Below are 50,540 nucleotides of genomic sequence, written 5' to 3'. Positions count from 1 at the left end.
CGCCGACCAGACGACGGCCGAACCGGTGGCCGTCGAACCACCCACACCCGCCCTGACCAGGTAATCAGCACCTCCCACCCAGCGGGGGAAGCTCAGCCGACCAGGTGATCACGGTCAAGGCGGACGGCACCCGCGCCACCGTGACCCTGTGGGTTCGCCAGGACGGCGTCTGGCGCTCCCTCGACTCCACCACTGACGCGCGCATCGGGTCCGGCGGCGTGCACGACGGCCCCACCCGCGTCCAGGGGACCGGGACCACACCGACCGGCACCTACACCATCACCCAGGCCTTCGGCATCTCCCCGGACCCGGGCACGAAGATGCCCTACCACCACGTCACCGCGCACGACTGGTGGGTCCAGGACCCCTCCTCTGCCCATTACAACCGCATGCGCACCGACTCCGAGGGCGGCTTCCACCTCACCGAACAGGGTCCCCTCGGCAGCGAACACCTCATCAACTACCCCGTCCAGTACGACAACGTCCTGGTCATCGACTTCAACACCTCCCCCGTGGTGAAGGGCCGCGGCGCCGGCATCTTCCTCCACGACCTCGGCCCCCAGGCCGGCGCCACCGCCGGCTGCGTCGCCGTCCCCGCCGCCTTCATGGCCCGGACGATGCAGTGGATCGACCCCGCCGACCACCCCGTCATCGCGATCGGCTAGATGCGATACCGGTGTGCCGTTCCAGTTCGGGACCGTGCGTGACGAGCCGCGCGACCTCCTCATAGCCCTGCCCGCAGAACAAGCACATCGCGAGAACGACGTGCACGACCCCCGCGCAGGCAGTAGCCGGTGACGCTTCTCAACCCGGCCGCACTCCGCGACCACCTCGTCGACCAACTCCGGCGAAAACGCCCGGGTCAGCACCCCCAGCGCGATCCGATCCGCGAACCGATCAACCCCGACGACTTCACCTGTCCAGGCCTTGGCGCAGCCGGACCGACGACCAAGAGCCACCAAGGTCACTGGTATCGCAGCTAGCCGGACGAGGCGACCGCGCTCAGAACGGCCTGGACCGAGACCACCGTGACCGTGTCCGTGGCCCGACCGCCGCAGATGTAGGCCTGGAGTCCGTCGGGACTGACCGCTATTCCGAACGCGGAGTCGCCGATGGGGACAGAGTGCGCCTTCTGGGTGGCTGTATCGATGACGAGCAACTCGGCCTGCTCACCGAGGCTTGAGCTCGTGGAGAGGGCGTGCCGCCCGTCCGGTGTGAAGACCACGCCGACCGCAGCGCAGCCGATGACGATCGGGGGCCCGGGAACCTGGGTGTTGGTCGCGGTGTCCAGGACGAGTGCCAGGCAGGTGCTGTCGGGCAGCACGTAGGCGCGGCGACCGTCAGGGCTGATCGCGATGCTGACGAGGCCGCCTATCTCCAGGGGGTCGGAGTTGCCCGTCACCGAGTCCGTCGCGGCGTCAATGATCGTCAGCTGGTCTGACCCGGCCCGCGCCACGTAGGCGCGACGCCCGTCGGGTGTGATCGCCACTGCGAACGGGAATTCGGACACGGCGATGGTTCCGGTGACGACGTTGCTGCCGGTATCGATCACGCTGACCAGACCGAGTACGGGGTGCGTCACGTAGACGCGGCGTCCGTCCGGGGTGATCGCCAGCCCCTGCGGTTCGTTTTCCACGGTGACAGTGGCGGTAGTGGAGCCGGAGGCCACGTCGACCACGCTCACGGTTCCTGAACCGTTGTTGGCCACATAGAGGCGACCACCGTCCGGGGTGATCGCCACCCCTGTGGGGCCCACGCCGACGGATATGGTGCTCAGCACAGGTATTGACGGAGTCACTGGCCCCTCACTCCGATTCGTTCTCCGGTCACGCCGATGGCGGGACGTGCGAAGCGGCCGGTCCCGCGCCGACCAGGATGACCACCCCGACCTGTTGCGGTCGGCGACGCCCGGATACACCTTTGGGCTGCAGGAGGTTCCGGCCCCGTCGTTGACGTCGACCACCACGAAGCCGGGGCCGGACAGCGGGCCGGCGGCCGGTGGTCATCGGCGGATCATCTCCGGGGAACGGCGGGACCGGGGCCGCTTGCCATCATTCCGCGCCCGACTCATCCCCGCCCGTCGGGCGCACTCGAACTGCTGCGGGACCACGTGCAGGGAGCAGTGACACCTCGCACGTCGCGGGCACCCGTTGTGGCCCGGCGCCGTCCCGGCCAGTGAGGGACCGGGCGCCCGTAGGCCTCGGCGCGCTCACGCAGGGTGATGGTCTCCGCCTCCCAGCCGAGGCCGTCCGGCCGGCGACGGGTCCTCCGGCATCTCCCCCGCCCCGGACGGCTCGACCCGTCCCGCCGCATTGAAGCGGTCGCGGATGGTGCTGTGGCCAAGGGCGAGGTCGACGAGGTCGCGGACGGCGACGCAGAGGACGGGTGACGGCGAGAAGCGGCTGGCTCGTGGGCTACGGGCGAACGGCGATAAAATGACCCAAATCGGAGTCCTGGCTTCCGGGCCCAGGCTGCCGATCGATCTGCGTGACCCCGGGGAGCGGCATTGTGGCGAGGTCTCCTGAGGAACGCGGCGAGAAACGCGGAGTCCCGCACTGCACTGGTGCGCGGGCCAGGTTGCTGCGCATGCTGCCTGCTCTGCTGCTGTTCATCGGCCTGGCCGTCGGCCTCTTCACGCCCCGCGATGTCAGGCCGGACGCCATCCTCGCCACAGCCATGGTTGCTGCCGCCGCGCTGCTGCCCCTGTGGGGAACCGTGCTCACCGGAGTGGGCGCGTGCGCCATCTTCGTCGGCCTCATGGTGGACTTCCATGCGCTGCGCGATGCGACCGCCTACTCCGAGCTGGCCTCCCTCACGGCGATTGCGGCATTCGCCGTCTTCCTCAACCGTCTGCTGGACCGACGCGCCCACCAGCTGATTCAGGTCCGCTCGGTGGCTGAGGCCGCCCAGCTGGCGGTGCTGCACCCGGTACCACGCCACCTCGGACACGTCACGCTGGAGAGCCTCTACCTGGCCGCCGCGGCGGAGGCGCGGATCGGCGGCGACCTGTACGAGGCGATACGCACCCCGCACGGCGTACGGCTGCTCATCGGCGACGTACGCGGCAAGGGCCTGCTCGCGGTGCAGACGGCCGCGGCGCTACTCAGCGCCTTTCGCGAGGCCGCCCACGACTCGCCCGACCTGCCCCACCTCGCGCGCCGCCTGGAGACGAGCATGAGCCGCCACGCCTCCCAGTACCCGGGAGTCCCGGGCTCGGAGATCGCCGAACGTTTCATCACCGCGCTCCTCGTCGAGATCCCGGACGACGAACCGGTCGTCCGGACCGTCACCTGCGGCCACCCGCCCCCACTGCTGCTGCACCGCGGCGGGGTCCGGAAGCTGCAGCCCGCCGCCCCCTCGCCGCCGCTCAACCTGGGCATGCTGGTGAGCGGCGGCTACCACGTCGATCTCGCCCCTTTCCATCCAGGAGACCAGCTCCTGCTGTACACCGACGGGGTCACCGAGACCCGCGACCGCTCCGGCGCCTTCTACCCCCTCACCGAACGCATCCGCTCGTGGAGCGGCGAGGCGCCCCACCAACTCCTCGACCACCTCCATCGCGACCTGATGGCCTACAGCGGAGGCGAACTCGACGACGACATCGCTGCCCTCGTCGCCCGGCGGCGCCCGAGCCGCCGAGCCTGAGATGAGGCTCTGAGCTGCGCAGGTTCCAGGCGCCGGAACTCGTTCGAGGTGCCGTCGGGTCCGCGCCGGATACGACAGCCGCGTTTCCGCTTCACCGAGGTGTGGGCGGGATGTCGGGCAGGAGGCTGGTCCCGGCGTCACCGGTGGCGAGGTCACCGCGCGTGGATCGACGCCGCGCAGGTTCAGGCGTCCGACCGGCTCGAACAGCTCTCGCAGGGCAGCCACGGCCAACCGCCCCCGGACCGGCCGTGTCGGTCGGCCCGGGGGCGGACCCGTGGGGCGGCGGTGTTCGACAGGCGTTCAGCCGACAGGCAGCTCGAACCCGAGGGCGGTCAGGGCCTCCTCGGCTGCCTGCTGGTCCTGCTCGTAGCTGCCGCCGGAGATGCCGAGTCCCCCGACACACCGGCCGTGGTCCGTGATCGGGTATCCCCCGCCGACCGCCATCAGGCGTGGGTGGCCGGCCAGCGGTGCGATCCGCGGGTTGGTCAGGTAGTCGTTCCACGCGTGGGTGGACGTGTGGAAGGAGGCCGCAGTCCAGGCCTTGTCGAGCGCGACCTCGGCGGTGAGGAAGGGTGCGCCGTCGGCGCGGTCGAAGGCCCGCAGGTGGCCGCCCTGGTCGGTGACGGCGACGGCAGCCGTGAAGCCGATCCGGGCCGCGGCCGCGTGCACCGCCGCGATCAGGGCACCGGCGGCGGCCTGAGTGATCGTGGGGGCGGGGGCCGTTTTCTGGAGCGTGTCAATGTTCATGAAGCTTCCTTCGTTGCTGTGCCGTACGGCGGCGCGCAGCGGTCGGGGGTCACCGCAGCGGCGAGGCCGGGGTGGGGGTGACGCGGGTGACGACGGACTTCTCGGGGATCAGCAGGCCGTGGACGACCGGGCCGATCTCGTTCTTCCAGCGGTCGTGCTGGTAGACCGCCGCGTACAGGGCCTCGCTCTGGGCCTCGTCCTCGAAGCGACGGATCCACACGTAGCCGTCCTCGTCCTGGGCATCGACGAAGGAGGCGGTCACGTCCATGCCCAGCGAGGCCTGGAACGGCATGACCACGTCCTCCATGTAGCGCACCCACTCCTCCCGGCGTCCGGGCTGCGCCTGGTAACGGCGAATCTCGTAGTACACGGTGTCACTCCAAAACACTTGCCGGAATGGTCAGTTGGCGACAGCGAGGACGAGCTTGCCCCGGGTGCGGCCGGCCTCACCGCGGGCGTGGGCCGCGCCGGCCCGCTCGAGCGGGAAGGTCTCCTCCACTTCGACGGCGACCTTCCCGGCGTCGATCAGCCCGGCGATCGTCGTCAGCGCCGCACCGTCCGGCTCGACCAGGAACGGGGTGACTCGCACGCCGGCCGCCTCGGCGGCCTGGGCCAGCTCCGTGGAGACCCCGGCCGGGATCGCGACCAGCAGGCCGCCGGGGCGCAGCACCTTCAGCGAGCGGGTGCTGGTCCGGTCATGGGCATCGCCCACCAGGTCGATGACGACGTCGACGTCGGCGGCGGCGTCCTCGAAGCGGGTGGTGGTGTAGTCGATGGCCTCGTCCGCGCCGAGCTCCTTGAGCCAGGAGTGGCGGGCGGCGCTGGCGGTGGCGATCACGTGGGCCCCCAGGTGTCGGGCGAACTGGACCGCGAAGTGGCCGACCCCGCCGGCGGCAGCGGTGATCAGGACGCGCCGGCCGGCCTGCACGTCGGCGGTGTCGACCACGGCCTGCCAGGCGGTCAGCGCCGCCAGCGGCACGGCGGCGGCGTGCACGTGGTCGAGGGCGGCCGGCTTGCGGGCGAACTGCCGGGCCGGGGCGGTCACGTACTCGGCGTAGGCGTTCGCGGCGCGGGGGAACCAAGGCATGCCGTAGACCTCGTCGCCGACCTTCAGCGTGGTGACACCGAAGCCGACCTCCTCCACCACACCGGACACGTCCCAGCCGAGGGTGAACGGCGGCTCACCCAGCAGGCCGGCCATACCTGTCCCGCCGCGGGTCTTCCAGTCCACCGGGTTGATGCCGGCGGCGTGCACCCGCACCAGCACCTCGGTGGGCAGCGGCTTGGGGCGGGGTACCTGCTGGACCCGCAGCACCTCCGGGCCGCCGAAACCGTCCTGAACCACCGCGCGCATCGTGTCTGCGGACATGCGTCATCTCCTGAAAGAGGATTCTGCGGAAGGCCGTTGGCGGTCCTCCCGTTGACGTCGACGACGCTATCCCCGGGGGTATAGTTACCTTCAAGGTCTATTACTTCCCATTGGGAAGTAACCTGGTGAGGAGCGCAGGAAATGACGACCAGCTGCCCCAGCGGCCAGCACTCCCATCACGACGTCTACGCCGCCCAGTGCCCCTGCCGCGCACTGCTCGACCTGCTGGCCAACAAGTGGTCCGCACTGGCCATCGGCGCCCTCGAGGACAGACCCCAGCGCTTCGGAGAGCTCCAGCGCAAGCTCCAGGGCGTCAGCCCCAAAGTCCTCACCCAGACCCTGCGCCGCCTCGAGGACGCCGGCCTCATCGACCGCACCGTCTACCCCGCGGTCCCCCTTCACGTCGAGTACTCCCTCACCCCCCTCGGCCGGAGCGCCGCCGTCCCCCTCAACCACCTGCGCAACTGGGTCGAGGAGAACATCGACCACGCCTTCCGGCCCGAGCCGGTCGATCAGTAGCAGGCCAGGGCGACGTACCGGCGGAGCACTGGAACGGCCCGCGGACCGCACATGTGAGCGCGTACGGGCCGTCGTGCCCAGTCGGTCGAGCACGGGCGGGGCGATGCGGAGGCCACGACGCCCACGCGCGCACGGGTGCACAGGGTCCGTGCCCGGCACCGCGCCGACGCGCCCCGGGGATGGTTGGCGTCCGTTCGGGTGAAACCGGGCGCCCGGCCGGCGCAGCCGGGGTTGCGCCGGGCGGGTGGGTGATGATGCCGGATGGTTCGCCCGAGAACTGTTCCATCGGGGGCATTTGACCCCCCGGTCCGGGCGGACTCCCCCCGTGAGAGAGGAGCGTGATGACGGTTCCAGCTGTGACACAGGAGGCCGAGGATTTCGCCGACCCCTGTGTGCCCCTGACCGCTTCCCCGCGTTCGACCTGTACGCCACCGGCATGGCCGAGCGCTATCTGGAGACCGCCCGACAGCAGGTCGGCCCGGCCGCGTTCGCGGAGTTCCGGGCCGCGTGGTCGGTGGCCGCCTCGGAGCGCGGCGGTCCGCAGGACCTGTCGCCCGTCCACCTGGAGGTGGCCCGGGCGCTGGCGTACGTGTGGCTGACCGGTGCCTGGCCGCGGCTGGCGCCGGCCGCGCACGCGGCGCTGCGCCGTCAGATGGCCAACGAGGAGTTCGTGGTCACGCCGGAGGCGTACGTGGAGGGCCTGGTGTGGCGGACGTTCCACGGTCATCCGGCCGGGGCGAAGCCGCCGGGCTTCGGCACCTGGGCGGTCAAGCCGCCGGCCCGGCCCACCGCCGACGGGCTGCGCCGGGACCTGGGCCTCGGCGAGGAGTTCGTCTGCCGCACGCGTCTGGAGTCCGAGGGCACCGGTGCCCCGACTCATGGCCGTCCGGCACCCGGCTGCTTCGCACGCCGTGGCCAGGGGACGAGGGCCGCTGGGGCCCAGGGCCGTCAGAGCGGGCTGAGGCGGGCCTCGGGCCGGCGGGAGCCGTCACCACTCCATGCCGCGCCTGGCGAGGACCGCCATCGCCAGGGCCGCGGGCAGTTCGACCAGCAGGGCCATGGCCAGCGACACGTACCAGGCGCTGCCGCCCTCCGCCGTCATCACGTCGAACCAGGCGTCGAGCAGCAGCAGCGTGGCGGTGGCGGCGCCGGTCAGGGCGACCAGGCGCGAGCGGCGGAGCAGGAGCAGCGCGGTGGCGATCAGGCCGGTGCACTGGAGCAGGTCCATCCCGATCCACACGGTGGACCAGTTCCTGACCTCGGCCTGCCCGCGGGTGGTCGATCCGAGCACCAGGATCCACCCGAACAGCAGCGCCGCCACCACCACCAGCCCGCCGGCCACCGCCTTGCGCGGGCGCTCCGAGGCCGGGGCGTCCGCGCCGAGGCGGTCGAGCAGGGCGTGCAGCGGTCGGGGGGCGCGTATCTGACGTTCCATGATCGGAAACCTACCCCCCTCAGCTCGGTGTGCGCCCGACCCGAGATCTGGTCAACCGAGTACGCCGACGGCATCGGCCCCGAGGAGTTCGCCCGGTCCAAGCGGAACCTGGTCCGGATCGCCGACCTCCAGCGCCGGGCCGCCGCCGAGCGCTGAGGAGTTCGCGCACGACGGCCCGGTGCCGTGGGTCCGCTCGGACCCCACCGCACCGGGCCGTCGGTCATTCGCCGCGGCGGCCTCGTCAGCCGACGGTCAGCCGGAACGGCCCGGCCAGCACCGAGTAGCCGTCGTTGGCCAGGTAGTACGCGTCGTAGCCGCCCGCGCCGTTCAGCTTGCCGGTGGAGAAGGTGACGGCACCGCTCTGGTTCGGCGTGTAGGACCAGGTCAGAGCGGCACGGGAGCCGGGGGTGACGCCCGCCGGGTAGATGCCGACCCAGTTCTTCGGGCCGGCCTGGGCGGTGGTCGGCAGGGCGTACTGCAGGGTGACGTTGCCGCCGTTGGCCACCGCGTTGAGGTCGCCGGTCAGCGTCGGGCCGGTGGCCGTGGAGGGGGCGAAGGCGGCGTTCAGCGGCGTGGCGTAGGTGTCGTTGCCGGTCAGCCCGGGCAGGCCGAGGGCGGACTCGATGGTGCGGCCGATGCCGTAGTGGTCGTAGTGCAGCGGGCTGCTGGTGCCGGCCGGGACGGTTCCCTGCGAGCCGACCAGGACGGTGGCGAGGTGGTTGTAGCCCTCGCTCTGGCTCTCGTCCCAGGTCAGGATGAGCAGCGAGCGCTGCTGGGTCCAGGCCGGGGAGGACAGCACCGGGGCGAGGGTCTGCTGCAGCCAGCCGTCCTGGGTCTTCAGGCTGGTGGCGCTGCCGTTGCCGGAGGCCTCGCCGTCGTAGTAGTCGTCGGCGGCGATCCAGGAGAAGTTCGGCGTGGTGGCCGCCGACTGCAGGTCGGCGGTCAGCTGCGAGGTGTCGAACAGGTGCGCCGCGCAGCGGGCCGGATTGCCGCTGACGTCGGTGTAGTTGATGAACGGAGCGTCGTCGGGCATGTAGTAGCTGTCGTAGTTCTTGTTGGTGTTGCAGGGCGTGCCCATGCCCTGCTCGTAGGCCTTCCAGGTCTTGCCGGCGTCCTCGATGGTGTCACCGAGGTGGCGCTGCGGGGAGTTGATGTTGGGCCAGTAGGTGGCGCCCTTGGTGTAGGTGTCGCCGCCGGCGACGGCGAGGTAGTTCTCGTCGCTCGGGTGGTAGACGCCGTGGGAGTCGGTGAGGGTGGCGCCCTGGGACATCAGGCTGTGGATGTACGGCGTGTCCGTCGGGTCGTTCATGATCTGGGAGTAGTCGGTGTTCTCCATCATGACCGTGAACACGTGGTCGTAGCCCGGCACGGCGGACACGGGCGGGGTCAGCGACGCGGGCGCGGTGACCGGGGTGTCGAGGGTGAGCGAGAGGTTGTCCAGGTAGCCGGTCTCGCTCGAGGTGGACAGGAACTGCACCTCGACCTGGATCGACCGGGTCCCGGCCGGGACGGATCCGGTGGCACCGCGGGAGAGGAACTTGGTGCTCAGGCCCCGGTCGGTGGCGGAGACGGTGGGCAGCTTGGCGGTCGTGCCGAGCGGGGCGCCGCCCGCGTCCTGGAAGTGCAGGCTGACCGCGACGTAGCCGCCGTAGGTGGTCCAGCCGCCCAGCCAGCCCGCGAGGTTGTAGTGCACCCCGCCGCCGTCGATCGCGGTGGCCGCCGAGGAGACGTCGACGGTCTGCGACATCGCGCCGTCGCCGAAGTTGCCCGGGCCGAAGAAGGCCTTGCCGGGGGTCTTGCCGTCGTTCGGCAGGCCGAACGAGCCCACCGAGTGGCACATCACGTTGATGCCGCCGGCCTGGACCGTCCAGCCGGGGACGGTGCTGGCGGCGCTCCAGTCGTTGGTGCAGTAACCGCCGGCCTCCGCGTCGCCGTTGACGATCAGGTTGCCGCTGCCGCCCGCCGCACTGGCGGCGGTGGGGGCGGCGACGACCAGCCCGCCGAGGAGGGGAAGGGTGGCGAGCAGCCCGCCGAGGGGGCTCCAGCGCAGTCGCATGGGGGGTACCTCGTCCTGTGGTGAGGGTGAGTGCCATGGCTGTTCACCATGAGCGGGACATAAGTACCGGTCGGCGCTGTCCGGCGGAAGAACGCCGGTCGAACTTGACCAGACAACTTTGCGCGCGCCCATGGCCGTTCGGGCCCGGAGGAGTTGTCCGCACCCCCTTCCCCGGCCGGAGCGGGGCGGTGAGGCGGCCGCTCAGGCTTTGAGCACCCGCACGCCGGTGTCGGTGATGGCCTGCTCCTGCTCGTCGGAGATCCCGGAGTCCGTCACCAGGTCGTGGACAGCGGTGAGCGGGCAGATCGAGGCGAAGGTGACCCGGCCGATCTTGGTCCGGTCGGCCGGCACGACCGTACGGGCGCTGCCGCGCGGGAAGGCGCGGTCGGTCTGGGCCGGGCCCGTCGGGGGCCGCGTCCTGCGGTGCTGTCCGCCCGGGGGCGGCGGTGGTCATGCGTGGGTCACCTCTCCGTGGACCAGGAGGGGTCGGGCGGCCCCGCACCCGTGGGGGTGGTGCGGGACCGCCCGGGGGGGCGGGATGTCGTCGGTCACCGATCACACGAGGCATCCCGAGGGCGCGGGGCCCGCGCAAACGGTTCCACGGCCCCGCGCCCGGTGCATCAGCCGATCGCCCAGTGCTGGAGCGCCGAGCCGGTGTCGGGCTGTTGGGTGACCAGCGCGCCGTCACCGGTCGAGGCCGTGGTCAGCAGCAGGCCGCTCTTCCGCGAGGCGAGCGTGTAGCCGCCCGGCACCTGGGTGGCGGTCCACCGCTGGTTGGCGCCGCCGGTGCAGGCCCACTGGATCACCTTCGCGCCGACCGTGGTCGAACCGCCGCTGACGTCCAGGCAGAGCTTCGACTCGCCGTTGGCGATCTGGTAACTGCCGTCCGCCTGCCGGGTGAAGACCCAGTTCTGGTTCGGTCCGCCGTTCGGCCGCCAGGTGATCAGCTGGGTGCCCTGGCTGGTGGAGTGGCCCGGGTCGTCCAGGGCCTGGCCCGCGGCCGTCACCGTGCGGGTGCCGTCGAGCGGAGCCGCTCCGGTGGCCGTGAGCGTCAGGGTCTGCTCGGCGGCGGTGCGCCCGCCGCCGACGGCGCTGCCGCTGGTGTCGGTCCAACTCCGGTTCGGGGTGGTCTCGGTGAGCCTGCCGGTGGTCGCGGAGAGGCCGAGCACGAGCCCGCTGTAGCGGTTGACGATCCGCAGCTCGCCGGTCGCGGTGCCGTCGGCCGCCTTGCCGGGGATGAGGAACCACTGCTGGCCGACGCTCGGGCCGCCCGCCGCGGCGGCGCCGACGGTGGGCCGGGCACCCCAGGAACGTCCGTTCCGCGCCGAGGAGTTGACGCCGAGCAGCTGTCCGGTAGCGGTGTTGGCGATCCGGTAGGAGCCGTCGCCGTTCGCCGCGAAGGTCCAGGACTCCAGCGCGGATCCGGTCGCCGCCGGGACGGAGGTGGTGTCCGAGCCGCCCTGGACCTGGGCGAGCACCCGGCCGTCGCCGTTGGCGATCCGGTAGGCCCGGCTCACGTCGACGGGGGGCGTCACGGGCGTGGCGGGGTCGATGGTGACGTTCACGTACTCGCCGGAGGAGCCGCCGGAGCAGCCGAACGCGCAGTAGCTGCGGAAGGTCCGGCCGACGATCGCGGAGCTGGTCCGGTTGGCGCCGTCGAGGAACCAGCGGTACCAGGAGGCGGTGTGGTAGCCGCCGGTGTCGCCGAGCGGGAACCACTTCTGGGTGGCGAGGTCCGCGGTGGCGTAGTACTGCTGGGGCGCGTTGCCGCTCTGGTCGACGGCCTGCGGCTCGCCGATGTACAGCCCGAGGTCGGCGTCGTAGGTCACGTCCATGACGAACAGCGGCGAGGTCGGCGGCATCGTCCCGGCCGCGATCTGCTGGGCCGACGTCCCCGGGTTGGCCGGGTCGTACTCGTCCGCGGCCGGGGTGTAGCCGGTGCTGTCGCTGGAGTCGACCGGCACCAGGTTGCTCTCCCGTCCGCCGGCGCCGGGCTCGGACCAGGAGCCGTCGTACCACTTCTGCCAGGAGCCGGGCGCCATCTTCGCCGAGATCGGTGCACGGGCCACGTGCGAGTAGAAGGCCTTCCAGCCGCTGCTCTTGTCGACGACCCGGGAGCCGTAGAACACGTAGAAGTACCCGGAGGCGGTGTCGGTCAGCAGCCGCTGGTCGCCGTCGCCGTAGTAGTACGTCTCGTTGGGGAACTGGCCGTTGTCGCCGCGCCGGGTGCTGTACGGCGAGGTGATGGCGTGGTCCTTGATCGTCCAGGTCCGGCCCTGGTCGGTGGAGACCGCGTAGTCGATGGCGTCGTAGTGGAGCCCGTCGCCGAAGGGCTGCGGGGTGAACTCGTTGTGCACCAGCCCGTACCAGTCGCCGGTGTCCGGGTCGACCCAGACGCCGGACAGGTCGCAGTAGTTCTTCTGCGCGTACCCGCTGCCGGCCCCGGCGGAGGTCGCCTCGCGCCCGGTGGGGCTGTTGTCGCAGCGGGCGGTGGTGTCGTTGTTCCGGTCGGTGGGATCGGCCGGGCTGACGGCGTCGCTCACGGCGGCGGACCGGGTGGCGGTGTCGAAGTCGGTGCCGGTGAAGAAGTCCCAGTAGCGCGGGTCGGTCTTGCCGTAGAGCGCGGCGGACTGCTGGAACCAGAAGCCGCCGTCCTTGTCGAGGTACGGGACGGCCGGGGTGTCGGTCGGGTGGGTGTACGGGACGGGCGTCCCGACGGTGACGGTGTAGGCCGCGCCGGCGGGGTCGGCCGACGGCGCGGCCGCGGCGGGCAGGGCGGCGGGGGCCAGCAGGGCGAGCGCCGCCGTCAGCGCGACGGCGAGTCTTCGGGGGGTGCGCCGGGGTGGGCGAGGGAACACGTGCTCCTCCAGGGGTGGTCGGGCGAACGGGGACGGGGGCGCAGGCCCCGTCCCCGTGTGAGGGGGCGGTCTCAGCCGGCGATGGGGCCGGCGCCGGCCAACTGCAGCGAGAAGGCGCTGCCGGTGGACTGCTGCGGCGTCTTCACGTGCACCACGCCGGCAGCCGCGTCGTACCACCAGCCCGAGCCGGCCGTGTCCAGCTCCGCCTGGGAGCCGAAGCCGTCCAGCGGCCGGTGGTCGAGCAGCACCGCGCCGGGCCCGGCGCCGGTGTGCACGGTGAACTCGTAGGCGCGGGCGGCCGGTTTGCCGGTGTAGTCGCCGACGCTCGGCCCGACCTCGACGGTGGTCGTGCCGTGGCCCCGGCCCACCGAACGGACCGTGACGTCCTGGGTGGCGGACGCGCCCTGCTCATGGCCGCGGGTGGTGCCGTCGTCCTCGTACAGGGTGTAGGAGGACGAGCCCTGGGCGTAGATGTCGTAGTCGAGCCGGGTGGTGTCGCGGGTCTGCCAGGAGAGCGTGCCCTGGGGCCACATCGGCACGACGGCACCGGCCCGGACGAACAGCGGCAGGGTGTCCAGCGGCGCCTGGTAGCCGTTGAGCGTGGTCGGACCCTGGTAGGTCCTGCCCGTCCAGTAGTCCACCCAGGTGCCCTCGGGCAGGTAGATGCCGTTGCGGGTGGCGGAGTCGTCGTAGACCGGGGCGACCAGGAAGTCCTTGCCGCTCAGGAACTCGTACTTGGCCGCGTCACCCCAGGTGCTGGGGTCGTCCGGGTACTCCAGGACCAACGGCCGCACCGCGCCGACGCCGCTCTGGTGGGCCTGGGCGGCGAGCGTGTACAGGTAGGGCAGCAGCCGCTCCTTCAGCTGCAGGTAGCGCCGGTTGATCGAGGTGTACGGTTCGCCGGCGCGCCAGGGCTGCTTGTCGGTGGCGGCCCAGCCGTCCATGGTCATGATGGTCGGGATGAAGGTCTTCCACTCCAGGTCCCGGGTCTCCACCTTGGGGTCGCTGCCGAAGATGCCGCCGACGTCCCCGGTGTCGTACGCGATGCCGGACATGGTGGCCCCGGCATAGGTGGGGATCTGCCAGCGGACGTAGTCGTACGTGCCCTTCTGGTCGCCGCTCCACAGCACGCCGCAGCGCTGGGCGCCGGCCCAGGAGACCGGCAGCCAGACGAAGCCGCGGGCGTCGCTGTTCTGCCGGATGCCGTCGTACGCCTTCTGGCAGCCGTCGAGGGCGAACTTGTAGCCGGGACCGACCCAGGCGACGTCCAGTTTGCGCACCCGGACCCCGGCCTTGACCTCCTCGTTCTGGTTGGGCAGGCCGGTCGAGGTCCACAGGCCCAGCTGGGCGTGCTGGTCGCGCAGCCCCTGGCCGGCCTGCTGGAGGTTCTCGTAGCCGCAGCCGTAGCCGTCGTTGACCAGCATCCAGCCCAGCGGGTCCTGGTTGGCGGTGTAGCCGTCGGCGACCTTGAGGGCGTCCAGGGTGTGCCGCTCGCCGCGGTTGGCGTTGTGCAGGTAGCAGTCGGAGTCGCCCGGTTCCAGGCCGTAGACCGGCGGCATGAAGGGCTTGCCGACCAGGTCGGTGTAGGCGCTGATGACCTTCTTCAGGTCCGGGCCGTAGAAGTAGTAGCCGTCGAAGCGGCGTTCGCGCTCGGCGGTGGTGACCGGGTCGCCGAAGGTGTAGGTGCCGGGGGCGTAGGTGTGCCGGAAGACGCCGTAGCCGGCCGAGGAGAGGTAGAAGGGCTGGGAGTTGTTGAAGCCGCCCTCGTTCCAGTTGTAGTCGTTGGCGGCGTGGACGGTCCGGCCGCGGTGCGAGAACGAGCCGTTCTGCTCGCCGGCGCCGTAGAACTGCTCCTGCGGTCCGCGGGCCAGGGTCTGAGCCGTCGCGTCCTGGGTCCAGGTCAGGCCGCGGGTCTCCTGCCAGACGGGCTTGCTGTCACCCTCGGCGTAGAGCGCGAAGCGCAGCGGGTGCTTGTAGGCGCGCAGCGTCAGGTGCTCGGAGCTGATCGCCCAGTAGTCGCCCTCGTCGCTCTGCCGGACGGTCTTCAGCACGGGCGGGGCGGTCGCGATCATCTCTCCGACGGGCGGGGCGGTGAAGGTGCCGTCCGGGGCGAACTGCAGGCGGAAGGCGTCCTCGGTGGTGAAGTCGACCCGGGCCTTGGCGGTGCCGGCCTGGATCAGGTAGCCGTCGCCGTCGCGGGCGATGCCGGTGGCGTCGCCGACCGTGGTGGGCTGGGTCAGCAGGGCGGTGGCCGCGTAGGAGGAGTTGGTGACGTTGTAGGGCACGACCAGGACCTGGTAGGTCCCGGAGGCGTCGGGGATCACGGCGGTGGCGGGGTCGGCGCCCGAGGAGTCCTCGGCGACCTTCCGACCGGTGTTGTCGTAGACGTAGAGGTCGAACTCCATGGCCGGGTCGGGCCAGCTGATGGAGACCGGGACGCCGCCGTCGGGGTTGTCCTTCCAGTACCCGGCGGGGACGTCGACGGTGAGGTTGAAGCGGTCGCAGACCTTGCCCTGTGGGTCGGCGGCGGCGCTCGGGCAGTGCTGGGGATCGGGGACCGAGCCACTCGGATAGGTCGGGGACTGCCAGGTGACGGTCCGGTGGGCGGTCGAGAGCGCGCCGCTCAGGGGTGTCGCGGCGTGGACGACGGGGGCGGTGCCGAGCAGGCCGCACAGCATGGCGACCACGGCGACCAGGATGGCTCGGGGGCGGGGTGGGCGTAAGCGCCTGACAATGAGCATGGGCATGCCACCATTCGGGGAAGGGCGGGGTGGTGTGCGGCGCAGGACCCTACCAGTTCACTTCTGCTCACTCAATGGTTAAGCATGCACACTACGGGACAGGCAGTTGTCCGAACATGCTTGTTACTGAACTGAATTACACAGCTTCACACAGCATTCAGGTTCCCTGACACCGGGGCCGGCCGGCGCCGACCCCCTTCCGCAGAGGCCTTCTCGGTCAAGTAGGGGCCCGCCCATAGCGATCACCATGTCGCCCACCGGCCGGACCGACCCGGCCGAGCCGACTCGTCAGGGCGTCCGGGACTCCGTGGTGAGCGCCGTCAACAGCGGTTCCAGGAAGCGCTGTTCGAGCCTGCCGGGAGGCAACTGGTCCGGCTCGACGTAGCTCTGGGCCAAGCCGCCCTCGCGGATCGCGATCAGCAGGCGGGCGAGTTCGTCGGCGTCCACGGTGAGGGTGCGGCCCACCCGGGCCAGGTGGTCGGTGAGGGCGCGGGCGAGTTGGTCGCGCAGCCGGGCGTCGTGCCGGGCGAGCACCCAGGCGGCCTGCCGGTCGCGGATGGCGTGCAGGGTGAACTCGGTGGTGACCAGGTACCAGTCGCGTTCGGCCGGTTCGATCTCGCAGAGCACGTCGACCAGCGCCTGCACGGTGAGGTCCTCGGTGGCGATCGAGTCGACCAGTTCGGTCATCCGCCGGACGACCCGCTCGCTGTGGGCGTCGAACAGCGCGAGGAAGAGCTCCTCCTTGCTGCTGAAGTTGGAGTAGAACGCGCCACGGGTGTAGCCGGCCCGCTCACAGATCTGCTCGATGGAGGCGGCGCGGAACCCGTACTCGGCGAAGGTCTCCAGTGCTGCCTGGAGCAGGGCCGCGCGGGTGCGCGGGCGTCGCTTGGTCTCACCCTTGGGCATCGGAGGCGTCCCGGTTCACTCGAAAGAAGGCCAATCGGATGCATTGGCGTATCGGATACACCACTGTATCTTCTGGGGCCATGAGCATCCCCACACCCTCGGGGGCCGGCACTCCGCTGCCCGCCTCGCTCGCCGCCGCCGTCGGACCGCTGCCGGCCGGCGTCACCCTGCCGCTGCCGCCCGGCTTCGATTCGGTCGAGCAGGAACGCCGCTACCGCAAGGAACAACTCGCCGCCGGGTTCCGGCTGTTCGGCCGGTTCGGCTTCTCCGAGGGGGTGGCCGGGCACATCACCGTGCGCGACCCCGAGCACCCCGACCGCTTCTGGGTGAACCCCTTCGGCATGCCGTTCAGCATGATCAAGGCCTCGGACCTGATCCTGGTCGACCACGAGGGAACCCTGCTGCACGGCAACCGGCCGGTGAACCGGGCCGCGTTCGTGATCCACTCCCAGGTGCACGCGGCCCGCCCGGACGCGATCGCGGCCGCCCACGCCCACTCGCTGCACGGGAAGGCCTTCTCCAGTCTCGGCATCCCGCTGGACCCGCTGACCCAGGACGCCTGCGCCTTCTTCGAGGACCACGGGCTGTACAGCGACTACCGCGGCGTGGTGAACGAGGTCGACGAGGGCAAGCGGATCGCGACCGCGCTCGGTGCCCACAAGGCGGTGATCCTGCAGAACCACGGGCTGCTGACGGTCGGCCAGACGGTCGCCGAGGCAGTCTGGTGGTTCGTCACCATGGAGCGCTCCTGCCAGGCCCAGCTGCTCGCGATGGCGGCCGGCACCCCGAAACTCATCGACCGGGAGACCGCGCTGATCACCCGCGGCCAGGTCGGCAGCCACCTGGCCGGCTGGTTCCAGGCGCAGCCGCTGTTCGAGCAGATCAGCGCGAGCGACCCCGACCTGGTCGGCTGACCGGGTCGGCGCTGGGACACCACGGATGAACCAGGAACCGCGGATCGCGGTCTTCGGCGCCGGCAGCATCGGCTGCCACCTCGGGGGCATGCTGGCCGCCGTCGCCGAGGTCACCCTGATCGGCCGGCCGGCCGCGATGGCGGCCGTCGAACGGGACGGACTGACGCTGACCGGCCCCGGCGAAGCCCGCCGCCGCGTACGGGAACCGACCACGGCCACCGACGCGGCCGGCGCCGAGGGGGCCGACTACGTGCTGGTGACCGTCAAGTCCGCCGACACCCGGGCCGCCGCCCGCGAGCTGGCCGAACACCTGGCGCCCGGGGCGGTGGTGATCAGCTTCCAGAACGGCCTGCACAACCCCGAGGTGCTGCGGGCGGAGCTGCCGGGCCACCGGGTGCTCGCCGGGATGGTCCCGTACAACGTGCTGCGCAGCGGACCGGCCGCCGTCCACCAGGGCAGCGGCGGTGCGCTGATGGTCGAGGACGCCCCGGCGGCCCGCCCGTTCGCGGCGGCGGCCCGGGCCGGCGGGCTCAACCTGACGCTGCGCCCGGACATGCCCGCGGTGCAGGCCGCGAAGCTGCTGATGAACCTCAACAACGCGGTGAACGCGCTGTCCGGACTGCCGCTGCGCGAGCAGCTCGGCGCCCGGGCGTACCGCTCCTGCCTGGCCCGGTGCCAGCGGGAGGCGCTGGCCGCCTTCCGGGCGGCGGGCATCGCGCCCGCCCGGCTCGGCCCGGTACCGCCGCACTGGACGCCCCGGGTGCTCGGGCTGCCCGACGCGCTGTTCCGCCGGCTGGCCGCCGCCAGCCTGCGGATCGACGCCCGGGCCCGCTCGTCCATGTGGGAGGACCTGCAGCGCGGCCGCCCGACCGAGATCGACTCGCTCCAGGGCGAGGTGATCGCGCTGGCCGGGCGGCACGGCCTGTCGGCCCCGGCCAACGCCCGGCTGGTCGCGCTGGTCCGCGAGGCCGAGCGGGCCGGTCCGGGCGGCGCGCGGCCGTGGTCGGGCCGGGAGTTGCTGGCCGAGCTCGGGGGCTGAGGCCCTACCGTCCGGGCAGCCGGGGCGCGACGTACTCGACGGTCTGCATCATGCCGAGGTCCTCGTGCTGCAGCTGGTGGCAGTGGGCCACCGTACGGCCGGTGAAGTCCTCGTACTTGACCAGGAAGGTGACCTCGTCGCCGGGCTTGCCGCCGGCCAGTCCGATGGTGTCCTGCCAGACCGGAGGGTCGAGCCGTTCGCCGTTGCGGTGGGTGACCAGGACGTGATTGGTGTGCAGGTGGAAGGGGTGGTTGGAGGTCGACCTGGTCTCGTTGGTGCGGACGGTCCAGCGTTCGACGGTGCCGAGCGGCAGGGTGTGGTTGATGTGGCCGGGGTCGAACCGGCCGTACGCCGGGTCCCGGGTCGAGTCGCCGTCGGGGTCGGCCGCGGGAGTCGGGTTGCTGCCCAGGACGCGGTAGGCGTTGGGGAACGGCGCGTCGAAGACGCCCTGGTCGACGTGGAAGACCACCTCGCGGTCGGCGTCCGGGTCGGTGAGGTCGTCCTCGGCGAGGAAGGGCTTGCCGGGCGGCAGCGCGGTCGGCAGCTCCATCGGCGGTTCGACGGGCTCCCCCGCCACCTCGACCGTCAGCAGCGGCTTCGACACCCCGTCGGCCCGCAGCTCGTAGGTGCCGGGTTCGCCGCCCCGGACCAGGACGTCGGCGCGGTTGCCCATGGCCAGGCCCACCGTGTCGGCGGCGACCACGGCGGGGAAGGTCACGCCGTCCCGCGCGATCTGGTGGAAGGTGAGGGACTTCCCGTCGCCGGTGAGCCGCAGCCCCAGCGCGGTGAACGCGGTCGCGGCCACCAGCCGCCAGCGCTGCACCTCGCCGGGGCGCAGGGCGATGGTGGGGTTGACCTCGCCGTTGACGATGAGGGTGGCCGCAACGGCGGCCAGCGCGTTGCCCGAGGTGAAGTCGGGGACCTTGCCGTCCTTGAGTCTGAGCTCGTTGACGCAGACGACGAGGTCGGCGGCCGCCTTGATCTCGGGCACCTCGTCGACGTCGCCCTCGACGATCAGGACCCCGGCCATCCCTCCGACGACCTGCACGGCGGTGGCCCCGTGCAGGTGCGGGTGGTACCAGTAGGTGCCGGCCGGGTGGTCGGCCGGGATGTCGATGGTGGTCACGTACTGCGGCTCCGGGGCGCCGGCGTCGACCTCGTCGGCCGTGCGCGGCGCGAAGGCGCGCAGGACGTTGTCGGCGTCCCCGGACGGGCAGACGTGCAGGCCGTGAGTGTGCAGGTTGAAGCTGTTGGGGTGGTGCGGCCGGTTGTGGTCGCCGTCGTAGGGCTGGTTCGGCGGTAGGCCGTTGACCTGGGTCAGCCGCAGGGTGTCCCCGCCGCGCAGCCGCAGGGTCGGCCCCGGGATCGCCCCGTTGTAGGTGCGGGTGGTGACCGGCCCGTAGCCGGGGACGGAGAGGTCCGTGAAGCGCACGTCGAGCGTCTGCTCGAGCACCTCGGACGCCCGGCCGGGTGCCGCTCGCGGGGTCCGTACGTCGACGGGCTGCGGGAACGGCGCTCTCGTCCTCGCCGTCGCCGCGACCGCGCGTCGGTGCTCGAGGATTCCACACGAGGCCTCCATGAGGACCGCTGCGGGGATCGCCTTGAGCACCGATCGACGGCTGATTCCGACATTTTCGCTCATGTCCGGGCAATCTAAATCACATTGGCAAGCCCCTCCGGAAGGCACACCGCACCGGCAGGAGACGGCCCGTCACTTGAGTTCACGCTTGAGGATCTTGCCGGTGGCCGTCATCGGCAGCTGCTCGACGATCTCCACCATGCGCGGGTACTTGTGACCGGCCATCTGCTCCCGGCCCCAGGCGATCAGCTCCTCGGGGGTGGCCTCGGCGCCGGGCTTCAGGATGACGAACGCCTTGACCTCCTCGCCGTAACGCTCCTGGGGCACGCCGACGACGGCGGTCAGGCTGATCGCGGGGTGGGTCATCAGCACCTCCTCGATCTCGCGCGGGTACACGTTGAAGCCGCCCCGGATGATCATGTCCTTGACCCGGTCGACGATGTAGTAGAAGCCGTCCTCGTCCCTCCGGGCCAGGTCACCGGTGCGGAACCAGCCGTCCCTGATCGCCTCGGCGGTGGCCTCGGGCCGGTTGTAGTAGCCCTTCATCACGCCGTGGCCCTTGACCGCGAGTTCACCGACCGCGCCGGGGCCGGTGACCTCCGACCAGTCGGTGTTGATCAGCTTGACCGCCACGCCCCAGACCGGGGCGCCGACCGAGCCGGGGCGCGGCTCGCGGTCCGGATCGGAGAAGGTCACCACCGGCGAGGTCTCGGAGAGGCCGTAGCCCTCCAGGATCCGGACGTGGAGCCGCTCCTCGACCCGGCTGATGATCTCCACCGGCAGCGGGGCGCCGCCGGAGATCCCGATCCTCAGGTTGCGGGCGATCCGGTCCACGTCGACGGCGTCGGTGAGGGCGCCCAGCAGGCCCCACCACATGGTCGGGACACCGGCGAAGAAGGTGATCTCCTCGGTGCTCATCAGACGCACGACCTGCTCCGCGTCGAAGCGCGGCATCAGATGGAGGGTGGCCGCTGTCGAGAAGCCGGTGTGCATCTGGATGGTGGCGCCGAAGGTGTGGAACAGCGGCAGGCACAGGACGTGGCTGTCGGTGGCCGGTGCGCTGCGAAACATCCGGTTGCACGCCATCACGTTCATCATCGTGTTGGCGTGGGAGAGTTCGGCGCCCTTGGGCTGGCCGGTGGTGCCCGAGGTGTAGAGGATCACGGCGGTGTCGGTCGCCTCGGTGGCCACCGGGTCGAAGACCGGGAGCTTCCCGGCGAGTGCCGTGCCCAGGGTCTCGGCGCCCCTGATCGGCGAGGGCGCGGCCGGATCGGCGGTGATCAGGAAGAAGTCCTCGCAGGTGTCGACCTCGTTCCACGCCTTCCAGCCCTCCTCGCCGACGGCCAGGCCCGCCGTCCCCTCGTAGCAGAAGTAGGCCCTTACCTCGGCGTCGCGCAGGTGGTAGGCCACCTCCCGGGACTTGAGCAGGATGTTGAGCGGGACGACCACCGCGCCGGTCTTGAGGATGCCGTAGTAGACGATCGGGAACTGCGGCACGTTCGGACAGCTCAGCGCCACCCGGTCGCCGGGCCGGATCCCCCGTTCCACCAGCAGGTTGGCGACCTGGTTCGCGGCCGCGTCGACCTCGGCGTAGGTGAGCCGCGTCGAACCGAGGACCAGGGCCTCGCGGTTCGGGTACGTGCGGGCGGAATCCTCGAGCAGGACCGACAGGTTCAGCATGGTGCCTTCCGAAGGTGTGGATCCGGTCCCGGCCGCGGGGGTGGCTCTCCTACGGCCCGGCCCGGGGCGGGCGGGGGTCACACGTCGATGGACTCGCGTCATCATCGCCGCCGAGGTGGATCCCGACCAGTACCGGGCCGGAGATCGCGCCCGCCCGTTGTCCGCCGCGGCCGCCGCGCCCTGGGTCCGCTAGCGCGTCGGCGTCAGGTCCGGGAGGCGCTCCAGGCTCTCGGCGACGGCGGCGAAGCCGTAGTCGAGCATCCGCCGCTCGTACTCCTCGACGGCGGACGGGAGTTCGGCCTCGCCCCGCTGGACGGCGGTGAGCGAACGGGTGAGCAGCGCGGCGTCACGCAGGGCCGTGTTGGCTCCCTGGCCGCCGCTCGGCGGCATCGGGTGGATCGCGTCCCCGAGCAGGGTGACCCGACGGGTGCCGCCCCAGTGCGGTACGGGTTTGGCGTAGCGGACCGTCAGGGGCGAGCTGTTGACGACATCGGCGCCGCGTACCAGGTCGACGAGGTCGGGGTGCCAGCCGTCCAGCAGGGCGAGCAGTTCACCGCGAATGGCCTCCCAGCCCTGCGGCTCGGCCGGGACGGGACCAGGGAGCATCACCACCCAGCGCAAGTAGCTCCCGATGTCGGGGAGCCGGACGTCGGGCGCGAGCTCGGCGGCCGCGTGCCGCGGCAGCCGGCGGAACTCCATCCGGCCGAGCAGCATGCTCACGCCGGGGCCGTGCACGACGGTGCCGAAGCCCGGCACCAGCGCGGCGAACCGCTCGGTGAGCGGGGTGCGCCCGAGGACGGCGTTGCCGGGGACGGTGACCACCTCGGCCGCGGGCAGCAGCCGGCGGCGCACCGCCGAGCCCACCCCGTCCGCGCCCACCAGCAGGTCGCCGACGGCGCTGCCGCCGTCACCGAGGTGCGCCTCGACCGTCCCGTCCGCCCGCTCCTCGTAGCCGACCACCGGCTTGCCGAACTCGACGCGGTCACCGAGCCCGGCCAGCAGCAGCTGGCGCAGCACGTGCCGGTCGGTGGCGAGCCCCTCGTCCACCGCCCCGAGCCTGCGGAGCTCCCGGAGCCGCTGGTCGAGCACCAGCCGCTCCCCCGCCATCCGCCCGGTGACGGCCTCCAGCAGCGTGTGCAGCCGCTCCGGCAGGCAGGCGCGCAGAGCGGCCAGGCCATGCTGGTTCAGGGCGATCCGGAAGCCCTGGTAGCGGCTGCGCGGGTCGCCCTCCCGTTCGAGGACGCGTACGTCGACGCCGGCCCCCAGCAGCCCGTGCGCGAGGCAGAGCCCGCCGATCCCGGCCCCGGCCACCAATACCTTCATCCTTGCCTCTCCCCCTGCTCGGTAGGCGTCCAGTCTTTCGCATCCGCCTGACCGCGGGTCAGTGATCTTTGTGGCCGGAACCACATGACAACTGTCACCACCGTCACCGCGAGCGGCCACCGGTCCGACCCGGCGACAAGGCCCCCGGCTGTGCGAAAGTCGGATCATGTACTACGCGATACGCCGAATGACCGGCGCGGAGCACCGGGAACTGCGCTCGATCAGGCTGGAGGCGCTGCTCGACTCGCCGATGGCCTTCAGCTCCACCTACGACGACTCCCTCGCCCTCCCCGACGATGCCTGGCAGCAGCAGGCCGCCGCCGAGGCCACCGCCGCGGAGCGCGCCACCTTCGTCGCCGTCGACGAGACCGGGGCCTGGGTCGGGACCGCCGGAGTCGAGCCGCTCCTGGACGTCCCCGACCACGTCCACGTCCACTCGGTCTACGTCTCCCCCGAGTACCGCGGCCCTGCCGGCCCCGCCGCCGAGCTGATGCGCGAGTGCATCCGCCACGCCCGGGAGCACACCGACGTCCGCTGGTTGACGCTGGGCGTGCACGAGAGCAACCGACGGGCGCTGGCGTTCTACCGCAGGCTCGGCTTCACGGACACCGGCAAGACCGTCCCCTACCGCCTCAACCCCTCGGAGCGGCTGTTCATCCTGGGCTACCCGGACTTCCGGACGCCGGACCGGGCCTGACGCCGAACGCGCCCGTCAGGCGGTCAGGAGGCGTCGCCAGCGCGGCAGTTCGGTGCCGCAGCAGGTGAGCGCGAGCAGGCCGACGAGCACCGTCGCCCAGGCCGGGAACAGCAGCCAGGCGGCGGTCACGGCGCCGGCGAGTTCGGCGAGCACCATCACGATGGTGACCCAGCCGGGCACCGCGACGACCGTGCCCGGCTTGTCGCCCGGGGTCTGCAGGACGGCCGGGACGCCGATCAGCAGGACGTCCACACCGATCGCCAGCAGGATCGAGTGCGGCCAGAGCGCGATCGGCAGCCCGATCCAGCCGACCAGTTCCAGCCCGGCTCTGAGCGCGGTGGCGTACTTGGGCTCGGTGTACCGCTCGTCCATCGCCATCCCCCGTCAACGAGTGCCGGGGAAGCGTAGCGCGCACACGCGCCCGTGCCCATGGAGCGGAGCAGTTCGTTTCACCGCTGCTCCGCTCCGCGGGCCCCGGCCTACAGGTGACGCGCCAGCGCCTCGTGCACCCGCCGCCAGGCGTCGGCCGTCGCGTCGGCGTCGTGGTCCTCCGGGCGGTCGGCCGCGAAGCCGTGCCGGGCGCCCGGGTACGTGATCAGCTCGTGCTCGACCTTCGCCTCGGTCAACCGCCGCTCGGCCTCCTGCCACTCCTCCTGCGGGAGGATGTGGTCCAGCTCGCCGCAGAAGCCCAGCAGGTGCACGCCGTTGGCGGCGATCCGCTCGGCCGTCTCCAGCGGCGGCACCGGACCGACCAGCGGGAAGCCGGAGTTGAGCAGCCAGCCCGGGTAGAACACCGCGGCCAGCTCGAAGCGCAGCTCGGTGGCCGCGCGCACGGCGATGTGCCCGCCCATGCTCGTCCCGAGGAACGCCACCCCGTGCCCGTCGGCCATGCCCCGGGCCGCGGCCAGCGCCTCGGCGGCGTCGGCGACCAGTTCGTCGCGGTCCAGGGCGCGCATCAGCACCAGACCCGCTTCGCGCTCCTCGGCGCTGTACCCGAGCTCGGTGCGGCGGGCGTTGCGCCAGTAGAAGTCCGGCGCCACCGCCACGTAACCGAGGCCCGCCAACTCGGCGCAGACGCCCCGGAGGTACGCGTTGACCCCGTACAGCTCGGAGCAGACCACCACCGTGCCGCACGCCTCGCCCGCCGGGCGGTGCACATACGCCTCGATCCCGCCGGGCGTGCCCAGCTCCTGCCACTGACCTGTCATCAAAACCCCCGTGGATAGGTCGGAACGTGCCGCTGCGCATCGTAGTGCCATCCGTCGGGCCGGCCCGACTCCCGCGGCTCCCCGAGTCCCTGAGTCCCCAAGTCCCCTGACAAGGACTTGGTATGACCACGGCAAAGCCTTCCCCCCGCCGTGTCCGACGTCTGGACCGGCCGGCGGCCGAGCTGGTGAGGTGTCGGCGCTCAAACAATGCACGGACAAACCTCCCACACCCTCACACTCGGGAGCAGACGCATGCGCAAGCCGTTCAAGGCCGCCGCCCACACCCTCACCGCGCTGGCCCTGGCCGCTTTCGGCACCACCACGCTGGCCACCGGAGCCTCGGCGCAACCCGCCCCGGCCCCAGCCCACTACGGGCTCAAGCCGCTCCACCCCGGCACCGCCCAGCGGTCGGCCGCGACCACCAACAACACCCTGTCGGTGCGCTCCAGCGCCACCCAGGGCGTGGTGTCCCCCACCCCGAAGGTGTACCTGGTCTTCTGGGGCTCGCAGTGGTCATCCGACCCGGCCGGGGTCGCCCCCGACATGCAGAACATGTTCAAGGGCCTCTACGGCAGCCAGGACACCTGGGGCACCATCCTCAACCAGTACTGCGAGGGCGTCGCCAGGGGCACCACCACCTGCGGCACCAAGGGCGTCCACGTCCAGCACCCGGCCTCCTCCCCGCTGGCCGGAGTCTGGTTCGACAACTCCGCCGCCGCGCCCGCCAGCGCGACCGCCACCCAGATCGCCGCCGAGGCCGGCAAGGCCGCCGCCCACTTCGGCAACACCACCCAGGCGCCCAACCTCAACGCCCAGTACGTGGTCGTCTCCGCCACCGGCACCCACCCGGACGGCTTCCCCAACTCGGGCTTCTGCGCCTGGCACGACAAGACCAGCAGCTCCTACGGCACCCTGGCCTACACCAACCTGCCGTACATCCCCGACAACGGCGCCGGCGCCTGCACCACCTTCACCGACGGCCGCCTGCTCTCCGGCATCGAGTCCACCGAGACCCACGAGTACGCCGAGACCGTCACCGACTTCTGGCCCAGCATCGGCTGGAACGGCGGCGGCGGCGAGATCGGCGACGAGTGCGAGAACCTCGACGCCTACGTCACCCTGAGCACCGGCACCTTCGACCTCCAGGGCCTGTGGTCCAACAGCGCCAACAAGTGCGTCACGCACGGCTGATCGGGTCGATCTGAAGCGCGGGTCCGAGCGGATCGGGCCCGCGCTTCCGTCGTCCCCGGGGCTGAGCGGCGGCGTGGACGGCGGCGGGTGGGAGACGTGGTCGCACCCGGCCCGGCTCATTCGGCCGTGAGGTGCGCCAGCGCGGTGATGATGCGGTCGGCGATGTCCGGCGGCCACGGGAAGGCGACCGTCACGGCCCGCTGGTGCGCCAGCCCGTGCAGGCCCAGCCACAGTGCGACGGCGTCCGCGGACACGTCGGAGCTGACGGCCCGGCCGGTGGTGACGCAGTCGTCCAGCGCCTCGGAGATCAGGCCCAGACACGCGTCGCCGAGGGTCTCCATGTCGTCGGCCGTCACGGAGGTGCCCTGCAGTGCGGGCATCCAGAGGCCGCCGAACATGGTGCGGTAGCGCTCGGGATGGTCCTGGGCGAACCCCAGGTAGGCGTGGCAGAGGGCGAACAGGCGCCGCCGGGGGTCCTCGCCGGCGGCGTCCACGGCGGCGCGCAGCTGTGCCTCCAGTTGGTCGAGCGCCTGCTTCACCACGGCCAGCATGATGGCCGGTTGATCCGGGAAGTGGCGGTAGATCGAGGGCGCGGCGATCCCGACGCGGCGGGCAACGGACCGCAGCGTGATGGCACCGTCGTTGCCGGTCTCGTCCAGCAGTTCCACCGCTGCGGTCACGATCTCCTCGCGCAGCCTGGCGCCTTCTCCACGGCGGTTGCGGGGGCGGGTCGGTGTTGTGGTCGGCTCGTCGTCCATGCCGTGAACTTACATCCGAGAACTTACGGGTACAAGGCTCTTGCGCGCCATAGAGTTACAGCTGTAACTTTACAGCCGTAACAGCAGCCGTCCGAAACGGAGTACGTCATGAACGGAACCGCCGTCACCCACGCCACCGAGGTCGTCCTGCCGGGCGCCGTCGACGTCAGCGGCCTGCAGCTCCGCACCCGCGAGCTCCCGCTCCCCGCCGCGGGCCAGGTCGCGCTGCGGATGGACGCGACCGGGGTGTCCTTCGCCGAGCAGCAGATGCGCCGCGGCAAGTACTACGACCAGCCGCCCTTCCCCTTCGTGCCCGGGTACGACGTGGTCGGCACGGTGGTCACCGTCGGCCCGGGGGTGGACGCCGCGCTGATCGGGCGCCGCTTCGCCGCCGTCACCAAGACCGGAGCGTGGGCCAGCCTCCTGCTGCTCGACGCCGCGGACCTGGTGGCCGTGCCCGACGGCGTGACGGCCGCCGCCGCCGAGACCCTGGTGGTCAACGGGGTCACGGCCTGGCAGATGCTGCACCGGATCGCCGCGGTGCCCGAAGGCGGGACGATCGTGGTGCTCGGCGCCAACGGCGGCGTCGGGTCCACGCTCGTGCAGCTGGCCCGGCACGCCGGGATCACGGTGATCGGCACGGCGTCGGCACGGCACCACGACACGGTGCGCGAGCTCGGCGCGACCCCGGTCGACTACCGCGACCCGGACGTGTACCGGCGGATCCGGGAGCTCGCGCCGCACGGCGTGGACGCGGTGTTCGACCACGTCGGCGGTGCCGGACTGAAGGAGTCGTGGCGACTTCTGCGCCGCCGCGGGGTGCTGGTGTCCTACGGCACTGCCGCCACGAAGGACGAGGACGGCAACTCACGGCTCCCGGTGCTGAAGCTGTTCGCCTGGCTGACGCTGTGGAACATCCTGCCCAACGGCAGGGCCGCGCACTTCTACAACTTCTGGGCGGGCAAGCGCCGCCGCCCGGACGCCTTCCGCGCCCGACTGCGCGAGGACCTCACCCAGGTGCTGACGCTGCTGGCCGACGGCGTGCTCACCGCACAGGTCGCCGCCGAGTTCCCGCTCGACGACGCCGCCGCGGCGCTCGCACTGGCCGAATCCCGCACCGTCGCGGGCAAGGTCGTCATCGTCCCGTAGCCGCGCGGCGGCCCTCTGCCGCCCACGACGCGCGGCACGGCTGAGGATGCGGCGGCCGGCGCACCGTGCGTACCTGGTCTTCGAACGGGTTGGAGCGATCGGCGGAGGAACCGATGGGCTTGCCGCTTTCCGCCGGCCACGTGCTGGTGCGCCTCGACGACGGCGCGCGCGAGGCCGCGGAGGCCGTCCTCGACCTGCTCGAAGGCGTCTTCCCGACCCACACCGGACGCGGGCTCACCCGGATCGGCAACGTGTGGGACTCGCCCCCCACCCTCACCCCGGAGGGCATCTGGACGGTGGCCGAGTCGCGGCCCGACGGCGTTTCGGCGATCCCCGTACCGGGCCCTGCGGTGAGCGCCTCGCAAGCCTTCGACGTGCACAGCCTCACGCCGCTGGAGGGCCGGACCGTACTGCCGGGCGAGATCACCGCGGAGCTGCTCGGCACCCCCGCGGACGTCGAGGCGATGCTGCGCACGATCGCCGACCTCTGCTCGGCGCGCGAGCAAAGCCGGGAGCGGCAGGGGCCGCAGCTGGCCGTGCGGCTGCGGCTCGGTCACGCCGTCGCCGAACCGAACTAGGCGCGCATCCTTGCGGAGCCGGTCGACGGTGGCCAGGGTCCAGCGCCGCGGGGTCCGGCGGCGTCAGGCCGGTTCCGCTTCCGCTGAAGGGTCCCGCCAGCCGGGTGCCTCCCGGTCCTCCAGCTGCCGGCGCAGCCGGGACAGGGTGGTGGCGAGCATGCGGGAGACCTGCATCTGGGAGACGCCGACCCGCCGGGCGATCTGGGACTGCGTCCAGCCGTCCCAGAAACGCAGTTTGAGGACGGTCTGCTCGCGTGGCGGCAGTTCGGCGAGCAGCGGACGGACGGCGGTGCGGAACTCGGCGAGTTCGATGCCGGGGTCGCAGTGGCCGAGACGGTCCAGCATCGCGCTGCCGGTCTCGTCGGTGTCGCCCTCCCGCAGTGCGTCCAGGGAATCGGATCGGTAGACCTGGCCGGCGACCAGTCCCTCCGTGACCTGTTCGAGGGTGATGTGGAGGTCCTCGGCGATCTCCTCCGGGTGCGGGAGGCGGCCGAGCCGCTGCTCCAGGCGGTCCGAACCGCGGGCGACGGTCAGGTGCAGTTCCTGCATGCTGCGGGGCACCCGGACGGGCCAGGAGGTGTCGCGGAAGAAGCGCTTGACCTCCCCGGCGATGGTGGGGACGGCGTAGGTGACGAACTCGACGCCGCGGCCCGGGTCATAACCGTCGACGGCCTTGATCAGGCCGATCGTACCGACCTGGAGGATGTCCTCCATGTCCTCGGCGCGGTGCCGGAAGCGGGCCGCGATGAACCGGACCAGGGGCATGTTGAGTTCGATGATCGTGCCGCGCACGTAGCTGTAGGCGTGGGTCTCGCGGACCAGACCGCCCAGGCGCTGGAAGAGCGCGTCGCTGAGTTCGCGTGCCTCCGCCTTGCCCATCACCCGCAGCTCCGCGGCGCTGGGGCGGGACGGGAGGTCGGACGGCGGGCGGGGCGGTGCGGCCGCCTCCCGGTCGGCGAGGTGGACTCTGCTGGGAGGGGTGGTCACGTGCTTCTCCTGCCCGTGCGGGCGGCACCCGGGGAGGGTGCGGGAGCGGTCGGCCGGTCACCGGCCGCCCTGTGGTGTATCTACCCGCCAGGGGCCTGCGGACACCGGGGGCTCAGCCCTCCGGTAGTCGCAGCTCGCACCAGACGGTCTTGCCGGGCCCCAGCGGTCGCCAGCCCCAGCACAGGGCCAGCCGGTCGAGCAGGTACAGGCCGAGGCCACCGCCTTCGTCGGGGCCGTGCGGGGGCGCGGGCAACGGGGGCCTCGGGCTGGCGTCACTGACCTCGATCCGCACCCGTCCGGGGCCTCTGACCAGCACCAGGGCGCCGGGTTCCCCGGCGTGGCGGAGGGCGTTGCCGACGAGTTCGGAGACCAGCAGGACGGCGTCGGCGACCACGAACGGGTCCGGTACCCCGGCCAGGAAGTCGGCGGTGAAGGCGCGCGCCTCGGCGGCGACTCCGGCCCGTGCCGGTAGCGGCAGCCACCGTGCCCAGGGCACGGTCGGGGGCGGTTCCGTGGTGGGGAACCGTACCCCGGCCGTGGTCGTGTGCATCCCTCGCTCCCTGGTGTTCGTGCTCGCCGTACGGACCGTGAGCGGTGCGGTCCGTGAGCGGTGCGGTCCGTGAGCGCGGTGCCGTCCGTACCCGATGCCCGGACAACTGCCGGATCCGGCTGTCGGCCCTCGCCACGTCGCGCCTACCCGAGCCACCCGGTCCGACACGCCGGGCGGTCACCCGGTCTGGACGGCGATCAGACAGGTGTCGTCGTCGGTGTCGGCGGGGCTGAGTTCCAGGAGCCGGTCGAGGTAGCCCTCCAGGTCCGGTCCGGGGGCGCCGGCGTCGCGGATCAGCTGGTCGACGGACTCCTCGACCGGGCGGTCCCGGCGCTCGACCAGGCCGTCGGTGTACAGCAGCAGGACGTCCTCGGGGGCCAGCCGGGCGGTGTGTTCCTCGTACTGGGCGTCGTCCAGGGCGCCGAGCAGGATGCCGTGCGGCAGCGCCAGCACCTCGGCGCCGTCCGGGCCGAGCCGGATCGGCGGCAGGTGCCCGGCCCGGGCCCAGCGCAGCGCGCCGTCAACCGGGTCCAGCAGGACGCAGACGGCGGTGGCGGTGACCTGGCCGGGCTCGCGCAGGGCCACCGTGTTCGCCCACTCCAGCAGCCGGGCCGGTCCCGCCCCGGTGACGGCGAGGCCGCGCAGGGCGTGCCGCAGCGCCACCATCCCGGTGGCCGCCTCGACGCCGTGACCGGCCACGTCGCCGACGGCCAGCAGCACCCGTTTGTCGGGCAGCGGCAGCACGTCGTACCAGTCGCCGCCGACCCGGTCGCGCTGGGCGGCCGGGCGGTAGCGAACGGCCGCGTGCAGGCCGGTGACGCCCAGCGGCGGCGGCGCGGCGGGCAGGATGGCCTGCTGGAGCCGCAGCGCCAGCTGGGCGCGCTCGGCCGACTCCTGCTCGCTGTCGGCCAGGCGGGCCCGGGTGGCGCCGAGCGCGACCTCGGTCCGGTGCTGGGCGGAGACGTCGTGGTAGGCGCCGCGGATCGCGGTGAGCCGGCCCGCGCTGTCGAGGACCGGTTCCGCGATCACCCGGGTGTGCCGGAGGGTGCCGTCCGGGCGGGCCAGCCGGAAGACCGCGGAGGAGGCCCGGTGCCCGTGCCGGACGGTGCTCACCAGGCGCCGTACGGCGGGGACGTCGTCCTGGTGGGCGTGCCCGACGATCCTGGCCAGCGGCACGGGCGGGGTGCCGGGCGGCAGGCCGAACAGCTCGTACAGGCCGGCGCTCCACAGGATCCGGCCGCTCTGCGGGAACTCCTCGAAACCGGCGACCCGGGCCAGCCGCTGGGCGTGGCCGAGGAGAGCGGTCTGTTCGGCCTCGTCGGCCCGCTCGGACTCCAGCCGCCACCCGAGCAGCAGCCGGTCGCCGAGCGGGGCGGCGGCGAGCAGGACGGTGGCGGGCAGGGCCCGTTCGCCCTCGCGGAAGACCAGCCGCATGCGTTCGGCGGGCAGCGGCGCGCCGGTCCGGTGCACCCGCACCAACTGTTCGAGCAGACCGCCGCCGACCGCGGTCGGGTAGCTCTCCAGCAGCGAGCCGCCCTCCAACGCCTCCGGGGGGCGGCCGAGCGGGTCCTCGAAGCCCGCGGCCGCCCGGACCACCGTGAAGTCGACCACCTGCCCGTCCCGCAGCACCGGTTCCAGCAGGAGCGCGGGGGTGAGCAGCCCGTCCAGGAGGTCGGCGGCGGCCTCGGGTGCGGCCGGGGCCGGCGGGGTGCCCAGCAGGGTCGCGCAGAGGTCGGCGAGGGCGTACAGCTGGCGGCGCTGGGAGGGACCGAGCGGGGCGGCGGGGAAGGCCTGTAGGACCTCCAGCGCGCCGCGTCGACGGCCGCCGTCGAGCAGCGGGAGGACGGCCCGGGCCGATCCGGCGCCGATCGACGGCGCCTCCGCGCCGGGGTCGCCCGGCCACAGGTCCGCACCGCCCGCGACGACCCGCTGGGCCGGGGTCGGGACACCCGGCGGCACCCTGCTCCACGCGGCCGCGTCGTCCGCGGACAGGCCGGCGTGCGCGGCCAGCGCCAGGGCGCCCCCGGGCAGCCGTTGCCACACGGCCACGGACCGGACGCCGAGCACCTCCCCCGTCTGCTCCAGGACGGCGTCGACGGCCTGCTGCAGGTCGGGAATGGCGGCCAGGGCGGGTGTCACGGCCGGCCCGCAGTACGGCGCCCCGGCGAGCGGTTGGACGGTGTCGTCGGGGAGGGCGACGAGGTCGGCGGCCAGGGCCACCACCGGGACGCCCGCGTCCCGGGCGAGTCGGCCGAGGCGGGCGGCGGCCTCGGCGGGAACCACCCCCAGGCGTTCGGCGAGGATGCCGGTGGCGAGGTCGACGGTGGAGCGCGCCCGGGCTTCCGCCCGCATCCGCTCGGCGTCCCGCTGGAGTCGGCGGACGGTCGCCGCGAGGGCCCGGGCGGTGCCGTCCGACGGCTCGTCCGCGCCGGTCATGAGGGGTCCAGCCGGTCGGTCATGAGGGGTCCAGCCAGTACCGGATCCGGTCGAGCAGGTGGGTGGTGTCGACCGGCTTGGTGATGTGGTCGTCGGCTCCGGCGGCGAGGCTCTTGTCCTGGTCCCCGGGCATGGCCTTGGCGGTGACGGCGATGACCGGCAGGCGGGCGAAGCGCTCGTCGGCCCGGATGGCGGCGATCGCGGCGTAGCCGTCCAGGCCGGGCATCATCACGTCCATCAGGACGAGGTCGGTCTCCGGGTGGGCCCGCAGCAGGCCGAGTCCGGCGGCGCCGTCGGCGGCGTGCAGGACGGTCAGGCCGTGCTGTTCCAGGGCCGCGGCGAGCGCGAAGACGTTGCGGACGTCGTCGTCGACGATCAGCGCGGTCCGTCCGGTGAGCGCCGCGCCCGCCTGCCCGGTGGCCGGGTCGGGGTGGGGGCGGCGACCGCCCAGCAGGTGGACGACGCGCTCGCTCAGGTCGTCCAGGCCGCGGGTGGTCTCCACCCCGGCGATCGAATCGGGCGTGTGGCCGGACCGGTACCCGAGGACCGGGGGGCCGTCCGCCAGGGCGTCCAGCAGTACGGGTGCGAGCTCGGCGGAGCCCGCCAGGTCGAGCACGGCGCAGCGGTACGGGCCCTCGTCCAGCGCGGCGCGCAGTTCCGCGGCGTCCCCGGCACTGGTCACCCGCGCGGCCGGGAGGGGGCTGCCCGAGGCGGCCACGGCGGCCCGGGTGAGCAGGGTGAGCAGGGCCGGTGCGTCGGGCTCGACGACCAGCACGGCGGGCTCGGTCTCGGCCGCGCCGTCCGGGCGTTCGGGTCCGGCGAGCGGCAGGTGGAGGGTGAATCGGCTGCCCCGCCCGGCGGTGGAGCGGACGGTGAGGGTGCCGCCGAGCAGCCGGGCGAGCTCCCGGCTGATCGACAGGCCGAGGCCGGTACCGCCGAAGCGCCGCGCGGTGGAGCCGTCGGCCTGTTGGAAGGCACCGAAGACGGCGTCCAGTTGGTCGGGGTCGATGCCGATGCCGGTGTCCTCGACGTGGAAGGCCACCGCCGCTTCCGCCCGGCCGAGTTCAGGCGGCAGGTTCGGGGCCTCGACGCGCTCGATCCGCAGCTCGACCCGCCCGGTGTCGGTGAACTTGACCGCGTTGGACAGCAGGTTGCGCAGCACCTGGCGCAGCCGCGCCTGGTCCGTGACGATCCGCTCCGGGACGCTCCGGTCGACGACCGCCTCGAAGGCCAGGCCCTTCTGGTCGGCCAGCGGCCGGAAGGCGGATTCGACGTACTCCAGCAGCTTCCGTACGGGGAAGGGCTCGGGGGCCGTCTCCATCTTCCCGGCCTCGACCTTGGAGAGGTCGAGGATGTCGTTGATGAGCTGGAGCAGGTCGGTGCCGGCCGAGTGGATGACGCCCGCGTACTCGACCTGTTTGGGGGTGAGGTTGCCGCCGGAGTTCTGGGCGAGCAGTTGGGCGAGGACGAGCAGGCTGTTGAGCGGGGTGCGCAGTTCGTGGCTCATGTTGGCCAGGAACTCGGACTTGTACATCGAGGCGAGGCTCAACTGCCGGGCGCGTTCCTCCAGTTCCTGGCGGGCCTGCTCGATCTCCAGGTTCTTGGCCTCGATGTCCCGGTTGCGCTGGGCGAGCAGGGCGGCCTTGTCCTCCAACTCCGCGTTGGAACGCCGCAGTTCTTCCTGTCCGGCCTGCAACTCCTCGGACTGTGCCTGGAATTCGGCGGTGAGCCGGCGGGATTCGGCGAGCAGTTCGTCGGTGCGGGCGTTGGCGAGCAGGGTGCCGATGTTGACGCCGCAGGTCTCGGCGAAGCGTTCCAGGAAGTCGCGGTGGACCTGGGTGAACGCGTGGACGGAGGCGAACTCCATGACGCCGAGCAGCCATTCCTCCAGCATGACGGGCAGGACGACGAGCGAGCGGGTCTCGACGGCTCCGGCGCCGGAGCCGATGACGGCGTAGCCGGGCGGCAGGTCGTCGACGGTGATGATCCGCCGGCTGCGGGCGGCCTGGCCGACCAGGGACTCCCCCAGCCGCACCCGGAGCTCCTGCCCGGCGGGGCGGCCGTAGGCGCTGATCAGGGCCAGCTCGGGGCCGTCCTCGCTCTCCTCGGCGAGGAAGAACGCGCCGTATTGGGCCCCGATCAGCGGCGTGAGCTCGTCGGTGATCATCTCGGCGACGGCCTGGATGTCCCGCCGGGCCTGGATCGCGGCGGAGAACCGGGCCAGGTTGGTCTTCAGCCAGTCCTGTTCCTGGTTGGCCAGGGTGGTCTCGCGCAGCGACTCGACCATGGCGTTGATGTTGTCCTTGAGGTCGGCGACCTCGCCGGAGGCGTCCACGCTGATCGACCGGGTCAGGTCGCCGGCCGCGACCGCGCTGGTGACCTCGGCGATCGCCCGGACCTGCCGGGTGAGGTTGCCGGCCAGCTCGTTGACGTTCTCGGTGAGGCGCTTCCAGGTGCCGGACACGCCCTCGACCCGGGCCTGGCCGCCGAGACGCCCCTCGCTGCCGACCTCCAACGCGACCCGGGTGACCTCGGCCGCGAAGGAACCCAGCTGGTCCACCATGGTGTTGATCGTCGTCTTCAGCTCCAGGATCTCCCCGCGCGCGTCCACGTCGATCTTGCGGGTGAGGTCGCCCTCGGCGACCGCCGTGGTCACCTGGGCGATGTTGCGCACCTGGCTGGTCAGGTTGCCCGCCATGGAGTTGACGTGGTCGGTGAGGTCCTTCCACGTCCCGGCGACGTTCGGTACCCGGGCCTGGCCGCCCAGAATGCCCTCGGTGCCGACCTCCCGGGCCACCCGGGTCACCTCGTCGGCGAAGGCCGAGAGGGTGTCCACCATGGTGTTGATCGCGTCGGCGAGGGCGGCCACCTCGCCCTTCGCCTCCACGGTGATCTTCCGGGAGAGGTCGCCCCGGGCGACGGCCGTCGCCACCTCGGACATCGAGCGGACCTGGCCGGTGAGGTTGGAGGCCATCACGTTGACGTTGTCGGTGAGGTCCTTCCAGGTGCCGGAGACGCCCCGGACGGTGGCCTGCCCGCCCAGGTTCCCGGCCGTGCCGACCTCCCGGGCCACCCGGGTCACCTCGTCGGCGAAGGCGGACAGCTGGTCGACCATCGTGTTGATGGTCTCCTTCAGCTCCAGGATCTCCCCACGCGCGTCCACCCGGATCTTCTGGGTGAGGTCGCCCTCGGCGACCGCGGTGGCGACCTGGGAGATGTTGCGCACCTGGCTGGTCAGGTTGCCCGCCATGGAGTTCACCGAGTCGGTCAGGTCGCGCCACGTCCCGGCGGCGCCCGCGAGGGTCGCCTGGCCGCCGAGTCGCCCCTCGGTGCCGACCTCGCGGGCCACCCTGGTCACCTCGTCGGTCACCCGGGCCAGCTGGTCGGCCATGCCGTTGAAGACCTCGGCGATCTCCCCGAGCACCCCCGGCCGGTCGGGGGTGAGCCGGGTGCGGAAGTCCCCGTCGCGCACGGCTGTGAGCCCGGCGAGCAGCTGCCGCAGGGCCTGCTCGGCCGGAGCGGCCACTGGCGCGCCGGGTACGGGATCGCCCTCGGCCGGCGCGCCGGGTACCGGATTCTCGTCCATCCTGTCCCACCGCCCGGATCCGTCACGGACGGCGTGCGCGCGGGGCGCTCGCCGACGCCAGGGGCGGTGGTAGGCCGCCCTGCTCCCACTCTGCCACCGCACGCCGGGGCGTGCGAAGGCGCTGCGCGCTGCCGCGGCGCGGGCGCTCGATCGGGCCGCGCCCGGTCGCGCCGCGCTCAACCGGGCGGGGTGTCCCGGATCGGGAAGGCATCGGTGGCGCCGGTGAGTTCGAGCATGCGCAGCACCAGCGCCCGCGGGCGGGCCAGTTCGATCCGGCTGCCGTCGACCGCCGCCCGGGCCTGCGCGCGCAGCAGGGTGTTGAGCCCAGTGGAGTCACAGAACTCCAGGCCCGCGCAGTCGACCACCACGACGGTGGCCGGCACGGCCAGCGCGGTGCCGAGGACCGCGCGCAGCCCGGCGACCGAGTCGAGGTCGAGTTCGCCGTACAGGGCGAGGACGGTCCCCTCGGCCCAGGGCGAGACCTCCACCGTGAACCTGCCGGGCGGCGCGTCGGGCGCGAGGTCCAGGTCCCCGGTCCACCCTGTGGGCGGTTTCCTCGGGGCCACGATGCCCTCCTTCCTCCTGCGGACAGCCCCCGAAGCGCGACTGTCCGCTGTGCGGCGTCCGAAACACCCGGAGCGCGGGAAAGTCCGGGGGATCCGGCCCGACCGGGTGGAATCACCGGGGGCACCCCAGAGATACTTGACAAGCTCAACCTTTCAGGCCTAGCGTGCGCCCTCGGAAATTGCTTCACGCCATGAAACATCGAGCGCGCAGACCGTCCCGAAGCGCCGCGAGACCCGCACCCCCGGAGACCACGTTCATGACCCCGCTCGACCACAGCGCCGCCGTCGCCGCCGAGACCACCCGCTTCGTCGCCTCCGTGCGGCAGGCCGACCCCGCCCTCCCGGTGCCGACCTGCCCGGACTGGACCCTCGCCGACCTCATCCGCCACGCCGGCAGCGTGCAGCGCTGGTTCACCGTCCTGCTGCAGCAGCGGATCCAGGAACCGCCGCGCAGCCGCGAGGTCGACCTGCGACTGCCCGAACAGCCCGAGGAGTACCCGGCCTGGCTGGCCGAGGCCGCCGAGCAGGCCGCCTCGACCTTCACCCGGACCGACCTCGACGCGCCGATGTGGGCCTGGGGCGCCGACCAGCACGCCCGGTTCTGGGTGCGCCGGATGCTGTTCGAGACCCTCGTCCACCGCGTCGACGCCGAACTCGCGCTCGACCTCCACCCCGACATCGAGCCGGCCGTCGCGGCCGACGGTGTGGCCGAGTTCCTCACCAACCTGCCCTTCGCCGCCTTCTTCGCCCCCGGCACCGCCGAACTGCGCGGCGACGACCGGACCATCCGCTTCACCCGCACCGACGGCGACGGCGACTGGCTGGTGCGCCTGCGTCCCGACGGCTTCGGCCTCGACCCGCACGGCGCGGACGCGACCGCCGACGCCACCGTCCGGGCCACCGCCGCCGACCTGCTGCTCCTGCTGTACCGGCGCCTCGACCACACCGCCGAGCGCGTCGAGCTGTCCGGGGACGACGAGCTGCTGGCCCTCTGGTTCGCCAACTCCGCCTTCTGACCAGCGGCGGTCCTGGGGCCCTTCGGTCAGCGCAGCGGATCGAAGGGCCCCAGCTCGGCCGGGCGACGCCCGGTCACGATCGCCTCGGCGAGCAGTTGCCCGGTGGCCGGGCCGAGGGTCATGCCCCACATGCCGTGTCCGCCGGCGGCGAAGACCCGTGGTGAGCGGGTGGCGCCGATCAACGGCAGACCGTCCGGGGTGCAGGGTCGCGAGCCGACCCACTCGTCCTGGCGCGCCTCCAGATCGGCGCCGCGCAGCATCGGCCGCGCGGCCTCGACGATGGCCCTGATCCGGCGGCGGTCCAACGGCGCCCCGGGCTTGCGGAACTCCATCGTCCCGGCGACCCGCAGCCGCTCGCCCAGCGGCGTGCAGGCGACCCGCTGGGCCGGGAAGTACAGCGGGTCGGCGGGCAGGTGCTCGACCGGCACGCTGAAGCTGTAACCTCGGCCGGCCTGTACGACGGCGCGGACGCCGAAACTGCGGCCGAGGTCACCCAGCCACGCGCCGCCGGCCAGCACCACCACGTCGTACGGCTCGTGGGCGCTTCCAGCAGCGAGCACGTCGACGCCGCGGGCACGGTCGCGGACGTCGGTGACGGCCGTACCCGTGCGGATGTCCCCGCCTCGCCCGCGCACCGAGTCAGCCAGGGCGAACACGAACCGCCCGGGGTCGAGGAAGCGCTGGCCGTGCAGCCGGACGGCCGCGCCGACCTCGCCGGACAGCGCGGGCACCAGGGCGCGCGCCTCGTCGCCGCTCAGCAGGTCGTACTCCAGCTTCTGGCCGGCCCCGTGGATGTGCTCGATCTCCTCGATCAGCACCCGGCGCTCCCCCACACCACGGTAGGCAGCCAGGAAGGCCCCGGCCTCGACCGGCCTCGCCTGGACGCCGCCGGCGGCCAGGGCGTCGAATCCGGCCAGGGCCCGGCGGTTGATCGGCACCAGCGCGTCCATCGCACGCTGCCAGCGGCCGGCCGTGCTGTGCCGGACGAATCCCGCCAGGAACCTGAGCAGCCTCGGGTCCGCGCTCGGCGGCACGTAGACCGGCGAGGACGGGCTGAACGCCGCGCGCAGGCCGTACTTGAGCACGGCGGGTTCGGGCAGCGGCGTCGCCAGGCCCGGGGTCAGCCACCCGGCGTTGCCCCAGGACGCGCCCGCGGCCACCTGCCCGCGCTCGTACACGGTGACCTCGACCCCGAACTCCTGCAGGAACCAGGCGGTGGACAGGCCGATCATGCCGGCCCCGACGACGGCGACGCGCCGTGGCGGCGAGTCGGGCGCTGCGGAACGGGCCATCGGTTCGCTCCTTCTGTGGCTGCACGGGTCTGTGCCCGCACCGGTTCGTGGCTGCACCGGTCTGCTGCTCCCGCGACGGGAAGCGTTCTCCATACTGGGCCTGGCCGCCCCCACCCTGGTGCCGGGCGGCCGATTCCGGCCCGCCGGGTAGTGCGCCGGGCACAACGGGTGCCGCAGACTGTCCGGACGAACCAGCCGCCCGCGTTCCCCGCCGGACCGGAGGTCACCGGGTGGCGGGACGCCTGCCGGGGCGTCGCGCTCTCGGGACCTCAGGGACGGATCATCGACATCAGCTGTTCGTGGGTCTCGCCGTCGGCCGCCACGACGAGCCCGCGGCCCGCTTCGCCGAGCGGGCCGCCGTCGATCCCGGTGACCACGCAGCCGGCCGCCCGGCACAGGGCGATCCCGGCGGCGAAGTGCACGCTCCCGGACAGGTCTCCGCCGTCGGTGACGTACGCCGCGCGCTTCCCCGCCGCGACCCAGGCCAGCGCGAGCGACGTGGAGACGACCCGCGGCCGGAACCCCGCGACGAAGCCGGGTTGGGCCAGCAGGTCCACCGCCCGGAACGTCTCCGCGTGGGGGAAGGGAGGGTCCAGGTTGACGTCCACGAGCCGGGTCGCGGCCGTGGGCTCCAGTCGGGCGTCGGCGCCCTCGCTCCGCACCCAGGCGGTCTCGCCGTCGGTGAAGAACACCTCGCCGCTGAACGGGTCGGCGACCGCGGCCGCACCGCCGCGCAGCGCCACATTGACGGCCACCAGCATGCCGCCGACGGCGTAGTTGAGGGTGCCGCACAGGGGATCCACCAGCCACTGGCGCGCGGACTGCGCCGCCCCCTGCTGCCCGCCCTCCTCGCCCAGCACGGAGTCATCGGGCCGAGCGGCTCGGATGACCCCGAGGATCGCCTGCTCCGCCTCGACGTCCGCAGCCGTGGCGAAGTCCCCCGCGCCCTTGTCGATCCGAGTGAGCCGCCGGCCGTACATGCCGCGCACCACACTCGCGCCGGCCCGGGCCGCCGCAATCGCGACGCCGGAATCGTCAAGGCCCTCATACGAGTTGATCATATGTCGCAGGATAGCGGCGCCGGTCGCACCGCTCACCGCCGGGCTCGGCCGGGCAGGCCCGATCGAGCAAGCTCAATCGGGCAGTCCCAGGATCGCCTCGGCGAAGGCCTCCGGCGCCTCCTGCGGGACGTTGTGGCCCACCCCGGGCAGGGTCCGCACCTCGCACGGGCCGCTGAACCGCTCGGTGCTGGTCTGATCCGCAGCGGGGATGACGCCGTTCTCCTCGCCCACCAGCACCACCGTCGGCACCGCGATCGACGGCCGAGCGGCCAGCGCCTCCTCCAGGTCCTGGTAGCGCGGATCGCCTTCGACCAAGCCGAAGCGGTGGCGGTAGGAGTGAATCGCGACGTCCACGAAGTCCGGGTTGTGCAGACTGACCGCCGAGGCGGCGAAGGCCTCCTCAGCCTGCGGCCAGGTCGGAGACCAGAGCCGCCAGAGCAGCCCGCACAGCTCCTCACGGTTCCGCTCCAGCCCCTGGCGGCCGCGCTCCGAGTGGAAGTAGTACTGATACCAAAGGTTGCGCTCCGCCTCCGGTACGGCGGGCTCCATCGCGCGGGCGATGTCCTGGACGGTGTAGCCGCCCGCCGCGACCAGGCCGTGGATCCGCTCCGGCCACAGCGCCGCCGCCGCACAGGCCGCGCGGCCGCCCCAGTCATAGCCGGCGACCAGGGCACGCTGGATCCCCAGCGCGTCCATGAACTCCACCAGGTCCTGCGCGAGCGCGGCCTGCTGACCGCTGCGCACGGCCCCCTCGTCCAGGAACCGGGTCGGCCCGTACCCGCGCAGGTACGGCACCAACACCTCCCGGCCGGCCTCCGCGAGCAGCCGCGCCACCTCGTCGTAGGCCCGCACGTCGTACGGAAAGCCGTGCAGAAGAATCACCGGAGCATCGGTCCTCCGCTGGCGCTCGCCAGCCCGGTGGTAAGCGATCTCCAGCACCGGCGTCGTCACGCGGTGCAGCGCGTACAGTTCGTGGGAACTCGCAGTCATCCGGCCATGCTCGCACGCCTTCGGAGCAACTGACCAAAGGTCAGCAGCGGTCCCCACCAGCCCCGGCTACGGCCCCGGCCGGCAGGGCAGCAGCGACGCCGCGCCCTCATGAAGGTCGTGAGCATCCATCGCCCCCGAAAATGGACGGGCCCTTCCGCCCCGCGTCTGTCAGGGACACGGACCGTCAGGACCCGGATCACGACCTACTGGGTCAACCTTGGCTCTTCCTGGCAGACACTCGCACCCGCGTCACCCAATCAGGTGGCTCCCGTTCTCACCGCGGATCATGGAACTGCACCGTCGAATCGCCGTGTTCGGTGCGGGCTACGCGCAGGCCGGTCTGCGGAGAGCCTCCTGCGGCGCCGACTGTGACCGGTCGAGGTAGTTGCCACTGGATCCCTTCGACGACCCGGGGCCAGTCGTCCCGTTGGGCACGGTAGTTGTCACCGTCTGGACGTGGAAGTTGTCACCTGTGTTGAGCTTGCCGGCCATCTGTCATCTGAGTGCAGGAGGGCCGAGTCGGACGCCCGGCCTTCAGTGCTGAGCGCTTCGGTTGGCGAGCTTCGCCAACCGAAGCGCTCAGCGCGGGGCGTGTCCGTTACCGTCTCGGGCCTGCTGCGGCGTACAGCACGGTGCCGGTCGCCAGCAGGGCCCACGCGGTTGCGGCGGACGCCGTCGTGGCGGGGGAAATGATCATCCAGCTGCCCACCTCTCCCGCGATGCCGGCCGGAACCGGGACGAGGAGGGTGAACGCGAGCCAGCCGATCGGCAGGGTCCATGCGAACTGTGCCCCGCACAGCACCGCCCCGAGCGCGGCCAGGCCGACCAGGCCCGCGCTGTCCCGGACGACGAGCGCGGCCGGGGCGAGCTCCGGACCGGCCGCCTGGACCGCCAGCAGCGCCGCACCGGCGACCGCGCCGGCCAGCAGCACGTGCGCCGCCCGCCGGGGCATCCACCGGATCGCGGCCGTGCGATCCAGCGCGGCATCCTGCCCGCCGAGCCCGACGGAAGCGGCGGCCACGTTCGCGGTGAGGACCAGGACCGCGATCCCCAGGTCCACCGATCCCGGACCGTCGAGGGCCCACACCGCCAGCGCGACGAGCGCGACCGCGGCGGCAGAGGTGGGCACCTGCCGTGAACGCGCGTACAGCATCAGCCATCTCATGCGGATGTCTCCCCTGTCAGCGCCGCGATTTCGTTCTTGCAGGAGAGCGCGGCGGCATGCGCCTGGGCGATCCGCGAGCGCTGCTCGGCGGGCGGCAGGGCCGTCAGCCGCTGCCAGGCGGCGTCGGCGTCCGCCCACGTACGCTGCGAGTACGCGTAGGTGTCCGGCCTCTGCAGCGGTTCGAACTGGTGATAGCCGAGGGCCCAGCTCGCGGCGATGCTCTGTGCGGGGATGTCGGCCTGCCCCCCGCCCTCCCAAGCGGTGCGCGGTGCGCAGTTCGGTGCCAAGCCCTGGGCGACCAGGACGCGGGTCAGCTCGTCGCCTGACGCCTTGGCGATCAGCGGGTCGTCGAAGTCGACCAGCACCACGTCGCCGGAGAGTTCGCGGTTGTCGCCGAGCGCGCGCAGCTCGGTGTCTTCCCGCACCGAGTTCGGCGCCTCGTCACCGAGGGCGTCGTGCAGCACGCGCAGCGCCTCCTTGCCGCGCGGCGCGAGTTCGGGCAGGTGTGAGCGGTTTGCCTGCGTCACGCATACCGGCCCGTCGCACACCAGGGTGGCGGCGGCCTTGTCGACGACATAGGTGTCGCGCGCGGCGGCCGGGAGGATCAGCAGGGCCAGGGCCGCGCCGGCCAGGACGGGGGCCACCGCGAGCAGCCGGGCCCGGCGGGTGGCGGCCGACAGCAGTGCGAGTCCGGTGGCGAGCAGGCCGAGCAGCCAGAGCGTCTGGCCGAGGTGCACGGAGCCGGACAGGGTCAGCAGCATCTCCCGCGGCTCCGCGGTCACCGGGAACAGCAGGGCGAGCCGGTTCGGCGCGCTGCTCGACGGCAGTGCCCCCTCATTGCTCTGCCGCAGGAAGAGGGCCGTCAGCAAGAACAACACCGTCAGGGCCGGCGGGGTGAGCACGGAGGGAACGGCCCGGGCGACGCCCATGCCGAACACGGCCCCCGCGACGAGGGACAGCGCCGCCACCAGCGAGATCGGCAGCCAGCTGAGACTCGTGTAGGTGGTGGCGCCGAGCGCCACCCGGACTCCGCCCACCAGGACGAGGAGGCCGAAGCCCGACGCCAACGCCAGTGCCATCGCACCGGCCGGCAGCGCCGCACGGCGCCAGGCCGGCAGCGGCGTGGTCGTCAGCAGTTCGGCCGTCCGCGCGCGGGAGTCGCGCAGCCCGTACACCGCTCCCATGCCCACCACGAGCGGCCACCAGAAGCCCAGCAGGTACCGGGTCCACAGGGCCATGGAGGTCCACTGGGCCGTCCACCCCGCGGCGCCCTTCCACCAGATCCCGTCGATCAGACAGAAGACCGCCAGGCTGCCCGCCAGCACGACGACGCCGGGCCACGGGGCGACGGAGCGCTTCAGTTCGATGCGCAGGACACGTCCGTTCACCAGGTGCCTCCCCGCTGACCGGAGTTGCGCAGCAGCGCCGAGTAGCCGCGCTCCAGGGGGCTGTCGCCCGGGTGGTCGGGGCCGCCCGCCGCGGCCAGGCCGTCCGGCGTGCCCTGGAAGACGAGGCGGCCCTCGGCGAAGAGCACCACGTCGGAGCAGGCGGCCGCGACGTCCTCGACCAGGTGGGTGGAGACGACCACACAGGTGTCGCGGCCCAGTTCCTGGAGCAGCTCGCGGAAGCGCAGTCGCTGCGCCGGGTCCAGGCCGACTGTCGGCTCGTCCAGCAGCAGCACCGCGGGGTCGTTGACGATGGCCTGGGCGATGCCGGCCCGCCGCACCATGCCGCCGGACAGGGTCTTCATCCGATGGTCGGCGCGGTCCGCCAGGCCCACCCGCTCCACGGCCCGCTGGACGGCCCCGGGGACGTCCGCCTTCGGAACCTCCTTCAACCAGGCCATGTACTCGACGAACTCACGCACCGTGAAGCGCTTGTAGTAGCCGAAATCCTGCGGCAGGTAGCCGATCCGGCGACGCAGGGCCCGGTGGTCGACCATCCCGCCCACGGAGGTGCCGAGCATCTCCAATTCGCCCTCGGTGGGGCGCAGCACGGTGGCCAGTGTCCGGATCAGGGTGGTCTTTCCCGCTCCGTTGGGCCCCAGGAGGCCGTGGGTGCCGATGCCCAGGGAGAGGTCGAGCCCGTCGACGGCCATCTTCTTGCGTCCGACGCGTACTCGCAGGCCGCTGGCCCGGATCTCCCAGGCGTAGGTTTTCGGCGCGATGTCGGCCGCGCTCGTGGTGGGCGTCATGCGGTGGTGCCTTTCGAGGGTCGATGATGGTTTCACAGCGTTGAGTACGCGTTTCTGCGGGCGATCACGGCGCCGATGCCGAGCGCGAGGAGCAGCCCCCACACGGGCAGCTGGTCCGGCTGCAGGACGAGCCGCAGGACGAGGGGGACGTGGCCGGTGGTCCACGCGGGTACCACGGCGACGGCGCCCCACGTGACCAGCAGCCCGGTGGCGGCGCGGGTTACGCCGACCACGCTGCCCAGCGCCAGGGTGGTGGAGGTGAAGGCCAGGGAGGGCAGCAGCCACTGCGCGGCCGTCATCGTTCCGGTCAGCCATCCCCCCACCAGGAGCCCGGGGAGGACCACCACGAGAACCGCCGTGGTGCGCCTGAGGAGCAGGGGCAGGCCGGCCCGGGCGGTCGAGGCCGTCAGTTCGTGCGCCGGGTCCAGGCCGCGCGACCACGATGCGGCGACACCACACAGCGGCAGCACAGGCGCGATCGCCAACACGGGGGAGGTGTCGCCGAAGAACGTCGGCGGCGCGACCGCGTCCAGCAGGAGCGCCATCAGGGTGACGACGCCGGTCATGGCCAACCACGGGGCCATGACCGGCGTCAGCCAGGCCGAGACCCACCTCGGGCGGTGTCGCCGCGAGGGCGCCCGGACGGCCGCGTCCAGCTGCGGTTCCAGACCGGCCCGGACGGTGTCGAGGAGCGCGGCGATGCCGGGCGCCCCGGTGGCGACACAGGCCGCCAGGTGACTCCGGCACAGCGCGCACGTCTCCAGATGGGCCTCCAACGCCCATACCGTGTCCGCGGCCATCGCCGCGTCACCACGCGCGTAGTCGTCGATCAACCGCATCGACGCGTGTTCCCCGCTCATGACAGCGCCTCCCGCATCGCGATCCGGGCCCGGCGGGCACGGGTCTTGACCGTGCCTTCGGGCAGTCTGAGCAGAACGGCGGTCTCCCGCACCGAAAGCCCGTCGAGCACCATGGCCTGCAACACCTGCCGCAGTTCGGGCGCCAGTCGCCGCAGCGCGTCGCCGACCTCGCCGCCGACGGTCGCGGCGAGTGCCTCCTCCTCCGCCGCGGGCACCACCGCCCGCTCGGCGGCGGCGACCGGCGGTTCGGCGTGGTGGGCACGGCGCCGGAACGCGTCGACGAGGCGGCGCGCCGCGATCGTCCACAGCCACCCGACGGCCGTCCCGCCGACCGCGCTCCCGGCGAACGCGCCGGCCGCGCGCCACACCGCCAGATAGGTCTCCTGCATGACCTCGGCGACGATCTGCTCGTCCGCGCAGCGGCGGCGCAACCGCACCGCCAGCCACGGCGACGTGCGCCGGTACAACTCGTCGAACGCCCCGCGGTCACCTCTGGCCACCAGCCGGACGAGGCGCTCCTCGTCCAGTTCGTCCAGTGCTCTCCTGCGTGATCTCACACAGGCCAGACGCCCGATGAGGCGCGCAGGTTCTGCGCCTGACGTGACCTGCGTCACGGCGCCACGCGCGGAGGACTGCGATCCGAGCAATTGTCAATAGTTGTGGATCGGGTGGTGGGTGATCAGGCTGCGGCGGCTTCCGCTCGCTCGACCAGGATGCCGTTCTCGGACTTGGCGCCGGCGCTGACCAGGGCGACGAGTGAGTAGGGTGTTCTGTGAGCCTTTGACCTCCAATAAGCAATCTTGACCGCTTGTCGGATGAGTTTGACCCGCCGTGCAGGGTGAACCGGGAGTGGCCTGTGGGGAATACACGCGGAGCAACGGTGTGATGATCCAGGCCCTGCCGGCCCACGTCCCTGACGGGAGGGGTCCGGCCGGGCCCGGCTCCGTTCAGCCGGCGAAAGACTCCGCGTAGACACCGAAGGCGTACATCGCTTCGAGGCTGCCCGGCCGTGGCGGGTCGGTCGGGTCCCAGCCCAGCTCCCGGTCCTGGATCACCTGGGTGAGCAGGGGGCGCCAGCGCGGGTCAAGGGTTTCGCGCGCCCATTCCAGTGCGCCGCGCTTGGAGGCCACCTCGCCGGTGTGCAGGGTGAACAGTGCCCGGCAGTAGGTGGTCACGGCATAGCGCTGACTCCAGGCCATGTCGAAGCGGGCCCAGGTCCGCAGGTCTTCCATGAGGCCCGGCAGCATCTCGCGCATCGATTCGCGCAGGGCCTGGGGTGGCACTGCGTCGACGAGGTCGGTGACCGGGGGGCCGGCGAGGGTGATTCCGTGGTTCCTGAGGATCCAGCGGGTGTGCGGGCTGTTGCAGTGGGCGTCCCAGATCAACTCGCGGTGGCCGTGGTCGCAGAACAGCCACGGTGTTCCGAGCCCGGCGACGGCGCGCAGGGACGTGGTGTCCGCGTAGGAGCCCTCCAGGTGCTTGGTCCAGAAGCCCGGACGGGTGGGAATCTCGTCGTGGAGCCGGCGGAGCTCTGCCTCTGTGGCCCTGGTGGGCAGGACGGAAGTGGCAACGATGAAGTCGCAGTCGCTGTGCAGGTCTCCGGCGCCCAATGCGAAGGAGCCCTGCAGGTAAGCACCGACGAACGTGTCGCCGAGGATGCCGCGGACCGCGTGGACGAACTCGTCCAGGAGCGCGTCCAGCTCCCGGTATGGGGTGAACATGGTGGATCTCCATACCCGTTGAAGTGGAAGGGGCTCACGGGCGCGGCGGAGATGAACGGGACGTGCCGCCGCGTTCAGGCGCGGCGGATCTGCCCTGCGGCGAAGCAGTACGACGTCATAGGATGGACGGTAGCCGTCGTTCCTCTACCGTCACCGCGACTTGTTGACGCAGATCCACACGGCCGAGCGAGCCCCTGCCGACGACGCCGTGGCGGGAGCCGGAGTCTCACGGGCCTCGTTGATGGCGGACCTTGCCGCAGCCAATGAGCGCAATTCCCGGCTGATGGGTCGGATCACCCAGCTGGAGCAACGGCTGTCGCAGATGATGGGCGAGCAGATCTGGCGGGAGTCCGGTCTTGGCACCGCTGACGGAGTTGAGAAGCTCCAGCAGAGGATCGTCCAACTCGAGCAGCAGAAGGGCGACCTCAAGCTCAAGTTGGAGGAAGCCCAGGAAGATCTGGAGGCCGCTAGAGCGACGAACCGCGAGCTGACCAGGGCACTCAACCAAACGGGGTGACCAGAACGGCGAGGCCGCCCCGCCCATCCGGAGCGGCCTCGCCGTCTGCGCGATGGCGTCCCGTGGAGTGGTGTAGCAGGGATCTTGGTGTAACGCTGCCCCCGTGCCCACGTCGCGAAGGGTGACACTGCCGGTCAAGGTCGCAACTGCCTGGAGCGCCAGATGGCCTGACCTCATGGCCCAAACGACGGGGCGGCTGGGTGAACCACACCTACTACCCCTTTCTGGGGTACTTCGGTCAGGTCTCTTCGGACCGGTGCGCCAGGTCGCAGGGGTCAGCGTCGGCCCCCACCTCGCGGGGTGCATCGGGAATCAGGGGAGGGCTCCGAGGCACAACAGCCCGATGAACCCCAGCACGGACCCGGCGGTCGTCACCACCAGCGCCAGCCAGAGAGCCTCCCAGGCCCGCCTGGCCCGTTGTCCCCAACGGGGGTGGGTGATCGCCAGGGCCCGCGGACCGCACCAGAGGCGGACGGTCTGCAACAGGCCGCGCAGGCCGCCTGCCACCATGGCCGTGGCCAGACTGTCGAAGAGCAGGGAAACGAGGGCCGAGGCCACGCTGGGCTGCTCGCAGTCACGCCCCCAGCACCGCAGCTCCAGCCGCCCGGCGGCATCGGGCGCGGGATGCGGGTTGTCCAGCGTCAGGTTCCAGCTCGCGGAACCCACGTGAATGGTCCCGGCACACTTGGTGTCCGTGCTGCTGCCCTTTGTGACCTTGAAGGTCTGGGTGACGCAGTGGTCGGCGACCTGGAAGGTGGCGTGCTCGCCGAACACGCCGGCCGTCAGGCCGAGCTGAATGGTGAAGACCGGGAGGAACCGGCCGCCGACCACCAGCCCCAGTAGGCCCAGGGCTGCCAGTCCCAATCCGCCGAACACGCGCTTCATCGTCCCCCGATATGTCGCCAGAGTGCACCGTCGCCTCGAAGGTCGTTTTCGAGGCGACTCGGAGGGTAGCGCAGGGCCGTTGTCGGTGGGGCGCCGGTCGAGTTGTCACAGACATTGGCCTCAACGTTGACCAGGACCAGGATCAGGTTGCCGCTGCCGCGACCCCGCCATGTGTGGCGCTGGCGCGGTTGGACCGGCCCACTGTGTGGGGGGCGGGCAGGTTCACTGTGGGACCACCAGCCCGAATAGGGCGTTGGCTCCAGGTCCCCCGGCTTGGCTGCTCATGTCAAGCCGGGGCTGCAAGCACCTACACGCTGTCACCCGCGGTCGACTCCGGCGACCGCTTCAAAAGGTCATCGATGTTCACCGACGCATCGAACGGGCTGACCAGCCGACGGTCCGGTTGGATGCCTCGCTCCACGAGGTCGTCGATGGCACTGCGCTTCCAGACAATGCCCAAATCACCGCCCTCTACGATGCGGCCGCTATAGATCCCGATCAGGTCGTACGTCCACGTGTCAGCCGTCTGTATGTCCCCCCTCGGAGGTGCGGAAGTCGGTGAACTCGGCAGCGGAGAAGACGACGGGAGACCCGGACTGCCCGCACTGCCAACAGCCGATCACCATCGTCTCGTTGCTGGCCACCCCAGAGGCCGCGCGACCCACGATGCCCCACCTCCGCACCGACGTCATCCCTCTACGGAGAACCCCGTGACCGAGCCAGTCCTCCGCACCCACGCGGCCGACTTCAGCTGACCCTCACCGATCACCAGGCCCCGGCGACCTGACGGTCGCCGGGCTCTAATCCTCCTTGCGTGAACTCCTATCACGCATCGGGCAGGAGGGAAGGCGGTCGGCCGGGTCCAGCTCCGGGCGGTGATCGAGTAACCCTCGGACTGACACTCCATCACGAAGTCTTGCCCGATCGGACCAGGATCGGTGGAGAATCTCTGACATCTGTTCGAACCGCCCAGCCCGGAGGAGCGGCGTGAGTTCAGACGTGGCCGTCCAGGTCTGAACACACAAGCGGCGCTCGACCAAGCAGCCCACCGTGAAGGAGACGTGACGTGCCTGTCCCATGGGACCTCTTGATATCCACCGCGGGTGGCGTCACCGCCACCATCGTGGGCGTCGTCGCGGGCGGTGTCGTCGGAAGGCACAGCCAGAACCGGAAGTGGCTCCAGGAGAGTCGGACCGCCGCCTACGAGCGATTTCTGCAGGCGTTCGGCGCCATAGAGATGGAGCATCGTGAGGCGTTCCTCGAACAGCGCCGACCTGCGGCCGAGTGGGGACCGTTCAATGCAGCAATCCAGTCCCTGAGCCTGGTGGCCAGTCGCGAGGCCGCTGACGAGGCTGAGCGGCTCTGCGAGGTCATCGAGGACTTCACCATCCTCTTCCACGGTCGCCAACCGACTGATCTCGAGGAGCTCCGGCCGTTCCATACCGCCTTGCACGAGGGGCACTTGAGATTCGTCAACGCGGCCCGACGCTCACTCGATGGTTCCCAGGAACGTCTTGCACGGGCTCTTGGTGGTCCGTCGCCGTGGCGCGGCGTCGAGTCCTTCTATGCCCGGGGCGGCGAGGCCGAACCCAAGAACCAACCGTCGCCGGTCCAGTCGCCCAGACACCCATGAGCACTCAGCATGCCGCTGATCGCTCCCCACCATCCCCACTTCGTTGAGCATCGAATGAACTGGAGCGACCAGCAGCCCTGGCCATTTTCGACCGTCCTCATCAGCGATCAGGAACGCTGAGAAGAACGGCACCCCGATCAGCGTCTCCGGCATCGCCCGCCAGACCCGAGTGGACCGTACGTTCCTCTACCGGCACCGTGACCTGCTCGCGCTCGTGCACGCTGCCGAGCGTGAACCCGCCGGCCACGACCTGGCCGGCGGCTCGCCGGTCACCCGCACCTCGCTGCAGGCGGATCTGGCCAACGCCCAGGCCCGCAACACCCGCCTGACAGCCCGCATCCAGCAAATGGAGAGACGACTCTCCGAAGCCCTGGGGGAGCAAGCCTGGCGAGAGTCCGGCCTCGGCGCCCCGCCGACATCGACGAACTCCAGCGCCAGATCACCCGGCTGGAACAGCACAACGTCGAGCTGGCCGCCGCATTGGAGGAGGCCCGGGCGGACCTCGACGCCGCACGAACAGCGAACCGGGATCTGACCCGGGCCCTCAACCAACGCAACTGAATCGACTTTAGGCCGTTCCGTCGACCCGCTTGCCGCTGCGGGTCGGTTGCCATATGAGTGGGGCGGCGGCCGGATAGGCCGGGGCCCCCACAAAAACCGCGGTTGGGGGGCTCCCGACCGCTGCATTA

45 protein-coding genes and 3 pseudogenes are annotated in these 50,540 nt (G+C 72.0%); 15 read left to right on the top strand and 33 right to left on the bottom strand.

Annotation, left to right across the window (positions count from 1 at the left end; genetic code table 11):
- Positions 1-104 precede the first annotated feature (104 nt).
- Entirely contained in the window at positions 105-665 is a 561-nt protein-coding gene (locus ACFVWU_RS27500) for a L,D-transpeptidase family protein (RefSeq protein WP_387625860.1), read from the top strand.
- Between the two features lie 159 nt (positions 666-824).
- Here ACFVWU_RS27500 and ACFVWU_RS27495 read toward each other — a convergent pair.
- Positions 825-869: pseudogene (locus ACFVWU_RS27495) on the bottom strand (hypothetical protein); the annotation flags it as partial.
- A gap of 110 nt (positions 870-979) precedes the next feature.
- Positions 980-1,741: a YncE family protein gene (locus ACFVWU_RS27490; protein WP_387625858.1), complete on the bottom strand. Its 762-nt coding sequence runs from the start codon at positions 1,739-1,741 to the stop codon at positions 980-982.
- Between the two features lie 845 nt (positions 1,742-2,586).
- Between ACFVWU_RS27490 and ACFVWU_RS27485 the strand changes: the two genes are divergently transcribed.
- Positions 2,587-3,645 (top strand): PP2C family protein-serine/threonine phosphatase, encoded by a 1,059-nt coding sequence (locus ACFVWU_RS27485; protein ID WP_387625856.1) that lies wholly within the window; start codon positions 2,587-2,589, stop codon positions 3,643-3,645.
- 300 nt (positions 3,646-3,945) lie between these two features.
- Here the strand turns inward: ACFVWU_RS27485 and ACFVWU_RS27480 are convergent, their stop codons facing one another.
- The 3 genes from ACFVWU_RS27480 to ACFVWU_RS27470 are packed head-to-tail and all read right to left on the bottom strand — an operon-like array spanning position 3,946 to position 5,761.
- A complete protein-coding gene (locus ACFVWU_RS27480; RefSeq protein WP_387625854.1) occupies positions 3,946-4,392 on the bottom strand; it encodes a heme-binding protein in 447 nt (148 codons plus the stop codon).
- Positions 4,393-4,441: 49 nt separating this feature from the next.
- Positions 4,442-4,762 carry an NIPSNAP family protein gene (locus ACFVWU_RS27475; RefSeq protein WP_387625852.1) on the bottom strand — a complete coding sequence of 107 codons (321 nt, stop codon included), beginning with the start codon at positions 4,760-4,762 and terminating at the stop codon, positions 4,442-4,444.
- A 30-nt stretch (positions 4,763-4,792) separates the two neighbouring features.
- Positions 4,793-5,761, bottom strand: coding sequence for an NADP-dependent oxidoreductase (locus ACFVWU_RS27470; RefSeq protein WP_387625850.1), 969 nt, complete (start codon positions 5,759-5,761; stop codon positions 4,793-4,795).
- A gap of 141 nt (positions 5,762-5,902) precedes the next feature.
- On the opposite strand from ACFVWU_RS27470, the gene ACFVWU_RS27465 reads away from it, so the two are divergent.
- Positions 5,903-6,280 (top strand): winged helix-turn-helix transcriptional regulator, encoded by a 378-nt coding sequence (locus ACFVWU_RS27465; protein ID WP_387625848.1) that lies wholly within the window; start codon positions 5,903-5,905, stop codon positions 6,278-6,280.
- A gap of 988 nt (positions 6,281-7,268) precedes the next feature.
- Here the strand turns inward: ACFVWU_RS27465 and ACFVWU_RS27460 are convergent.
- The gene (locus ACFVWU_RS27460; protein WP_387625846.1) at positions 7,269-7,715 is read right to left on the bottom strand and encodes a hypothetical protein; all 447 of its coding nucleotides are present in this window, start codon (positions 7,713-7,715) and stop codon (positions 7,269-7,271) included.
- 27 nt (positions 7,716-7,742) lie between these two features.
- Here ACFVWU_RS27460 and ACFVWU_RS27455 point away from each other — a divergent pair, with 27 nt between their 5' ends.
- The gene (locus ACFVWU_RS27455) at positions 7,743-7,871 is read left to right on the top strand and encodes a hypothetical protein (RefSeq protein WP_387625845.1); all 129 of its coding nucleotides are present in this window, start codon (positions 7,743-7,745) and stop codon (positions 7,869-7,871) included.
- Positions 7,872-7,956: 85 nt separating this feature from the next.
- Here ACFVWU_RS27455 and ACFVWU_RS27450 read toward each other — a convergent pair whose 3' ends face one another.
- The 5 genes from ACFVWU_RS27450 to ACFVWU_RS27430 form a co-directional block, all read right to left on the bottom strand.
- A complete protein-coding gene (locus ACFVWU_RS27450) occupies positions 7,957-9,771 on the bottom strand; it encodes an alkaline phosphatase family protein (RefSeq protein WP_387625843.1) in 1,815 nt (604 codons plus the stop codon).
- A gap of 201 nt (positions 9,772-9,972) precedes the next feature.
- Positions 9,973-10,122: a hypothetical protein gene (locus ACFVWU_RS27445; protein WP_387625841.1), complete on the bottom strand. Its 150-nt coding sequence runs from the start codon at positions 10,120-10,122 to the stop codon at positions 9,973-9,975.
- 269 nt (positions 10,123-10,391) lie between these two features.
- Positions 10,392-12,629, bottom strand: coding sequence for an RICIN domain-containing protein (locus ACFVWU_RS27440; RefSeq protein WP_387625839.1), 2,238 nt, complete (start codon positions 12,627-12,629; stop codon positions 10,392-10,394).
- A 71-nt stretch (positions 12,630-12,700) separates the two neighbouring features.
- Positions 12,701-15,307, bottom strand: a complete 2,607-nt coding sequence (locus ACFVWU_RS27435; protein WP_387625864.1) for a TIM-barrel domain-containing protein — start codon at positions 15,305-15,307, stop codon at positions 12,701-12,703.
- Between the two features lie 351 nt (positions 15,308-15,658).
- Positions 15,659-16,276, bottom strand: a complete 618-nt coding sequence (locus ACFVWU_RS27430; protein ID WP_387625837.1) for a TetR/AcrR family transcriptional regulator — start codon at positions 16,274-16,276, stop codon at positions 15,659-15,661.
- Between the two features lie 80 nt (positions 16,277-16,356).
- Here ACFVWU_RS27430 and ACFVWU_RS27425 point away from each other — a divergent pair, with 80 nt between their 5' ends.
- Entirely contained in the window at positions 16,357-17,190 is an 834-nt protein-coding gene (locus ACFVWU_RS27425; RefSeq protein WP_387625835.1) for a class II aldolase/adducin family protein, read from the top strand.
- 25 nt (positions 17,191-17,215) lie between these two features.
- Entirely contained in the window at positions 17,216-18,229 is a 1,014-nt protein-coding gene (locus ACFVWU_RS27420) for a 2-dehydropantoate 2-reductase (RefSeq protein WP_387625833.1), read from the top strand.
- A gap of 4 nt (positions 18,230-18,233) precedes the next feature.
- On the opposite strand, the gene ACFVWU_RS27415 is transcribed toward ACFVWU_RS27420, so the two are convergent.
- The 3 genes from ACFVWU_RS27415 to ACFVWU_RS27405 all read right to left on the bottom strand — a co-directional run bounded on the left by ACFVWU_RS27415 (position 18,234) and on the right by ACFVWU_RS27405 (position 22,811).
- Positions 18,234-19,682: a multicopper oxidase family protein gene (locus ACFVWU_RS27415; protein ID WP_387625831.1), complete on the bottom strand. Its 1,449-nt coding sequence runs from the start codon at positions 19,680-19,682 to the stop codon at positions 18,234-18,236.
- Between the two features lie 258 nt (positions 19,683-19,940).
- Positions 19,941-21,488, bottom strand: a complete 1,548-nt coding sequence (locus ACFVWU_RS27410; protein ID WP_387625829.1) for a long-chain fatty acid--CoA ligase — start codon at positions 21,486-21,488, stop codon at positions 19,941-19,943.
- Positions 21,489-21,677: 189 nt separating this feature from the next.
- Positions 21,678-22,811 (bottom strand): FAD-dependent oxidoreductase, encoded by a 1,134-nt coding sequence (locus tag ACFVWU_RS27405; protein WP_387625827.1) that lies wholly within the window; start codon positions 22,809-22,811, stop codon positions 21,678-21,680.
- A 166-nt stretch (positions 22,812-22,977) separates the two neighbouring features.
- Here ACFVWU_RS27405 and ACFVWU_RS27400 point away from each other — a divergent pair, with 166 nt between their 5' ends.
- Positions 22,978-23,508 carry a GNAT family N-acetyltransferase gene (locus tag ACFVWU_RS27400; RefSeq protein WP_387625825.1) on the top strand — a complete coding sequence of 177 codons (531 nt, stop codon included), beginning with the start codon at positions 22,978-22,980 and terminating at the stop codon, positions 23,506-23,508.
- 15 nt (positions 23,509-23,523) lie between these two features.
- Here ACFVWU_RS27400 and ACFVWU_RS27395 read toward each other — a convergent pair whose 3' ends face one another.
- Both ACFVWU_RS27395 and ACFVWU_RS27390 read right to left on the bottom strand, forming a co-directional pair.
- Entirely contained in the window at positions 23,524-23,880 is a 357-nt protein-coding gene (locus tag ACFVWU_RS27395; protein ID WP_387625823.1) for a hypothetical protein, read from the bottom strand.
- 107 nt (positions 23,881-23,987) lie between these two features.
- Positions 23,988-24,716 (bottom strand): dienelactone hydrolase family protein, encoded by a 729-nt coding sequence (locus ACFVWU_RS27390; RefSeq protein ID WP_387625821.1) that lies wholly within the window; start codon positions 24,714-24,716, stop codon positions 23,988-23,990.
- Positions 24,717-24,968: 252 nt separating this feature from the next.
- Here ACFVWU_RS27390 and ACFVWU_RS27385 point away from each other — a divergent pair, with 252 nt between their 5' ends.
- The gene (locus ACFVWU_RS27385; RefSeq protein WP_387625819.1) at positions 24,969-25,907 is read left to right on the top strand and encodes a hypothetical protein; all 939 of its coding nucleotides are present in this window, start codon (positions 24,969-24,971) and stop codon (positions 25,905-25,907) included.
- Positions 25,908-26,023: 116 nt separating this feature from the next.
- Here the strand turns inward: ACFVWU_RS27385 and ACFVWU_RS27380 are convergent, their stop codons facing one another.
- On the bottom strand, positions 26,024-26,665 hold the full coding sequence (locus ACFVWU_RS27380) for a TetR/AcrR family transcriptional regulator (protein ID WP_387625817.1): 642 nt from the start codon (positions 26,663-26,665) through the stop codon (positions 26,024-26,026).
- Between the two features lie 108 nt (positions 26,666-26,773).
- Between ACFVWU_RS27380 and ACFVWU_RS27375 the strand changes: the two are divergent.
- Positions 26,774-27,112 (top strand): annotated as a pseudogene (locus tag ACFVWU_RS27375) (alcohol dehydrogenase catalytic domain-containing protein); the annotation flags it as partial.
- A 77-nt stretch (positions 27,113-27,189) separates the two neighbouring features.
- On the opposite strand, the pseudogene ACFVWU_RS27370 reads toward ACFVWU_RS27375, so the two are convergent.
- A pseudogene (locus tag ACFVWU_RS27370) lies at positions 27,190-27,261 on the bottom strand (hypothetical protein); the annotation flags it as partial.
- Between ACFVWU_RS27370 and ACFVWU_RS27365 the strand changes: the two are divergent.
- Together ACFVWU_RS27365 and ACFVWU_RS27360 are read left to right on the top strand one after the other, a co-directional pair.
- Complete coding sequence (locus tag ACFVWU_RS27365) at positions 27,227-27,814, top strand: zinc-binding dehydrogenase (protein ID WP_387625862.1); 588 nt, start codon at positions 27,227-27,229, stop codon at positions 27,812-27,814. The pseudogene ACFVWU_RS27370 and the gene ACFVWU_RS27365 overlap by 35 nt on opposite strands.
- A gap of 113 nt (positions 27,815-27,927) precedes the next feature.
- The gene (locus ACFVWU_RS27360) at positions 27,928-28,392 is read left to right on the top strand and encodes a hypothetical protein (protein WP_387625815.1); all 465 of its coding nucleotides are present in this window, start codon (positions 27,928-27,930) and stop codon (positions 28,390-28,392) included.
- Between the two features lie 63 nt (positions 28,393-28,455).
- On the opposite strand, the gene ACFVWU_RS27355 is transcribed toward ACFVWU_RS27360, so the two are convergent.
- From ACFVWU_RS27355 to ACFVWU_RS27335, 5 genes are all read right to left on the bottom strand, one after another.
- Positions 28,456-29,379: a SigB/SigF/SigG family RNA polymerase sigma factor gene (locus ACFVWU_RS27355; protein WP_387625813.1), complete on the bottom strand. Its 924-nt coding sequence runs from the start codon at positions 29,377-29,379 to the stop codon at positions 28,456-28,458.
- 112 nt (positions 29,380-29,491) lie between these two features.
- Positions 29,492-29,929, bottom strand: coding sequence for an ATP-binding protein (locus tag ACFVWU_RS27350; protein WP_387625811.1), 438 nt, complete (start codon positions 29,927-29,929; stop codon positions 29,492-29,494).
- Positions 29,930-30,106: 177 nt separating this feature from the next.
- A complete protein-coding gene (locus ACFVWU_RS27345; RefSeq protein ID WP_387625809.1) occupies positions 30,107-32,365 on the bottom strand; it encodes a SpoIIE family protein phosphatase in 2,259 nt (752 codons plus the stop codon).
- 19 nt (positions 32,366-32,384) lie between these two features.
- The gene (locus ACFVWU_RS27340) at positions 32,385-35,951 is read right to left on the bottom strand and encodes a HAMP domain-containing protein (protein ID WP_387625807.1); all 3,567 of its coding nucleotides are present in this window, start codon (positions 35,949-35,951) and stop codon (positions 32,385-32,387) included.
- 176 nt (positions 35,952-36,127) lie between these two features.
- Positions 36,128-36,517, bottom strand: a complete 390-nt coding sequence (locus ACFVWU_RS27335) for an STAS domain-containing protein (protein ID WP_387625805.1) — start codon at positions 36,515-36,517, stop codon at positions 36,128-36,130.
- A 257-nt stretch (positions 36,518-36,774) separates the two neighbouring features.
- Here ACFVWU_RS27335 and ACFVWU_RS27330 point away from each other — a divergent pair, with 257 nt between their 5' ends.
- Entirely contained in the window at positions 36,775-37,533 is a 759-nt protein-coding gene (locus ACFVWU_RS27330) for a maleylpyruvate isomerase family mycothiol-dependent enzyme (protein WP_387625803.1), read from the top strand.
- A gap of 26 nt (positions 37,534-37,559) precedes the next feature.
- Here ACFVWU_RS27330 and ACFVWU_RS27325 read toward each other — a convergent pair whose 3' ends face one another.
- The 9 genes from ACFVWU_RS27325 to ACFVWU_RS27285 form a co-directional block, all read right to left on the bottom strand.
- Positions 37,560-38,825 (bottom strand): NAD(P)/FAD-dependent oxidoreductase, encoded by a 1,266-nt coding sequence (locus tag ACFVWU_RS27325; RefSeq protein ID WP_387625801.1) that lies wholly within the window; start codon positions 38,823-38,825, stop codon positions 37,560-37,562.
- Between the two features lie 269 nt (positions 38,826-39,094).
- Positions 39,095-39,886, bottom strand: coding sequence for an inositol monophosphatase family protein (locus ACFVWU_RS27320; protein WP_387625799.1), 792 nt, complete (start codon positions 39,884-39,886; stop codon positions 39,095-39,097).
- Between the two features lie 72 nt (positions 39,887-39,958).
- Entirely contained in the window at positions 39,959-40,876 is a 918-nt protein-coding gene (locus ACFVWU_RS27315) for an alpha/beta fold hydrolase (RefSeq protein WP_387625797.1), read from the bottom strand.
- 598 nt (positions 40,877-41,474) lie between these two features.
- Positions 41,475-42,041: a hypothetical protein gene (locus ACFVWU_RS27310; RefSeq protein WP_387625795.1), complete on the bottom strand. Its 567-nt coding sequence runs from the start codon at positions 42,039-42,041 to the stop codon at positions 41,475-41,477.
- Complete coding sequence (locus ACFVWU_RS27305) at positions 42,038-43,429, bottom strand: hypothetical protein (protein ID WP_387625793.1); 1,392 nt, start codon at positions 43,427-43,429, stop codon at positions 42,038-42,040. Before ACFVWU_RS27305 ends, ACFVWU_RS27310 begins: the two co-directional genes overlap by 4 nt.
- Positions 43,426-44,235 (bottom strand): ABC transporter ATP-binding protein, encoded by an 810-nt coding sequence (locus ACFVWU_RS27300; RefSeq protein ID WP_387625791.1) that lies wholly within the window; start codon positions 44,233-44,235, stop codon positions 43,426-43,428. The genes ACFVWU_RS27305 and ACFVWU_RS27300 overlap by 4 nt, the downstream gene beginning before the upstream one ends.
- A gap of 32 nt (positions 44,236-44,267) precedes the next feature.
- A complete protein-coding gene (locus ACFVWU_RS27295) occupies positions 44,268-45,095 on the bottom strand; it encodes a zf-HC2 domain-containing protein (RefSeq protein WP_387625789.1) in 828 nt (275 codons plus the stop codon).
- On the bottom strand, positions 45,092-45,652 hold the full coding sequence (locus tag ACFVWU_RS27290) for an RNA polymerase sigma factor (protein ID WP_387625787.1): 561 nt from the start codon (positions 45,650-45,652) through the stop codon (positions 45,092-45,094). The genes ACFVWU_RS27295 and ACFVWU_RS27290 overlap by 4 nt, the downstream gene beginning before the upstream one ends.
- 390 nt (positions 45,653-46,042) lie before the next feature.
- On the bottom strand, positions 46,043-46,816 hold the full coding sequence (locus tag ACFVWU_RS27285; protein WP_387625785.1) for an aminoglycoside adenylyltransferase domain-containing protein: 774 nt from the start codon (positions 46,814-46,816) through the stop codon (positions 46,043-46,045).
- A 163-nt stretch (positions 46,817-46,979) separates the two neighbouring features.
- Between ACFVWU_RS27285 and ACFVWU_RS27280 the strand changes: the two genes are divergently transcribed.
- On the top strand, positions 46,980-47,333 hold the full coding sequence (locus tag ACFVWU_RS27280; protein ID WP_387625783.1) for a hypothetical protein: 354 nt from the start codon (positions 46,980-46,982) through the stop codon (positions 47,331-47,333).
- 312 nt (positions 47,334-47,645) lie between these two features.
- Here ACFVWU_RS27280 and ACFVWU_RS27275 read toward each other — a convergent pair whose 3' ends face one another.
- The gene (locus ACFVWU_RS27275) at positions 47,646-48,218 is read right to left on the bottom strand and encodes a hypothetical protein (RefSeq protein ID WP_387625781.1); all 573 of its coding nucleotides are present in this window, start codon (positions 48,216-48,218) and stop codon (positions 47,646-47,648) included.
- A 1,066-nt stretch (positions 48,219-49,284) separates the two neighbouring features.
- Here ACFVWU_RS27275 and ACFVWU_RS27270 point away from each other — a divergent pair.
- Both ACFVWU_RS27270 and ACFVWU_RS27265 read left to right on the top strand, forming a co-directional pair.
- Positions 49,285-49,851 (top strand): hypothetical protein, encoded by a 567-nt coding sequence (locus tag ACFVWU_RS27270; RefSeq protein ID WP_387625779.1) that lies wholly within the window; start codon positions 49,285-49,287, stop codon positions 49,849-49,851.
- Positions 49,852-50,020: 169 nt separating this feature from the next.
- A complete protein-coding gene (locus tag ACFVWU_RS27265) occupies positions 50,021-50,386 on the top strand; it encodes a hypothetical protein (protein ID WP_387625777.1) in 366 nt (121 codons plus the stop codon).
- Positions 50,387-50,540 lie beyond the last annotated feature (154 nt).

Source organism: Kitasatospora sp. NPDC058190, assembly GCF_042883685.1.
GTDB lineage: Bacteria > Actinomycetota > Actinomycetes > Streptomycetales > Streptomycetaceae > Kitasatospora.
The sequence above is the reverse complement of the archived record's forward strand: the minus strand, read 5'-3'. Positions and strand labels throughout refer to the sequence as shown.

Bases quoted from the DNA above. Each gene is read 5' to 3' on its own strand.
- ACFVWU_RS27410 (WP_387625829.1), bottom strand. From the start codon at position 21,488: ATGCTGAACCTGTCGGTCCTGCTCGAGGATTCCGCCCGCACGTACCCG.
- ACFVWU_RS27300 (WP_387625791.1), bottom strand. From the start codon at position 44,235: ATGACGCCCACCACGAGCGCGGCCGACATCGCGCCGAAAACCTACGCC.
- ACFVWU_RS27465 (WP_387625848.1), top strand. From the start codon at position 5,903: ATGACGACCAGCTGCCCCAGCGGCCAGCACTCCCATCACGACGTCTAC.
- ACFVWU_RS27285 (WP_387625785.1), bottom strand. From the start codon at position 46,816: ATGTTCACCCCATACCGGGAGCTGGACGCGCTCCTGGACGAGTTCGTC.
- ACFVWU_RS27395 (WP_387625823.1), bottom strand. From the start codon at position 23,880: ATGGACGAGCGGTACACCGAGCCCAAGTACGCCACCGCGCTCAGAGCC.
- ACFVWU_RS27315 (WP_387625797.1), bottom strand. From the start codon at position 40,876: ATGACTGCGAGTTCCCACGAACTGTACGCGCTGCACCGCGTGACGACG.
- ACFVWU_RS27360 (WP_387625815.1), top strand. From the start codon at position 27,928: ATGGGCTTGCCGCTTTCCGCCGGCCACGTGCTGGTGCGCCTCGACGAC.
- ACFVWU_RS27400 (WP_387625825.1), top strand. From the start codon at position 22,978: ATGTACTACGCGATACGCCGAATGACCGGCGCGGAGCACCGGGAACTG.
- ACFVWU_RS27340 (WP_387625807.1), bottom strand. From the start codon at position 35,951: ATGGACGAGAATCCGGTACCCGGCGCGCCGGCCGAGGGCGATCCCGTA.
- ACFVWU_RS27330 (WP_387625803.1), top strand. From the start codon at position 36,775: ATGACCCCGCTCGACCACAGCGCCGCCGTCGCCGCCGAGACCACCCGC.
- ACFVWU_RS27350 (WP_387625811.1), bottom strand. From the start codon at position 29,929: ATGCACACGACCACGGCCGGGGTACGGTTCCCCACCACGGAACCGCCC.
- ACFVWU_RS27385 (WP_387625819.1), top strand. From the start codon at position 24,969: ATGCGCAAGCCGTTCAAGGCCGCCGCCCACACCCTCACCGCGCTGGCC.
- ACFVWU_RS27380 (WP_387625817.1), bottom strand. From the start codon at position 26,665: ATGGACGACGAGCCGACCACAACACCGACCCGCCCCCGCAACCGCCGT.
- ACFVWU_RS27425 (WP_387625835.1), top strand. From the start codon at position 16,357: ATGAGCATCCCCACACCCTCGGGGGCCGGCACTCCGCTGCCCGCCTCG.
- ACFVWU_RS27310 (WP_387625795.1), bottom strand. From the start codon at position 42,041: ATGAGATGGCTGATGCTGTACGCGCGTTCACGGCAGGTGCCCACCTCT.
- ACFVWU_RS27460 (WP_387625846.1), bottom strand. From the start codon at position 7,715: ATGGAACGTCAGATACGCGCCCCCCGACCGCTGCACGCCCTGCTCGAC.
- ACFVWU_RS27295 (WP_387625789.1), bottom strand. From the start codon at position 45,095: ATGAGCGGGGAACACGCGTCGATGCGGTTGATCGACGACTACGCGCGT.
- ACFVWU_RS27470 (WP_387625850.1), bottom strand. From the start codon at position 5,761: ATGTCCGCAGACACGATGCGCGCGGTGGTTCAGGACGGTTTCGGCGGC.
- ACFVWU_RS27420 (WP_387625833.1), top strand. From the start codon at position 17,216: ATGAACCAGGAACCGCGGATCGCGGTCTTCGGCGCCGGCAGCATCGGC.
- ACFVWU_RS27450 (WP_387625843.1), bottom strand. From the start codon at position 9,771: ATGCGACTGCGCTGGAGCCCCCTCGGCGGGCTGCTCGCCACCCTTCCC.
- ACFVWU_RS27435 (WP_387625864.1), bottom strand. From the start codon at position 15,307: ATGCTGTGCGGCCTGCTCGGCACCGCCCCCGTCGTCCACGCCGCGACA.
- ACFVWU_RS27430 (WP_387625837.1), bottom strand. From the start codon at position 16,276: ATGCCCAAGGGTGAGACCAAGCGACGCCCGCGCACCCGCGCGGCCCTG.
- ACFVWU_RS27345 (WP_387625809.1), bottom strand. From the start codon at position 32,365: ATGACCGGCGCGGACGAGCCGTCGGACGGCACCGCCCGGGCCCTCGCG.
- ACFVWU_RS27275 (WP_387625781.1), bottom strand. From the start codon at position 48,218: ATGAAGCGCGTGTTCGGCGGATTGGGACTGGCAGCCCTGGGCCTACTG.
- ACFVWU_RS27325 (WP_387625801.1), bottom strand. From the start codon at position 38,825: ATGGCCCGTTCCGCAGCGCCCGACTCGCCGCCACGGCGCGTCGCCGTC.
- ACFVWU_RS27320 (WP_387625799.1), bottom strand. From the start codon at position 39,886: ATGATCAACTCGTATGAGGGCCTTGACGATTCCGGCGTCGCGATTGCG.
- ACFVWU_RS27390 (WP_387625821.1), bottom strand. From the start codon at position 24,716: ATGACAGGTCAGTGGCAGGAGCTGGGCACGCCCGGCGGGATCGAGGCG.
- ACFVWU_RS27480 (WP_387625854.1), bottom strand. From the start codon at position 4,392: ATGAACATTGACACGCTCCAGAAAACGGCCCCCGCCCCCACGATCACT.
- ACFVWU_RS27485 (WP_387625856.1), top strand. From the start codon at position 2,587: ATGCTGCCTGCTCTGCTGCTGTTCATCGGCCTGGCCGTCGGCCTCTTC.
- ACFVWU_RS27405 (WP_387625827.1), bottom strand. From the start codon at position 22,811: ATGAAGGTATTGGTGGCCGGGGCCGGGATCGGCGGGCTCTGCCTCGCG.